At 51.6% G+C, this 57671-nt stretch carries 55 protein-coding genes (1 of these 55 running past the window's edge); 22 read left to right on the forward strand and 33 right to left on the reverse strand.

Annotated features, from left to right (window positions below; translation table 11 throughout):
- Positions 1-180 precede the first annotated feature (180 nt).
- The 15 genes from GAP13_RS02105 to xylB form a co-directional block, all read right to left on the reverse strand.
- Entirely contained in the window at positions 181-2301 is a 2121-nt protein-coding gene (locus GAP13_RS02105; protein ID WP_158905704.1) for an oxidoreductase, read from the reverse strand.
- A complete protein-coding gene (locus GAP13_RS02110) occupies positions 2298-3020 on the reverse strand; it encodes a GntR family transcriptional regulator (RefSeq protein WP_158905706.1) in 723 nt (240 codons plus the stop codon). Before GAP13_RS02110 ends, GAP13_RS02105 begins: the two co-directional genes overlap by 4 nt.
- A gap of 92 nt (positions 3021-3112) precedes the next feature.
- Positions 3113-4027 carry a sugar phosphate isomerase/epimerase family protein gene (locus GAP13_RS02115; RefSeq protein ID WP_158905708.1) on the reverse strand — a complete coding sequence of 305 codons (915 nt, stop codon included), beginning with the start codon at positions 4025-4027 and terminating at the stop codon, positions 3113-3115.
- An 11-nt stretch (positions 4028-4038) separates the two neighbouring features.
- The gene (locus tag GAP13_RS02120) at positions 4039-5022 is read right to left on the reverse strand and encodes an ABC transporter permease (RefSeq protein ID WP_158905710.1); all 984 of its coding nucleotides are present in this window, start codon (positions 5020-5022) and stop codon (positions 4039-4041) included.
- Positions 5019-6035: an ABC transporter permease gene (locus tag GAP13_RS02125; protein WP_222126122.1), complete on the reverse strand. Its 1017-nt coding sequence runs from the start codon at positions 6033-6035 to the stop codon at positions 5019-5021. The genes GAP13_RS02120 and GAP13_RS02125 overlap by 4 nt, the downstream gene beginning before the upstream one ends.
- Before the next feature lie 30 nt (positions 6036-6065).
- Positions 6066-7565, reverse strand: a complete 1500-nt coding sequence (locus GAP13_RS02130; protein WP_158905714.1) for a sugar ABC transporter ATP-binding protein — start codon at positions 7563-7565, stop codon at positions 6066-6068.
- A gap of 80 nt (positions 7566-7645) precedes the next feature.
- Complete coding sequence (locus GAP13_RS02135) at positions 7646-8692, reverse strand: substrate-binding domain-containing protein (RefSeq protein ID WP_158905716.1); 1047 nt, start codon at positions 8690-8692, stop codon at positions 7646-7648.
- 119 nt (positions 8693-8811) lie between these two features.
- Positions 8812-10077, reverse strand: a complete 1266-nt coding sequence (locus GAP13_RS02140; protein WP_158905718.1) for an aldose epimerase family protein — start codon at positions 10075-10077, stop codon at positions 8812-8814.
- Entirely contained in the window at positions 10074-11279 is a 1206-nt protein-coding gene (locus GAP13_RS02145; RefSeq protein ID WP_306769187.1) for a M24 family metallopeptidase, read from the reverse strand. Before GAP13_RS02145 ends, GAP13_RS02140 begins: the two co-directional genes overlap by 4 nt.
- Entirely contained in the window at positions 11257-12111 is an 855-nt protein-coding gene (locus GAP13_RS02150; protein ID WP_186338810.1) for a glucose 1-dehydrogenase, read from the reverse strand. Before GAP13_RS02150 ends, GAP13_RS02145 begins: the two co-directional genes overlap by 23 nt.
- Positions 12112-12135: 24 nt before the next feature.
- A complete protein-coding gene (locus GAP13_RS02155; RefSeq protein WP_158905722.1) occupies positions 12136-12990 on the reverse strand; it encodes an SDR family oxidoreductase in 855 nt (284 codons plus the stop codon).
- Positions 12991-13007: 17 nt separating this feature from the next.
- A complete protein-coding gene (locus GAP13_RS02160) occupies positions 13008-13931 on the reverse strand; it encodes a sugar phosphate isomerase/epimerase family protein (RefSeq protein ID WP_186338811.1) in 924 nt (307 codons plus the stop codon).
- A gap of 50 nt (positions 13932-13981) precedes the next feature.
- On the reverse strand, positions 13982-15133 hold the full coding sequence (locus tag GAP13_RS02165; RefSeq protein WP_158905724.1) for a Gfo/Idh/MocA family protein: 1152 nt from the start codon (positions 15131-15133) through the stop codon (positions 13982-13984).
- A gap of 293 nt (positions 15134-15426) precedes the next feature.
- Positions 15427-16773 carry a xylose isomerase gene (gene xylA / locus GAP13_RS02170; RefSeq protein ID WP_158905726.1) on the reverse strand — a complete coding sequence of 449 codons (1347 nt, stop codon included), beginning with the start codon at positions 16771-16773 and terminating at the stop codon, positions 15427-15429.
- A 15-nt stretch (positions 16774-16788) separates the two neighbouring features.
- Entirely contained in the window at positions 16789-18276 is a 1488-nt protein-coding gene (xylB, locus tag GAP13_RS02175) for a xylulokinase (RefSeq protein ID WP_158905728.1), read from the reverse strand.
- A 123-nt stretch (positions 18277-18399) separates the two neighbouring features.
- On the opposite strand from xylB, the gene GAP13_RS02180 reads away from it, so the two are divergent.
- The 7 genes from GAP13_RS02180 to GAP13_RS02210 all read left to right on the forward strand — a co-directional run bounded on the left by GAP13_RS02180 (position 18400) and on the right by GAP13_RS02210 (position 24853).
- Positions 18400-19263, forward strand: coding sequence for an AraC family transcriptional regulator (locus GAP13_RS02180; RefSeq protein ID WP_158905730.1), 864 nt, complete (start codon positions 18400-18402; stop codon positions 19261-19263).
- Positions 19264-19443: 180 nt separating this feature from the next.
- Positions 19444-19893 carry a MarR family winged helix-turn-helix transcriptional regulator gene (locus GAP13_RS02185; protein ID WP_158905732.1) on the forward strand — a complete coding sequence of 150 codons (450 nt, stop codon included), beginning with the start codon at positions 19444-19446 and terminating at the stop codon, positions 19891-19893.
- A gap of 100 nt (positions 19894-19993) precedes the next feature.
- The gene (locus tag GAP13_RS02190; RefSeq protein ID WP_158905734.1) at positions 19994-21742 is read left to right on the forward strand and encodes an ABC transporter ATP-binding protein; all 1749 of its coding nucleotides are present in this window, start codon (positions 19994-19996) and stop codon (positions 21740-21742) included.
- Positions 21732-23558, forward strand: coding sequence for an ABC transporter ATP-binding protein (locus GAP13_RS02195; RefSeq protein WP_158905736.1), 1827 nt, complete (start codon positions 21732-21734; stop codon positions 23556-23558). The genes GAP13_RS02190 and GAP13_RS02195 overlap by 11 nt, the downstream gene beginning before the upstream one ends.
- A gap of 15 nt (positions 23559-23573) precedes the next feature.
- Entirely contained in the window at positions 23574-23987 is a 414-nt protein-coding gene (gene crcB / locus GAP13_RS02200) for a fluoride efflux transporter CrcB (RefSeq protein ID WP_222126123.1), read from the forward strand.
- Between the two features lie 14 nt (positions 23988-24001).
- Positions 24002-24334, forward strand: a complete 333-nt coding sequence (locus GAP13_RS02205; protein WP_158905740.1) for a DUF190 domain-containing protein — start codon at positions 24002-24004, stop codon at positions 24332-24334.
- A 9-nt stretch (positions 24335-24343) separates the two neighbouring features.
- The gene (locus GAP13_RS02210) at positions 24344-24853 is read left to right on the forward strand and encodes a flavin reductase family protein (protein ID WP_158905742.1); all 510 of its coding nucleotides are present in this window, start codon (positions 24344-24346) and stop codon (positions 24851-24853) included.
- A 97-nt stretch (positions 24854-24950) separates the two neighbouring features.
- On the opposite strand, the gene ltaE is transcribed toward GAP13_RS02210, so the two are convergent.
- Positions 24951-25979 (reverse strand): low-specificity L-threonine aldolase, encoded by a 1029-nt coding sequence (ltaE, locus tag GAP13_RS02215; protein ID WP_158905744.1) that lies wholly within the window; start codon positions 25977-25979, stop codon positions 24951-24953.
- A gap of 153 nt (positions 25980-26132) precedes the next feature.
- Here ltaE and GAP13_RS02220 point away from each other — a divergent pair, with 153 nt between their 5' ends.
- The 7 genes from GAP13_RS02220 to GAP13_RS02250 all read left to right on the forward strand — a co-directional run bounded on the left by GAP13_RS02220 (position 26133) and on the right by GAP13_RS02250 (position 30327).
- Complete coding sequence (locus GAP13_RS02220) at positions 26133-26324, forward strand: ATP-binding protein (protein ID WP_158905746.1); 192 nt, start codon at positions 26133-26135, stop codon at positions 26322-26324.
- An 87-nt stretch (positions 26325-26411) separates the two neighbouring features.
- Positions 26412-26774 (forward strand): heterodisulfide reductase subunit A-like protein, encoded by a 363-nt coding sequence (locus GAP13_RS02225; protein ID WP_158905748.1) that lies wholly within the window; start codon positions 26412-26414, stop codon positions 26772-26774.
- 11 nt (positions 26775-26785) lie between these two features.
- Positions 26786-27106, forward strand: coding sequence for a NifB/NifX family molybdenum-iron cluster-binding protein (locus tag GAP13_RS02230; RefSeq protein WP_158905750.1), 321 nt, complete (start codon positions 26786-26788; stop codon positions 27104-27106).
- Between the two features lie 141 nt (positions 27107-27247).
- Positions 27248-27727, forward strand: coding sequence for a permease (locus GAP13_RS02235; protein ID WP_158905752.1), 480 nt, complete (start codon positions 27248-27250; stop codon positions 27725-27727).
- Complete coding sequence (locus GAP13_RS02240; RefSeq protein ID WP_158905754.1) at positions 27724-28311, forward strand: permease; 588 nt, start codon at positions 27724-27726, stop codon at positions 28309-28311. The genes GAP13_RS02235 and GAP13_RS02240 overlap by 4 nt, the downstream gene beginning before the upstream one ends.
- 156 nt (positions 28312-28467) lie before the next feature.
- Positions 28468-29235: an ATP-binding cassette domain-containing protein gene (locus GAP13_RS02245; protein ID WP_158905756.1), complete on the forward strand. Its 768-nt coding sequence runs from the start codon at positions 28468-28470 to the stop codon at positions 29233-29235.
- A gap of 132 nt (positions 29236-29367) precedes the next feature.
- Positions 29368-30327 (forward strand): SufB/SufD family protein, encoded by a 960-nt coding sequence (locus GAP13_RS02250; RefSeq protein WP_158905758.1) that lies wholly within the window; start codon positions 29368-29370, stop codon positions 30325-30327.
- 44 nt (positions 30328-30371) lie between these two features.
- Here GAP13_RS02250 and GAP13_RS02255 read toward each other — a convergent pair whose 3' ends face one another.
- The 5 genes from GAP13_RS02255 to GAP13_RS02275 form a co-directional block, all read right to left on the reverse strand.
- Positions 30372-31409, reverse strand: a complete 1038-nt coding sequence (locus GAP13_RS02255; RefSeq protein ID WP_158905760.1) for an ABC transporter ATP-binding protein — start codon at positions 31407-31409, stop codon at positions 30372-30374.
- Between the two features lie 14 nt (positions 31410-31423).
- Positions 31424-32395, reverse strand: a complete 972-nt coding sequence (locus tag GAP13_RS02260; RefSeq protein WP_158905762.1) for an ABC transporter ATP-binding protein — start codon at positions 32393-32395, stop codon at positions 31424-31426.
- Positions 32396-32400: 5 nt separating this feature from the next.
- Complete coding sequence (locus tag GAP13_RS02265) at positions 32401-33810, reverse strand: ABC transporter permease (RefSeq protein ID WP_158905764.1); 1410 nt, start codon at positions 33808-33810, stop codon at positions 32401-32403.
- A complete protein-coding gene (locus GAP13_RS02270) occupies positions 33807-34910 on the reverse strand; it encodes an ABC transporter permease (protein WP_241864270.1) in 1104 nt (367 codons plus the stop codon). The genes GAP13_RS02265 and GAP13_RS02270 overlap by 4 nt, the downstream gene beginning before the upstream one ends.
- Positions 34911-34987: 77 nt before the next feature.
- Positions 34988-37558: an ABC transporter substrate-binding protein gene (locus GAP13_RS02275; protein WP_158905766.1), complete on the reverse strand. Its 2571-nt coding sequence runs from the start codon at positions 37556-37558 to the stop codon at positions 34988-34990.
- A 125-nt stretch (positions 37559-37683) separates the two neighbouring features.
- Here GAP13_RS02275 and GAP13_RS02280 point away from each other — a divergent pair, with 125 nt between their 5' ends.
- A complete protein-coding gene (locus tag GAP13_RS02280; protein ID WP_158905768.1) occupies positions 37684-39687 on the forward strand; it encodes a glycoside hydrolase family 5 protein in 2004 nt (667 codons plus the stop codon).
- 52 nt (positions 39688-39739) lie between these two features.
- Here the strand turns inward: GAP13_RS02280 and GAP13_RS02285 are convergent, their stop codons facing one another.
- Positions 39740-41236: an alpha/beta hydrolase family protein gene (locus GAP13_RS02285; protein ID WP_222126124.1), complete on the reverse strand. Its 1497-nt coding sequence runs from the start codon at positions 41234-41236 to the stop codon at positions 39740-39742.
- Positions 41237-41259: 23 nt separating this feature from the next.
- On the reverse strand, positions 41260-42132 hold the full coding sequence (locus GAP13_RS02290) for a ribokinase (RefSeq protein WP_158905770.1): 873 nt from the start codon (positions 42130-42132) through the stop codon (positions 41260-41262).
- Between the two features lie 131 nt (positions 42133-42263).
- On the opposite strand from GAP13_RS02290, the gene GAP13_RS02295 reads away from it, so the two are divergent.
- A complete protein-coding gene (locus GAP13_RS02295) occupies positions 42264-43121 on the forward strand; it encodes an aldo/keto reductase (RefSeq protein WP_158905772.1) in 858 nt (285 codons plus the stop codon).
- A 45-nt stretch (positions 43122-43166) separates the two neighbouring features.
- The gene (locus tag GAP13_RS02300) at positions 43167-45074 is read left to right on the forward strand and encodes an ATP-binding protein (RefSeq protein WP_158905774.1); all 1908 of its coding nucleotides are present in this window, start codon (positions 43167-43169) and stop codon (positions 45072-45074) included.
- A gap of 101 nt (positions 45075-45175) precedes the next feature.
- On the opposite strand, the gene GAP13_RS02305 is transcribed toward GAP13_RS02300, so the two are convergent.
- Complete coding sequence (locus GAP13_RS02305) at positions 45176-46498, reverse strand: DUF401 family protein (protein WP_158905776.1); 1323 nt, start codon at positions 46496-46498, stop codon at positions 45176-45178.
- Positions 46499-46618: 120 nt separating this feature from the next.
- Between GAP13_RS02305 and GAP13_RS02310 the strand changes: the two genes are divergently transcribed.
- Complete coding sequence (locus GAP13_RS02310; RefSeq protein ID WP_158905778.1) at positions 46619-47092, forward strand: 4Fe-4S binding protein; 474 nt, start codon at positions 46619-46621, stop codon at positions 47090-47092.
- An 87-nt stretch (positions 47093-47179) separates the two neighbouring features.
- On the opposite strand, the gene GAP13_RS02315 is transcribed toward GAP13_RS02310, so the two are convergent.
- From GAP13_RS02315 to GAP13_RS02335, 5 genes are all read right to left on the reverse strand, one after another.
- A complete protein-coding gene (locus GAP13_RS02315) occupies positions 47180-47854 on the reverse strand; it encodes an HAD family hydrolase (RefSeq protein ID WP_158905779.1) in 675 nt (224 codons plus the stop codon).
- A 76-nt stretch (positions 47855-47930) separates the two neighbouring features.
- On the reverse strand, positions 47931-48281 hold the full coding sequence (locus tag GAP13_RS02320) for a cupin domain-containing protein (protein WP_158905781.1): 351 nt from the start codon (positions 48279-48281) through the stop codon (positions 47931-47933).
- A 122-nt stretch (positions 48282-48403) separates the two neighbouring features.
- Entirely contained in the window at positions 48404-49333 is a 930-nt protein-coding gene (locus GAP13_RS02325) for a cation diffusion facilitator family transporter (protein ID WP_158905783.1), read from the reverse strand.
- 36 nt (positions 49334-49369) lie between these two features.
- Positions 49370-50554 (reverse strand): permease, encoded by a 1185-nt coding sequence (locus tag GAP13_RS02330; protein ID WP_158905785.1) that lies wholly within the window; start codon positions 50552-50554, stop codon positions 49370-49372.
- On the reverse strand, positions 50551-50781 hold the full coding sequence (locus tag GAP13_RS02335) for a thioredoxin family protein (RefSeq protein ID WP_158905787.1): 231 nt from the start codon (positions 50779-50781) through the stop codon (positions 50551-50553). The genes GAP13_RS02330 and GAP13_RS02335 overlap by 4 nt, the downstream gene beginning before the upstream one ends.
- Positions 50782-50942: 161 nt before the next feature.
- Here GAP13_RS02335 and GAP13_RS02340 point away from each other — a divergent pair, with 161 nt between their 5' ends.
- The 4 genes from GAP13_RS02340 to GAP13_RS02355 all read left to right on the forward strand — a co-directional run bounded on the left by GAP13_RS02340 (position 50943) and on the right by GAP13_RS02355 (position 53691).
- Positions 50943-51257, forward strand: coding sequence for an ArsR/SmtB family transcription factor (locus tag GAP13_RS02340; protein ID WP_158905789.1), 315 nt, complete (start codon positions 50943-50945; stop codon positions 51255-51257).
- Positions 51258-51347: 90 nt separating this feature from the next.
- The gene (locus GAP13_RS02345; protein WP_158905791.1) at positions 51348-52601 is read left to right on the forward strand and encodes an anion transporter; all 1254 of its coding nucleotides are present in this window, start codon (positions 51348-51350) and stop codon (positions 52599-52601) included.
- A 131-nt stretch (positions 52602-52732) separates the two neighbouring features.
- The gene (locus tag GAP13_RS02350) at positions 52733-53260 is read left to right on the forward strand and encodes a nitroreductase family protein (RefSeq protein ID WP_158905793.1); all 528 of its coding nucleotides are present in this window, start codon (positions 52733-52735) and stop codon (positions 53258-53260) included.
- Entirely contained in the window at positions 53257-53691 is a 435-nt protein-coding gene (locus GAP13_RS02355; protein WP_241864271.1) for an arsenate reductase ArsC, read from the forward strand. The genes GAP13_RS02350 and GAP13_RS02355 overlap by 4 nt, the downstream gene beginning before the upstream one ends.
- A gap of 50 nt (positions 53692-53741) precedes the next feature.
- Here the strand turns inward: GAP13_RS02355 and lpdA are convergent, their stop codons facing one another.
- The 4 genes from lpdA to speE all read right to left on the reverse strand — a co-directional run.
- Positions 53742-55163 carry a dihydrolipoyl dehydrogenase gene (gene lpdA, locus GAP13_RS02360; protein ID WP_158905795.1) on the reverse strand — a complete coding sequence of 474 codons (1422 nt, stop codon included), beginning with the start codon at positions 55161-55163 and terminating at the stop codon, positions 53742-53744.
- Positions 55144-56160, reverse strand: a complete 1017-nt coding sequence (locus tag GAP13_RS02365) for a lipoate--protein ligase family protein (protein ID WP_158905797.1) — start codon at positions 56158-56160, stop codon at positions 55144-55146. The genes lpdA and GAP13_RS02365 overlap by 20 nt, the downstream gene beginning before the upstream one ends.
- A gap of 145 nt (positions 56161-56305) precedes the next feature.
- A complete protein-coding gene (locus tag GAP13_RS02370; protein ID WP_158905799.1) occupies positions 56306-56905 on the reverse strand; it encodes a hypothetical protein in 600 nt (199 codons plus the stop codon).
- 195 nt (positions 56906-57100) lie between these two features.
- Positions 57101-57671 carry the 3' portion of a polyamine aminopropyltransferase gene (gene speE / locus GAP13_RS02375; RefSeq protein ID WP_158905801.1) on the reverse strand. The gene runs 350 nt beyond the window's last position, so the window shows 571 of its 921 coding nt (coding positions 351-921); the start codon falls outside the window, past its right edge — the gene reads right to left on this strand; it ends in the stop codon at positions 57101-57103.

Consider the following 57671-nt stretch of genomic DNA (forward strand, 5'->3'; position numbering starts at 1 on the left):
CCTGCAACGCCACACCATCTGCCAATCGCTGACCAATGACGCCATATCCTGCTACGCCAACTTTCACTTTTGCCATACGCTTAATTCTCCTATGCGATAATTCGAGCAAGAATTTATAAATATGTTGTCAATCAAGAATAGCCGCAGAGAAACATCAACTGTCTCTGCGGCTATTTAAGATTAAAGAGAAATGCCAGTAGGAAGATTAGCAATAATTTCTTTATTTGCGTTAAGCTGAGCATTTTCTCCGAGCACAAAAGCTCGATCAGCTGCATCAGCAACTGCATTTCTTAAATTGCGGACTTTCTTTGCATCTCCTATCACAGTAACAAGGAGGCCTGCCTTTCGATATTCCTCTGCTATACTATCATTGGGCACAACTTTTGCGAGTACAACTGTATCCGCTTTGACAACGGATTTCTCGAATTTGCCACTTAAGAGAACTATTGAGCCATCGTCTTTGATTTCGAGGACTGTTGAATCAGTAATTACCTGGGCAGGGTGAGCAAAGACTTTGCCTTTTAGGCCTTCTCCTTGTCCACCCTTCAGATGCTTATCAAAGACATCTTTATGGCAGGGTTCCATCCATGCAGCGAACTGGCTATTTTCAGTCACAATTATGATTTTCTTGCCTTCCATTCCAAGCTTTTCAGCTGTGTCAGCTGCCCCGAAATGGTCTCCCCAAATGAGAACTGTCTCACCAACATCTGCTGGAGCTTTTTTCCCATCCTTCGGCCAGAATTCGCAACCCTTAACCTTACAACGGAGCACATCTTCAAAAGTAAAGACTCGAGAAGAATTGATTCCTGGGATATCGGGTTTTTCGACTTTACCGCCGGTGGCAATAAATACCGCATCGAATTCTTTTAACTGCTCGGCACTCGGTATAGTGCTATATACAACCTTTATGCCAAGATTTGCGATTTGACGCCGCAGCCAATCTGCATACCAGCGCATTTTGCTCTTTCCAGGCACAGTGCAACAATAGAGAATTGCGCCACCTAATTCCTCGCCTTTCTCAAAAATGGTGACATCATGACCTCGCAATGTTGCAATTCTTGCTGCTTCCATCCCACCCGGGCCGCCGCCAACTATCGCCAATTTCATCTTCTTGCTAGCTGGGCCAAAATTAATAAATCGTTCATCGCCAATAGCTGGATTTATTGCGCAGCGCATATGCCTTTTAATCATTAAAGATTCTTGCCAGCAACCGACAAGACATGAAATGCATTTTCTAATTTCTTCTGTTTGGCTAGCTCTTGCTTTGTTTGCCCAATACGGATCTGCTATCAATTGACGAGAAAGACCTACCATATCGGCTTTGCCTTCTGCAATAATCTTTTCGCAATAATCGGGCTCGCGCAGTGAATGACTTGTTATAACTGGAATATGGACATGCTTTTTGATTTCTTCAGCAGCATATGTATTCCAACCTTGGGGATAATACATTGGATCCATCGTAGGCCCAGGCAATTCAAAAATGCCAGCACTGATATCAAGCCAAGCAACTCCTGCTTCTTCCATTACTTGAGCAACTTTTACACTTTCTTCCAGATTTCTGCCTCCCTCGATGAACTCATCTCCAGAATAGCGAATGCCAATCGGGAAGTCCTTGCCGCACTTCTGCTGAATTCTTGCAATTATCTCGAGGGGAAAACGCATGCGGCTCTGAAAGCTGCCGCCAAAACGGTCATTTCTCTTGTTTACATATGGGCTCATAAATTGCGCAATTAAATAACCATGCGCTCCATGCAGCTCGACACCATCGAAACCTGCCTGCTGAACTCTCCATGCGCCTTCCGCAAATTTCTCGATTAAATCATAAATTTCTTCGACTGACATAGCACGAATCGATTTGCCTTTGGCTTTCGATTCTGCATACACAACCTCATGACCAGCCGAACCAGGAAGATCTACAACCATGTCTGTAGCCGAGATCATATCGTGCCGAGGCCATGCTGACTGCCGCCCTGGATGTTGAATTTGAACTGCGCATTTTGCACCATGGCGGTGCATTGCTTCTGCAAGCTCGGCTAACCCCGGGATAAGTGGATCTTCATCCACCGCAATGCAGGTAACAGTCGGACGGCCTGTCGCTTTATCCGGCGTCGAAGCACCTACTATTATAAATCCTGTGCCCCCTTTTGCGATTTCTTCATGATACGTAATTACTCTTTGGTTTACAGATCCATCAGCATTTGCTGAAGAGATGTCGGTGGGAACATGACAGATTCTGTTCGGGGCAACAAAATTCCCGATTTTAATCGGTTTGAACAAATTAACATACTTGCTTTCGCTCATACCTGCTTCCTCCTCTTGTTAATGACTAAAATATGTTTTTCCGCCTCTTCGGCGTTTTCCGCCATTTTTTCTCTCAGATGATTGACCAGGTGGACAGAATGGATTTCGAGCATATAGCCGATTTTCTTCGTGTCACCTTCTTCAATTGCATCGATGACATTTTGATGCTCGCCAATCAATTGCTCCGGATCGGCGATTCTTAGATAATCCATGAGAGGCTTTGTTCTGATATCAAAAGCGAGCTGTTCCCAAAGCCGAAGCAATATCGCGTTACCTGCAGCCTCAACGATATGGCGATGGAATTCTTGATTGCTCGCTTGAAATGCTACATGATCATTTGCTTCCAACGCCTTGCGCATCTGAGGTATATATTTCCGCAGTTTTTGAAGAATATTCCTGAGATTCTTAAGCCCAGCTAGATTCGCAGCTAATGGCTCAAGCACCGATTTGACTTCCAAGGCATCGATAGTTTCCCGCATACTGACTTCACGAACCTGAGCACCACGGTGAATGACATATTCAAGGATATGATTCGCAACCAATTCGCGGATGGCTTCTCTTACAGGTATTGAACTAACATGAAGTTCTTTGCATATTTGCGCTTCGACAACTCTATCACCTGGCAGCAATTCTCCTGATGAAATCTTGGCAAGGATATGTTTTGAAACTTGCTCGCTTAGAGATAAGCGGCTGGCAGGTCTGAATGTTTCAATGCCCATGTTCACTCCAGCAATTATATATCATATATGAAATCTGTCAAGCATTAAGTTTAAATAATTACATTCTTTACCATAAGTACACATTTCTTCTGCTATAGAATAAACTGGTTCATGTATGCTTTAGACTGACGTAAAGCAAGTATCCGATCCTCCAGGGAATCTTCGAAACTATAGTCCTCAATCTCAATACATGCAGCTCCCTTGTAGCGAATATCCCTTAAAGCTGAAATAAATTTCCCCCACTGTATATCGCCGAGACCAGGAATTTTCGGGTAATGATATTCAAGTGGAGGTGCCAAGGCGCCAACATCATCAAGTCTGTCCTGATAGAGCTGAGCATCCTTGATATGCACATGCATTATTTTGTCCTTGAATTCATAAATAGGGGCGATATAGTTCATTCTCTGCCATACAAGATGCGACGGGTCATAGTTCAACCCGAAATACCTGCTATCAATGATACTAAATAATTCTCGCCATATTTTGGGCGATCCTGCAAGGTTTTTCCCGCCCGGCCATTCATCCATGGTGAAATACATGGGGCAACTTTCGATTCCGATCCTGACGTCGTTGTCTTCGGCAAATTTCACTATATCAGGCCAAATCTTTCGGAAATCGGCTATGCTGTCAGATAGATTCTTATTCTGATCACGACCCACAAAGGTATTAACATTATGAAGCCCAAGCATACGTGCACCTATAATTACTTTTTTCAGGTGTTCATTATAAAATTGCCGTTCTTGTGGGTCAGGATCCATATTATTAGGATAATAACTCACTGCGGATATATGAACATTCTTGTTGCTGATGTACTCAAATATATAATCTGCTTTCTGTTTGTCCATCAAATCCATATCGATATGCGTCACACCACCATATCTTCTCTCCGCCTTGCCTTTGGGCCAGCACATTATTTCAACGCACTTGAATCCGTTTTCAGATGCGAAGTCAATCACTTGCTCGAAAGAATACTCCGGCAAAATAGCACTGACAAAACCCAACTTCATAATAAACCTCCTCACCGCTTGCGACGATTGCTCACGTACACAATGAGAAGCAAGAATAGAACTATCCCGAACCCTGTCCATTTTCCTGCATCTCCCCAGCCTAACGCGACGAGGAGATTTGTCAATGTTTGTAGAAAGATGGCGCCCAGTACAACACCAAGATAATTCCCATCACCGCCTGCAAGGGATACCCCACCGACAACTGCAGCAGCGATGCTCGGCATGACATAGTTGGAGCCCATATCCTTGAACGCAATCCCCATATTACCTAACAGTAGGAGCCCTATAAAGCTTGCCAGTATTCCACTGACCACGTAAGAAAGAAACCGGACCCTTTTTATGTCGACGCCGCTCAAATGAGCCGCCGTGGGGTTTGCTCCCACTCCGTACAGCAAAATACCAATTCTAGTTTTGTTAAGAATAAGCATGACAATAATGGTCAGCAAAATCAGCAAAAAAATAATATTAGGCACAAATCCGGTTGTCTTTGCAGCTATAAGCTGAAGGATCGGAGAGGGTTTTCCAGTAATATTCTTCCCCGCTGTATAAACATTAATCGCGCCTTGTATCATCTGAGACATCGCCAGTGTCACGACGAGGGGCGGCAATTTTATGTACGAAACGAAAAATCCGTTGAGCACGCCAATAATAAATCCCAATGCAAGCGCGACAAGTATAGCTATCCAAATATTCTCATTCTTGCCATCCATCAGCTTCGCGGTCAGAACAGCAGTAACGGTAGCTGTATATCCAACTGAAAGGTCCAGACCGCTCCCCCCTGCTGCTATGACAATCATCTGGCATAACCCGAATAGGGCAATAAACGAAGATAGTTTGATTGTCAACAGAATCTGCCCGACACTCAAAAAATCAGATACAATAATTTCTCCCAGAACAAATAGAAAAATGATCAGGAGCGCAGCAACGATCAGTTTCTTGTATTTGCTGAAGAATGAGCTGTCCAATGCAGTTGAAACATGAGCCTGCGCTTTCATCCTATTTTGATCTCCTTGGTTTTCGTGCTGTATGAAATATATGCCTGGGAACCAGCAATCGCCACAATAACAATAGCCCCTCCAACAAGCGTTTGGTATGCATATGGAATATTTGCAAAAAAGATGATTTTATTCACGAAACTGAGGATAAGAGCCCCTACGAGCGCAAAATAGACATTTCCCCTTCCGCCGGATAGGGCTATTCCGCCGACGACTGCTGCAGCGATGGATCTCAATGTCAATGGATCACCCATTCGTGCATCACCTGAACCAGTTTGTCCAACAAAAAACAGTGCCGCTAGGAAAATAAAAATTGAATTTATCATGCAAGCGACCATCTGTGTTTTTGCAGTATTTATTCCGCTTTCGTAAGCACTCTCGCTGTTGCCTCCCACGGCATATATATATCTTCCTGTCTTTGTCTTGCTTATCACATACCAGAGAATGCATCCAATTATTATCAACAAGAGAGAAGGCGGCAAAAACCCGCTCAAAGTGCCGAAAAACCCTGATATATCTTTCAATGTGTCGAAATTGTAAAAAACCCCGAACCATGAAACAGATTCGCCGCCGGGCGTTGGCCTCAGGAACAAAGCTATTCCAAGCCATATGAATGATGTTGCGAAAGTCGAAATAACCGGCGGAATTCTCAAATACCCTATGCCAAAACCATTGATCAAGCCTATAAGAAGCGCAACAATAAAAGCGACAATAATGCCATAAAGACCTGTTATCGGGTCGTTTTTCTTCATTATTGAAGTAAGCACACAGGTAAGCAAGGACAGCGCGGTACCAGATGAAAGGTCAATCCCTCCAGAGATAATGACTACAGCCTGCCCCATTGTTACAAGGATAAGCGGAGCAAACGCATTGATATTTCGCATTATTGATTTAATTTCGAAAAAATTCTTTTGCAGGATGGCGGTCAATGCAAACATCACTAAAAGAATCAGCAAGCTGGAAAATTCAGGTTTCGAGGTGAAATCTCTCAGTGTGCGTTTTTTTGTTTCCATGCTTTTCCCTTGCATTTTCCCGGCTCCCTTCTATTCTTTCTCTACGTGCATCGATGCACGAATGATGTTTTCCTCTGTAATTTCTTCGGTTCCGAGCGTTGCGACGATAGATCCTTCATACATTATTAAAAGCCTGTCGCAATATTCGATAAGTTCTTTCGTGTCTGATGCATACAAGACAACGCTCATCCCCGTGCTTCGTACCTGGTTGACGATGTAACTATAGAGATCGGCTTTTGCTCCTATATCGATCCCTTTTGCTGGGTCTGAGAGAAGCAAAACTTTTATCTCCAAGCCTAGCCATTTTCCGATGACAACTTTTTGCTGGTTTCCGCCCGAAAGCGTTGATACAGGAGCATCCAAGCTGGCAGCCTTCAGCGCAAGAATATCAACAATCTGCTCGCATTCTTTTTTCAATTTTCTATGAGGTATAATGAAAATTTTCTTGTCAACGCCAATCTTCGAAAATATCAAATTCGAGAAAACCGAGTGCTTGCTAAACAATCCTTCTGTTTCTCTGTCGCCCGGTACCAACACGATGCCATTGCGAATAGCTTTGCTTGGCTTGGTCAGTTTTATCGGCTTTCCATCGATTCTTGCATCACAACCTATCTTGGGGAAGTTTCCCGCAAGAGCAAGCATGAGTTCCTGCTGCCCCTGTCCCGCAAGTCCGCCAACACCCAATATTTCCCCTTTTTTCAGATCAAACGAAATGTTCCTGAGAATTGTGCCTAGGCTCAGGTTTTTTATGCTCAACCTTGTCTCGCCACACGTTTCAGCGCATGTTTTTGCTATGCTGGTCTCACTTTGGCTGCCTGTTATATAGAAAATGATTTTTTTGACATCTTTTTCATCTTTATCGAAATCCATGCTGCCGACATTCCGGCCATTTCTGAAAATTGTCAGGTCATGGCATATTTCAACTACTTCCCATAATCGGTGCGAGGTAAAGATAATCGCTACACCGCTGGAGGCGAGTTCTTTCATCATGTTGAAAAGACTGGTAACTTGCACTTTTTCCAATGCGGCAGTCGGCTCATCCAGTATCAGCAGTTTTGGCTTTCGCGAAACCGCTTTTGCGATTTCTACAACCTGCATCTCACTAGGTGTGAGCTCGAAGACTTTTTTCTCTATATCCAGGGTTGGCAACAGCTTGTGAACTATATCTGTTGTTCTCTCTCTTGCATTTTTATCATCTAGAAAATAACCAGCATTTCTTTCGTCACCAAGGACAATATTTTGCCATACCGTCAATTCGGGCACAAGGCTTAGGTTTTGATACACCATCCCAATGCCCTGCTGTTTGGCTTCGTGAGGATTTTTATAATGAATCTTTTTGCCCAAATACGTTATTTCCCCATCATCAGGGGCATAAACTCCAGCTATAATCTTCGAAAGTGTGCTTTTCCCGGAACCGTTTGCACCCAAAAGCCCTGTAATCCTGCCTTCCCGGCAAGTAAGGCTTGCGCCTGACAGAGCAGCAACACCACCGAAGTTTTTCTTTATGTTTTTAGCTTCAAGAATGTTCACGGTTTCACCTTGCTATGAAATGATTCAGGAGACTTTTATTGTCTCCTGAATCATTCGTGATTTTTTCCAGACTAAGCTAATTATTGAAACAGAGCATCAACATCTTTCTGGGACATGATTTCGCTCAGCAAATAATCGTCTGGCTTGTCCTTCAGCAGAGCCCAGCCTTCTTCAAAATTGTCGTCCGTAATGAACATACCGACTTTATAGAAATAGGTATTATCCTTGAGGACTCCAGGTTTGAAGGTTTTGCCATTGTACAAATTCAGAGCCATGCGGAAGGCGGTTCCGCCGATTCCAGGAGGATTGGGCTGAGCACAGGCTTTGAAGTCAGCCTTTTTATCGCGGAGTTTTTTCCACTCTTTAAAGAAAGCAGTTCCTGGATCGCCAAACATGACTTTCGGAAGCTTGCCGGCATCGAGAAATGCAGAAAGGACGCCATATGCTTCGCCATCCTGGGTGATGACTGCATCAATCTGTTTGCCGCTTCCAATTATCTGCGCTGCTACTTCTTTTGCCTTTGTCTGATCCCAGTAGCCCGTTGTGTTTGCAATCAGCTTGATGTTGGGGTACTTCTTTAGCACATCGGCAGTCGCTCTGATACGGTCGTTGTTCGCCGGATGTCCATCAAGACCGTATATCTGGATTGCATTGCCGCTTTTGAGAGTCGAGGCTATGTATTCTACATTCTTGAGATTCCAGGCATAGTGATCAAGGGTGACATTAAGTACATTCGGCGCGGTTACTGTTGCATCGAATGCGACAACAAGGATTCCTGCAGCCTGTGCTTCCTTGATAACACCATTGAGTGCATCAGGCGAGTTCGGGTTGACAAGAATGATATCCACTCCTCTTGAAATAAAATCGCGGATTATGTTCGCCTGTTCTGTTGCATCGCCGTTCGTCACATTGTTTACGATCAGGTAATCTGCAATTTTGCCGGCGGCTTTATACTCCTTGCCGACGGTTTGCAATGCGTCGATCATGATATTTCGCCAGGAAGTTCCAGACGAACCTGTCGAAATGCCTACAACAGGTGCTTTCTTCGGTGCTGCGCCGAGGGAAACCCCGACTCCTAGCAGCAGGACCAGCAAGATACACACAATCCCGAATCCCTTTCTTCTCATACTGATGACCTCCTATAAATATACTTTCGTATCAGGAAACTCCTGATTCGATTCCACTTCAAAAAGGCTCAACCTTTGCTTCTGTCAGTCGAGCCTTACACCTAAGCATTTTTCTGCAATCAGGCGAAACAATCATTCGACCTTGCAATGCTTCTCAACCTCTCCAGAGAACCATCCGCTTTTACGCTTATGGCAACATGATTGAATTCAAGCCGCAAACCAGCAGATGTAGGTTCAATATGCTTGACAGGCTCATCGAGCGCTTCGCTCCCAAGATCGAATAATCCTGTTGCATATAGAAGTGTCTTTTGCTCGCCACAGCTCAGTTTCAATGTTGTTGGCCTTCCAAGAAGTTCTTTTTTCGCAATAGAGTCAGCGAGGCCATTTGCCCAGGCACCAATTGAGTTTTCCATTCCAAGACAGAAGGTCTGGTCTGGCGCGCCTTCGTACATCGCCCAGGGAGCGTATGGTCTGCCACCATATTGCATCCAAAAGTTGTTAAAGCACAGGCCTATTTCATCAGTTTGCACAGTATCTGGCCCCATAAACCAAGTTATATAGGCAAGCGAAAGCTCACTGTTCACACATGCAGACCACCCCAATTTTGCTTCTTTTGGCACTGCGCCCGTAATAAAATCGGTATACCCAATCATATCTGGAACAATAGCTAGATCCACCGTTCCGCCATCCCTGAGAGGTGCCCGATCTAGATCTGTAAATTTACTGCCAATTGCAAGCCTGCCTGTCATATCAAATTCACTGCCTTTGGGAGGAGTGCTGAAATTTTTTGCAGATGCTGAAATTTTGCAATTCTTTGTTAGAAATGGAAATCCGATTGTATTATGCCAAGCTGCATTGATCTCGATGTCTTTGGTGCTCAAATTCTTAATTCTTAGAATCGAATAATGAACGCTCTCATCCGCAAACACCAAATCGGTTTTCTCGAACTCAAGCTTCATGCGATCGGACGGAGAGGTCATCTGAAATCTAGCCCAGGCATAACGTTTGTTTTCATCTGTTCCTGCGCTCTCCAGCTGCCATTGCTCGTTTGCAGTCCATCCATGAGGCGGAATTTCGACTCCATCGACGGGATCGCTGTCTCCAAACGAAGGTACACAAGGGAAATTTCCTGCAATCCGTTCCAGGAGGGGAATTTTTTGGAATAACTCATGAGATTGGAGATTTCCAGCTTCTGGACTTGGCGCCATCCCACGGAACCACGGAAGCCAATGTGCATTGATAAAAGTATCTCCACATTTTCTACTAAGTTCCGGAATCATTCCGCCTTCTGCATCCACTAGAACGCGAAAAATGCCGTTTCCTAGAGCTACAGCATTTCGGAATCCTGATTCTACGACAGGTTTTGCTTGAACTGATGATTTCATGATAATTGCCTCGAAAATGGAGCCAAAATTTCAGGGCCCTCGCTCGTGACGACAATGTCGTCTTCTATCCTTATACCACCGAAATCCGGCAAATAGACGCCAGGTTCTACAGTTACAATTGCGTTCGGAAGAAGAGCTTGCGAGCTCCCTGGAGCAAGGATCGGATATCCTTCGTGATAGCGGAATCCCACACCATGACCAGTTATATGGACAAATTCATTCTCCAGCCCATTTTTGGAAATAATTCCACGAGCCTGCTTGTCTATCTTGCTCGCACACACTCCCGGGTATATCGCGGAAATCGCGGCATCCTGTGCTTGCTTTACAATATCGCTTAACCTTTGCAGTTCAGGAGAAGCGCTTCCCGCAACTCTGACTCTCGTCCGATCCGCCCAATATCCATCAGCCACAACTGCCAACTCGAGGATAGCCAATTCGCCTTTTTGCAATTTTCTGTTCGTAGTGACCTCGAAAGGCCTCCAGCCAGCTAAAGTTTCATCTTTACCTACAGCCACCTGTGCAAAGGCTCGAACTCGCCTTGCCTTTTTGTATCCCGTTCCTTTCACCATGATCGCCTGCTCGACCGCAGCAGCAAGTTCAATCGCTGATCGCCCTGCATCGACCATTTCGAAAAACACCTCAAATCCAATATTTGCAATTTCATTGGCCAGCCTGATTTTTTCGATTTCCCATGCTGTTTTTGTCTTTCTCAGTAAATCAAGAAGTTCCTGTGCATCGATAAAAGTAGCTTTGCTCGTTGCGCTCTTTAGAAGCTGTTCGAATCTTTTGCTGGGAACTCTGGGCTCCGCTACATTTCCCGGTGCCGCTATGCCCTCGAAAGTCCCCTCATACCCAATTGTTTTCCAGCTGTTTTTATTGGCTAAATCAATCAGGCAGCGCTCGATTTCTCTTTCCTGGTCAGGAGAATCGTGGCGTCCGTGCGCGTACGCAAGTATTTGCGCATCCCAGATTTCTGCGGATACTTCTTCAACTTGGGTTTCGGGAACAATACAAACCATATTCCCTTCTGCAGGGAATACGAGCACCGCATCTCCGCATAAAGGCCAGTGCCCGGAAAGCATCAGCACATTTTCCGGCAGCCGGCACATGAGTGCATCGATCCTTGCGGAAACAAGAGCGTTTCGGGCAATCTCGAGCCTTTCTGCATTTGTTCGCGTATTAGCCTCCCGAAGCGAATTCAGGGTAGAGCGTCATGCCGCCATCAATATAGAGCGTGGCACCATGCACATAATCGGAATCATCCGAAACAAGCCAAACCGCTGCACGGCCGACATCTTCAGGCTCTCCTATTCTCTTTACAGGAATATGGTCAAGCAGTATGCGCTTGTATTCTTCAGGCGAAACAAGCTTCTCGACATTCATCGGCGTACGGATTGCGCCTGGCGATAAACTGTTTACTCTGATTTTGAGAGAAGCAACTTCCTGCGCAATGCTCTTCATAAGCAGCATGATGCCGCCCTTTGCGGCAGCATAATTGACATGTCCTGCCCAGGGAATCACATCATGGACGGAGCTGATATGCAAAATCTTGCCCATAGAGCATGAAATTTCGGGATTAATTCCCTGCTTCATGAAGGCTTTCACCGCTTCGCGCGCGCAAAGGAATTGCCCTGTCAAATTAATGCCAATGACTTTATTCCACTGGTCGAGCGTCATTTCATGGAAGGGCGCATTGACCTGAATTCCTGAATTATTGATAAGGATATCGATTCGGCCGAAAATCCGCTTCATTTCGCCAAACATCGCAAGCACTTCTTCTTCTTTCGAAACATCGGCTTTGAATATGTGCGCTTTGCGCCCGAATTTTTCCACTACAGCTGCGGTTTCTTCGGCGCCTTTTCTGTCGCTTGCATAATTGACAAGCACATCGCATCCTGCTTCCGCAAGAGCTGCCGCAATTCCAGCACCAAGACCTTTGCTCGCACCAGTGACGAGAGCTTTCTGGCCCTTCAGCACTTCATAAATTTTTCTCTTCGGTGCCTCATTCGGCGGAGAATATTGCTCAGCGCTCATTTCGAATTTACCTCCTATATGTTCCTATATGCTATACGATGAAAAACCGCCATCGATTGGCAAAACGGCTCCGGTTACGAAGCTCGCCGAATCGGAAAGCAAGTAAATAACTGCTCCCAGCAAATCCTCCGGATTGCCATAGCGACCCATGGGCGTATGGGAGATCACTTTTCGCGAACGAGGAGTAGGTTCGCCAGTCTTTTGGTCGATATGCAGGAAGCGTAACTGCTCTGTCATGAAAAAACCTGGAGCGAGAGCATTCACGCGCACGCCGGTACGAGCGAAATGCACCGCAAGCCATTTTGTAAAATTGGCAACTGCCGCTTTGGCTGCGGAATACGCACCGACTTGCGTGAGCGGATTGAAGGCGCCCATCGATGAAATATTCAAAATAGCGCCCTTACCTTTTTCGACCATCCCGCGCGAAAAGACTTTAGTTGGCAGGAAGGTTCCCAAAAAGTTCAAATCGAATGTTTTGCGAACGCCATCAAAATCCAGGTCGAAAAAATTCGAGGATTCGGGGTCGTCCAGCTTTTCGGGATCCAAAAATTCAGCTTTGGTGCTTCCCTTGGGGTTATTTCCACCCGCTCCATTGATGAGTATGTCTGGCACTCCGAGCGAAGAGCAGATTGCCTCATACGCAGATTTTAGACTCGCTTCATCGAGCACATCGCAGGCATATGCCTGCGCGATTCCCCCTTCTGCCCGTATTGCTTCAGCTACAGCTTCTGCTTTTGAAAGAAGAATATCCAGGACCGCAACTTTGCAGCCCGCAATACTGAGTGCTCTGGACATTGTGCCGCACAGGTCTCCCCCGCCCCCTGTGATGACCGCTACTCGCTCTTTGAGGGAAAACAAGCTGCTTAAATTTTCGAGCATTTTCTAAACCACCTATCTTATTCCAAAACAAGAAATTGACTTACATAGTTGCGGCTTTGCAGCAAGGCAGTGCGCACATCTTCAGGGAATTTTTCGTAATTTCTGTCTTCGACTTCGATGCATGCTGGACCGCGATAGCCAGATTCAACCAGAACCGAAAAAAACTTGCTCCAGTCGACATCGCCAAGGCCTGGCAGACGCGGGCTGTGATATTCGAGCGGTGTCGCAAGGATGCCGACATCATCGAGCCTGTCTTTGTCAACCTTTACATCTTTGATGTGTATATGGAAAAGCCTGTTTTTGAACTCTTTAATCGGCTTCAGGTAATCCATCTGCTGCCAGACAAAATGCGAAGGATCATAATTGAGACCGAAATTTTTCGATGGAATGATTTCGAATATCTTCCGGAAATGAGCTGGCGAGTATGCCAGGTTTTTGCCTGACGGCCATTCATCCTTTGAGAAGTACATTGGGCAGTTTTCAATGCCGATCTTAACTCCCTGCGTTTCGGCATACTTGACGATATCCGGCCAAATTTCCTTGAATAGACTGAAATTATATTCTGGATCCTTCAAAGGGATTCTGCCAATGAATGTATTGACCACAGGAACACCAAGGCGGGCTGCTCCGTGGATAACTTTCTTGATGTGCTCGATATAAACGCCGCGCTTTGTTTCATCTTCATCGAGCGGATTGGGATAATATCCCAATCCCGAAATAAAGACTTTCTTCTGCGAGAGATAATTCTTGATATACGCTACTTTTGCATCGTCGAGCCTGTCGACATCGATGTGCGTGACGCCAGCGTAGCGTCTTTCTGCCTTTCCGACGGGCCAGCACATCATCTCCACACATGCAAATTTGTTTGCACTGGCAAAATCGACGACTTCCTCAAATGTCTTGTCTCCAAGAATCGCACTTACAAAGCCTAAAGAAATCATTCTATACCTCCAGAATACTCTGCGTCCGTACCAGACTCAGTTGCGCGCCCTTATTCAACCGTGACCCAACTTCCGCTGCGGTTGCTCTTTAGAATGTGCTCGCAGAGCACAAGCTCCCTGAGGCCGTCCTTGAATGTGGGATATGAAGGCTTTTCGCTCGGCTTTCCATTGCGTACATCTTCATAGAATTCGCTGAAGAGCTGGAATGGTGTGTCATTGAAGCCTTCCTGATGCCCGCCCGGGAGAGTGATGAGCTTTCGTGATTCCGGATAAACCAGCGAGGGATCCTTCATGATAATTTCATTCGGGCCATCGCGATGGCCAAACCACATCTGGTTCGGCACTTCCGAGTCCCACACTGCGGATTGCCTAGAACCATCGAGCTCAAAGTAGAGCCTGTTCTTTCTTCCTGCGGATACTTGGCTGACAGTCAATACGCCCCTCTCTCCATTCTCAAAACGGAATAGAATGGTCGCATAATCCTCGGTATCGATTGGAACATCAGAATAATCCTCGGGCTTCAGCATTTTCCCGGCAAAGGTTTCGACTGGTTTGAGCGGTTTTTTCCGTATCGGATGGATCGTGGCAAAATCTGCAAACACTTGCTTGATTTTGAGGCCGCTCACATATTCGATAAGGTCCATCCAGTGCGAACCGATATCCGCGACGGCTCTTGATTCGCCCGAGAGTTTTGATTCAAGCCGCCAATTGTAATCTGTTTCGTAAAAAAGCCAGTCTTGCAGATATGAGCCTTGAATCGAGAAAATGCGACCGATATCGCCTTTCTGCACCATGGTCCGCAGATGGCGGATCAGCGGATAGTAACGGATATTGAAATGCACTGCATTGACTAGGTTTTTTTGGGTCGCTAGCTCGACAAGCTCCTTTGCTTGGGCCGAGGAAACAGCAAGCGGCTTCTCGCAAACAACATGCTTTCCTGCAAGAAGCGCTTTTTTTGCCATTTCAGCATGAAGATGGTTGGGCGAGCAGATATGCACTGCATCCACATCTTTTCTTGCAAGCAAATCTTCATAATTCTCGTACCATTTTTCAACGCCCAGGGCTTCCACTTTTTCCTTTATGGAACTGCCTGCTTTATCCGCAATAGCAACGACATTCAAATGGGGAATTTTCCGAAGCGCTTGCAAGTGAACTGGCCCGATAAATCCCAATCCGATAATGCCAACGTTCAACTCTTTCATGTAAGCCTCCTAACAAAAGATCGACTATGCGCTATTCATGGAACATCGCATGTCAATCATAGTTGAATAATATATTATATATGATTGTAGGTCAGGTATTAAGATTTGTCAAGAAAAATTTTCAGATATTTCAGCCTTCCTTGTAATTCTTCTAATTCTCCTCGGAACATATATAGCTTGTCGCAACTCTTTTAATTATATAATATTATATGATATACTAGTGTGCACCTAAAATCTTTTGTAAAACATGCCCATGTTTGTGGTAGGGCAGCCAGGCGCTATGCTCATTTCCCTCACTCTACCCCCAGCACATACTGCATGATGAGGTTTTCGAGGCGCTCCTGCTTGCCGGAGGTGCGCCCGACATCAGGGCCGGCCGGCGCCAGGGCAGCTAATTCCTCAAATTTCATGCGGCCATCTTCAAAGCGCTTGCCGTCGCCGGTGTCGAAGCTCGAGTAGCGCTGGCTGACGAACGCGTCGAATTTGCCATCCTCGATGATGCGCTGGGCAGCGAGGAGTCCTGCCGCAAAGGCGTCCATGCCGCCGATGTGGGCTTCGAAGAGGTCCGCAGGGTCGACGGAGTTGCGGCGTATCTTGGCGTCGAAGTTGAGGCCGCCCGTGGTGAAGCCGCCTGCGCGCAGGATCGCGAGCATGGCCAGGGTCGTGTCGTAGACATTGATGGGGAACTGGTCGGTGTCCCAGCCATTGCGGGGATCGCCGCGGTTTGCGTCGACCGAGCCGAAAATGCCCAGCGCTGCGGCTGTTTCGAGTTCGTGCTGGAAATCGTGGCCGGCAAGCTCGGCGTGGTTTGCTTCGATGTTGACGCGGAAATCTTTGTCGAGCCCGTAGGCGCGCAAAAAGCCTGCAACGGTTTCGACATCGAAATCGTATTGGTGTTTCATGGGCTCCATGGGTTTGGGCTCGATGTAGAAGGTGCCTTTGAAGCCATGGGCGCGGCCATAGTCGCGAGCCATGGTCAAAAAGCGCGCGAGGTGGTCTTTTTCGCGCTTGAGATTGGTGTTTAGGAGGCTCATGTAGCCTTCGCGGCCGCCCCAGAACACGTAGCCCTGCCCGCCGAGCTCGATGGTCGCGTCGATAGCAGCCTTGACTTGGGCGGCGGCATGGGCAACCACGCCGAATTCGGGGTTTGTCGCGGCGCCATTCATGTAGCGCGGATGGGAGAAGAGATTGGCGGTGCCCCATAAGAGGCGCACGCCGGTTGCCTTTTGCCGCTCGTGGGCGAGGCTCACCATGTGCGCAAGGTTTCTTTCGCTTTCAATGGGGGTCTGACCCTCGGGCGCAAGATCGCGGTCGTGGAAGCAATAGAAATCGACGCCGAGTTTGGTGAAGAACTCGAAGGCGGCATCGAGTTTGTGCTCATACGCTTCCATGGGGTTGCGGGCGTCGCTGGTCCAGGGGTGAATGTGGGTCGCAGCGCCAAAGGGATCGGTGCCATCTGCCCCGAAGCTGTGCCAGTAGGCAACCGCAAAGCGCAGATGCTCGCGCATGGTCTTCTGGCCAACCTTCCGGTCGGGGTTGTAGAATTTGAACGCGAGGGGGTTGTCGCTTTTCGGGCCTTCGCAGCGAATTTTCCCTATGCCGGGGAAATACTCTTTGTGTCCCACAAAATACTCTGCCATATGTCCCTTCCTTTTTTATCGATACAAGAGGCTCAAGGCCGCCAGATACTTCGAATAATTCGCGTACGCTTCTTCATAGCGCGCGACGGATTCGGGTTCGGGCTCGACGGTCGAACCATCTCGAAGAGCGACGTGTTCATCGACAAGCTCCTCGATGCCTTTTTTCTTCCCGCTGGCTTGCTCAAAACACCAGAGCGCCTGAATCGCTGCGCCGAATGCAGCAGCTTCTTCTTCCTCAGGCACACGCACGGGCAATCCCGTCACATTTGCTGCGATCTGTCGCCAGAGCCTGCTCTTCGCTCCGCCCCCCGCAAGCCTGATTTCCTGCGCTGCAAACCCAAGTTTTCTGAAGGACTCAAGCCCGATGCGCATACCGAAAATCGCCGCTTCCATTGCTGCGCGCGCAAGATTTTCTTTGCTGAAATTGGCTGCTGTCGCGCCATTGATGCTCGCTCGTCCATTCGGCAGGTTTGGAATGCGCTCACCATTGAAAAACGGCAGCACCACGAGCCCTTCGGCGCCGATGGGGGCGGCTTCTGCCCTTGCATTGAGCTCTTCGATGCTCATCCCTAAAAGCGCACGGACCTGTTCGCTCGCCACGGTACAGTTCATGGTGCACAAGAGGGGAAGCCATCCGCCTGTCGATGAGCAGAATGCGGCCAAGTTCCCCTCTGGATCGACGACGGGGCGATCCGAATACCCGTATAGCGTACCCGAGGTACCCAAACTCATTGTGAGAAATCCATCGCGAACCGTGCCGGTGCCAATAGCGCTCATCATGTTGTCACCACCGCCTGCCGCAACAAGCGCGCCTTCAGGAATACCGAAGCGTTGCGCTGCTTTGGCGCTCACTCGGCCTGCAGGTTTGTCCGGCCCTATTAAAGAGGGAAGAAAGTCGATGAGCTGTGGGTCGATGAGATCGCTGATCCGCCGCGACCACCTTCGGACGCGCACATCGAAGAGCGCTGTCCCGGAAGCATCGCCGTATTCGGTCACATAATTGCTAGTCAGCAGGAAATTGACATAATCGTGCGGCAGAAGGACATGGCGCAGTCGCGCATACGCCTGAGGCTCGTGCTTTTTGAGCCAGAGGATTTTGGGCGCGGTATAGCCCGGGAGCATGAGAAGTCCTGTTTCAGCGAGGAGTGCCGCCTGACCGCCTGCGCTGCTGGTGAGCTCTGCGCACTCCACGGCAGTTGATGTGTCGTTCCACAGCTTGACAGGCCGTATCGCTTTCCCCTCGGCATCGAGCGGCACAAAGCCATGCTGCTGCCCAGACACGCCGATAGCGGCGATTGTCGCGCGAAGACCCGGATCGATCGCCGCAAAGCAGTCTGCAAGCGCGGCCTCGTACCACTCGGCCTTTTGTTCGCGAGTACCATTATTTTCAGCAATGATATCGAGGGGCGCCTGTGCCTTGGCAAGAATTCGCTTTGCTCCAGGGTCGTAGAGAATGATTTTGCAGCTCTGTGTGCCAAGATCAATTCCACACACACTATACATAGCCGCCCCCTGCGCCTCAGGCGAATGGTTTTCTCTGTAAGCTGGCTATAGCGTAAGAGCATTTTTCTCAAAACGCAATGCGAGATATTGACAATACCTATCTATTATTGACATTCTGATTTTATGAAAATAAAGGATGCGGTCTATGTGTATCGTCTGATAAGCGGGGAACGGCTTGCATGGCACGGACGGTACCATGCCCACGCCCGCGGAGAGTATGAATTTCACTATTTCATGGAGGGGCAAGGAGCTCTTCTTATAAATAAAGCAAAATACATCATAGATGGCGGCCAGATCTATTTTGTCAGGCCTCGCGAATTCCATTCGATTCTTCCGGAAGCGGTTGAAAAACCTATCAGTTATTATGCTATTCTTTTTGAACCTGAGGCAGGGAATCCTGTTGATGAGGACATTATCGCGCTCATGGGACATATCTGGCGCGCTCGCACAAGGGCGCTTCCCGCAGATACAAAGGACCGCTTCCTTCTCGATGACCTGTACCGGCTTTCGAAATCCCCTTCCAACCAGTCCCGGAAAGCGGCGGAGCATGCGCTTTTGAGTATCCTGTATCGGTGGTTTGACCATTTTGACAGCCCGTCTCCAGCCTTGGGCTCGTCGAGAGCGAAAAACGAGCATGTAGAGCGCGCGCTTTCGCTCATGAGCAAACTTGTAAGGGAAAAACTCAGCTCGGATGATCTTGCAGCAAAGCTCGGTCTGTCGGAAGAATACTTTATCCGGCTTTTCAGGCACCACTTGGGAATGTCGCCGTTCCAATACTTCACAAGGCTCAAAATCGAAGCAGCTTCCGCGGTGCTCGTGGACAATCAGCTCACGATAAGTGATGTTGCCTATCGATTTGGATTCGAAAACCCATTCCATTTCACCAAAGTCTTCAAAAAATGCACGGGGCTCTCGCCGCGCGAATACCGGAAGATGTTTTTTGAAGCAGGAAAGCCGCCGTCAGCTGCGGTGGCCGAAAAAACATAATATTCCGCTGCGCAAGGGTGTTTGCCTGCAAGGGCTCTTCATATTGGAATTCACTATCCGATTCAGATTTTTAGCATTTTGCGAACCATATAATTGACACATTCGCGGCGACTCAACAAAATATTTAAGGTACTTAACTATTGCGCAGCCCCCATCGCAACAACATATAGAAGGCCTTGTATGAATGAACCGGAAACTACGCTCGAATTCGCCGTGGACAGCCTGCTCGAGGTGCTGCCTTCGGTTTGGGACCGCATCAGGTCGAATTTCAGGGCAGCAGGCACGAGCAAATTCGGTATCACGCTCGAGCAATTCCATACTCTCCGCCACATTTACAAAGGGTGCTGCTACACAGGCGATATTGCAGAAAAACGCCAGGTGAGCTGTTCGGCGGTGAGCCAGGCTGTCGATGTGCTCGTGACAAAAGGGCTCGTCACGCGTGCGCAGGAAAGCGGAGACCGGCGGCAATTCCGGCTGGAGCTCACGCCGTACGCTCGGCGGGTTCTCGACGAAAACTATATGGAAAATCGCGCTCTTATAAAACAGAAGATAGCCAGGCTCAGCAGAGAGCAAAGGGCGATTGTCGTGCAGTCCATGGAAATTTTGAAAGCGGTTTTCATTTCGGCCTAAGGGCAGGGAGCAGTTTGAGCAGACGGCGGTTTGAGCAAGGGCGCCTGTGCGCGAAAAAGGCAGTTTGGGCAAGGCCAGGTTCGGCCGGCGGAGAATCAACATGAAAGAATTCAAAAAACTTCTGCATTATGCAAAACCGTATTGGAAACTCGCGCTATTTTCGCTCGTCATGCTGGTGGCAATGGTCGGATTCGACCTCGCTGTTCCAAGGCTCGTGGGGCGCATAATCGACAAAGGCATACGGCAAAAAGATTTGCAAGTTGTCCTTACCACATCGGCCGTCATGCTTGGCTTGTCTCTCCTTTCAGCCCTCGTGGCGGTGCTCAACAGTATTTCATCGATACGCGTTGGAGAGAGTATTGCGCGGGATCTGCGCGAAGCGATGTTTGTCAAAATCCAGCACTTTTCCTACGGGAACATCGACAAGTTTTCGACCGCAAAGCTCATGGTCCGGCTTACAAGCGATACCGCCGCCGTGCAGCGGCTTTTTCAGATGTCACTGCGCATCGGAACAAGAGCGCCGCTCTCCATGATTGGCAGTATCGTCCTCATGTTCGTGACGAGCAAAACGCTCGCCCTCGCGATGATGCCGATCCTGGTCGCGGGCGGGATTGTCATTGTTTATTTCAGTGTCCGACTGGAGCCAATTTTCAGAACTGTCCAGCAGCGCCTGGACCGGCTCAATACTGTCCTGCAGGAAAATATTGCTGGTGCGCACCTGGTAAAGGCATTCGTCCGCGGCCCGTATGAATCAAGTCGATTCGAAAAGGCGAACAAGAATCTCGCGGACGAAAATATTCGAGTCATGCAACTCATGTCGTCGATGAGCCCGATTCTGACCATGCTGATCAATACCGGCATTGTGCTCGTGGTATGGCTCGGCGGCGGGCAGGCTATTCACGGCAATCTTTCTCTCGGGCAGATTGTCGCATTTACGAACTATCTCATGGCAACGCTGCAGCCGCTCACCATGATGACGCAACTGTCCAACAACTGGGCAAATGGTCTGGCTTCCGCGAAGCGCATCAATGAGGTGCTCGACGCCGAGCTCGAGGTTTCTGAAGCGCCCGATGCAGTATCACTTCCAGAGCCAAGCCGTGGCGAGATCGAATTCGAAGGCGTTTCTTTCCACTACAACGGGGCCACAGATCTTGCTGTTCTGGAAGAAATCTGTACGCGCGCGGAGCCAGGAAAGACGACCGCAATCCTTGGCGCAACCGGCTCGGGCAAATCGAGCCTCGTCAATCTGATTCCGCGTTTTTACGACGCTTCTTCGGGGAGGGTTCGTATTGATGAGCTGGATGTCCGGCGCTTGCGATCGGATTCGCTGCTTGAGCATATTGCGGTAGTGCCCCAGGATACTGTGCTGTTCACAGGAACTGTCCGGGACAACATTCGCTATGGAAGGCCGAATGCCACAGAAGATGAAATAATCGCAGCCGCAAAAGCTGCCCAAGCGCACGATTTTATCATGCGCATGCCCAAAGGCTATGATACCCATATCGAAGAACGCGGCGTAAATCTCTCGGGCGGCCAGAAACAACGCATCGCCATCGCACGCGCCCTTGTCTGCAAACCTTCGATTCTCATTCTCGATGATGCCACAAGTTCCGTCGATGTCGAGACGGAGACGCAGATCCAGAACGCGATCGCAAAGGCCGCTCTTGGCACGACGGTGATCATGGTCGCCCAACGCATCAGCACAGTGCTGAACGCGGACAAGATCATTGTGCTCGACCAGGGCCGGATTGTGGCCGAAGGCACGCACAAGGTGCTTTTGAAATCGAGCCCCATCTATAAAGAAATCTACGATTCCCAACTCGGAGCGGGGGTGCGCCATGGCTTATGAGACAACACCTTCCGTACAGGATGTTCGCGCGAGCTTCCAGAGGCGAGCTGGGCGGCCTGCCAAATTCGAAAAAGCCGCAGACCCCAGAAAAGCGATGGTTCGGCTCCTGAAATACCTTGGGCCATTCAAGTCTCTGCTCATTCTTGTCGTCGGCTTTATCGTGCTCTACTCTCTTTTGGGGCTTGCGGGGCCATACCTCATGGGCAGGGCTATCGACAAGAGCATCGGCGGCAAGGATCTGCATGGCTTGCTGGTTACGGCGCTTCTCATGTTGGCCGCATATTTTCTGAGCAACTTCTTCAATATTATCGCCAACCTGATTATGGCGCGCATTTCGCAGAATGCACTCAAAAACCTTCGCGGCGATCTTTTTGCGCACATCCAGACCCTCTCCATGCGATTTTTCGATACCCACCCCGCAGGCGGGCTCATGAGCAGGCTCACCAACGATATCGATGCTATCAATCAGACCGTTTCGCAGAACATCATTTCACTCATCGCAAGCATCCTGACCATGATCGGTATTCTCGCGAGCATGTTTATCCTGAATCATTGGCTTGCGCTGGCGAGCCTTGTCGTGATTCCCATTATGTACTGGTTCAGCAATTTTATCGCAAAATATACGCGAAAGGGATTCCGCGAGCTTCAGAAAGACCTCGGCGAGCTCAATGCAGTCGCCGAAGAAACCGTCTCCGGCTTTAAAGTGATCAAAGCCTTCCGCCGCAATGAATCTGCTATCGAAACATTCCGCCAGAAAAACAACGCGGTGTTCAAATCGGCAGTCTATGCCAATTCCTATGCTATGCTTCTCATGCCACTGACCGGCGTGCTGGGAAGTTTTTTTGTCATTGTACTTGCTAGCCTCGGAGGATGGCTCGCGCTCAAAGAGCTCGTAAGTATCGGCATGATCGCAACATTCATCAACTATGCCCAGAATTTCACGTCGCCCTTGCGCCAGCTTTCGAACCTCTACAACTCGATTCAGGCTGCGCTCGCGGGGGCAGAACGCGTGTTCGAAATCATCGACACAAAACCGGAGACTCCAGACCTGCCCGACGCGGTCCCTGCAGGCAGGTTCAAGGGCGAGGTAAGCCTTCGGAATGTCGTGTTCGGCTACAATCCTGAGCGCGTCATCATCCGAAATTTCAGCCTGGAAATTCCAGCCGGCCAGACAATTGCGCTCGTAGGGCCGACCGGCGCGGGCAAAACCACGATTACCAACCTCCTGACGCGTTTCTACGATATTCAGGAGGGGCAGATTCGTATCGATGGCATCGATATCCGCGCAATCCGGAAAGCCGATTTGCGCAGGAACCTCGCTCTCGTTCTGCAAGACACTTTTCTTTTTGCGGATACGATTCTGGAGAATATCCGCTTTGGTAGGCTCGACGCAACCGACGAAGAATGCTTCGAAGCAGCCCGCATGGCCGAAGCAGATCACTTTATCCGACAGCTTCCTCGTGGCTACCACACCAATTTGTCCGAGCGCGCCGGCAACCTAAGCCAGGGCCAGCGACAACTGCTCTCCATCGCGCGTGCCATTCTGGCGAACCCGAGCATTCTCATCCTCGACGAGGCGACGAGCAGTGTCGATACACGCACCGAACTGCGCATTCAGAAAGCACTCCTCAGGCTCATGGAGGGGCGCACGAGCATCGTCATCGCTCATCGTCTCAGCACCATCCGCGATGCCGATAGCATCGTCGTCATCAACAATGGCGAAATTGTCGAACAGGGCAATCATGAGGAGCTTCTCGAACGGCGCGGTTTCTATCATCACTTGTATATGAGCCAGTTCAAAGGAAATGAAATCTAGCATAGTATTCGGGGCATGGCGATGAAAGATTTGTTGTTGGTGTTCTTTGGCGGCGGACTGGGAGCGCTGTCCCGTTTTGTGTTTTCCAGAGGCATTTCAATGCGCTTTTTTACTGCAATTCCATCCGGCACCCTCTTTGTCAATGTAACAGGTTCGCTGCTTATGGGATTTTTCTTCAATTTGCTGAATGCTTCGCTGCTCCCGGCAGGGTACCGAGCGCTCATAACTGTTGGTTTCATCGGGGCCTACACGACATTTTCGACCTACGCGCTCGAGACAGTCGCGCTTCTGCAGAGAAAAGAATACCTGCCGGCATTCTGGAATTTTCTTTTGAATAATGTGCTGACGTTCGTTGCTATTGTCATTGGAATGGTAATATCGTCGGCGTTGTATTCAGTCATCCGAAGTGAAGGGATCTTGCATCGCTGATGAAGGGAGGCAGTATGCATTTCGAAGAAGACGACATGCTCTTGAGAATCTATATTGGCGAGAGCGACACTTATAAAGGCAAACCTGTGTATGAACAGATTGTGCTCAAAGCTCGTGCGCTCAAATTGTCCGGCGCAACGGTGATCCGTGGTGAGATGGGGTTCGGGGCCCATAGCCACATGCACTCGGCAAATGTGCTTTCGCTTTCGACAGATTTGCCGGTTGTCATCGAAATCGTCGACAAAGAGGAAAATATCGAAAAGCTGTTGCCCTTCCTCGATGAGGTGCTGCTCGAAGGGCTGGTCACAAAGGAATCAATTCATGTATATCGATATCAGGCGCGCTGAGGAGGAATCATGGAACGCAGAGATATCCCGATAGATCAATTCCATTATGATCCGGCACAACTTCGGGAGCACTGGCTTGTGCTGTGCGCCGGCGATTTCGAAGCCGGCGCCTTCAATACAATGACGATTTCCTGGGGAAGCTATGGCCAGATATGGAACAAGATGTTTTTCCAGGTGTTTGTTCGCCCCACGCGCTATACATTCGAGTTTATGGAAAAATACGGTACCTTCACGCTGAATGCCTTCGAACCAAAGTACAAGCCGGCGCTCTCGATCATCGGTTCAAAATCGGGACGCAATGGAAATAAAATAGCCGAGGCGGGTCTGACCCCCATGGTGTCACGTGTTGTCGCCGCACCCTGCTTCAAGGAAGCGAGCCTCGTCATCGAATGCAGAAAAATGTACTGGCAGGACCTCGAGCACGCGCATTTTCTCGACCCCTCTATCGAAGGGAATTATCCGAAAAAAGACTACCACCGCATGTATTTCGGCGAGATTGTGCATGTGAGCAGAATCTGAACGGCGGCGCGCCGCGCAAAACCTGCCGGCTGCCGCTGAGATGCCGCTCAAAACCTGCCGCTCGCCTGGCCGCCGCGCAAAGCTCAAAGTGCAAAACTCAAAGCGTGCCGATACAATCATTCATGAGCCCGATCACTTTGTCGATGTCTTCCTTATGAATCCAATAATGCGTCACAAAGCGGCACCAGCCCTGCTCCGGCGGGTTGATCAGCACTCCGCGCTCCTTGAAATATCGAACGAGCGCCGAGCCATCGATGCCGGCCGGAAGCTTGAAAAATACCATATTGATATCGAGCGCTTCTTTCTCCACCTCGATGCCAGGAATCCATGCTAGCTGGCTGGCAAGGTAATGCGCATTTTCGTGATCTTCTGCAAGGCGTCGCGTCATATCCTTGAGGGCAATGAGGCCGGCAGCTGCAAGCACACCGACCTGGCGCATGCCGCCGCCCATTATTTTTCGCCTGCGCCTCGCTTTTTCGATAAATTCGCGCGAGCCAGCGAGCATAGAACCAACCGGCGCGCACAAGCCTTTGGAGAGACAGAACATCACCGAATCGACCATGCTCGAAATCTCGATAGCGCTCACGCCCATCGACACAGCCGCGTTGAATAGGCGCGCGCCATCAAGGTGCACTGGCAGACCATGTGCATGCGCCAACTGCGCCACTTCTTTCATATAGGAAAGCGGAATGACTCGCCCCAACGAGTGCGCATTTTCGATGCATATAAGCGATGTCGGCGGATAATGGATATCATTGCCCCGTATGCGCTCTTCGATTGTCTCGAGCGGAAGTATGCCATCGGGCGCAAAAATCGGGCGGGTCTGCACCCCCGCAATAACCGATGCCGCGCCTGCTTCGTGCTGGATAATATGGCATTGCTCGCCCAAAATGACCTCGCTGCCCCGCGGACACCATGTAAAGAGCGAAAGCTGGTTGCCGAATGTGCCTGAAGGTACAAAAAGCGCTGCTTCTTTGCCAGTCATTTCGGCGGCAAGCCGCTCAAGCTCATTGACAGTAGGATCGTCGCCATAGACATCGTCGCCAACCAGCGCTTGGGCCATAGCCTTGCGCATCGCCTCGGTCGGCCAGGTAACGGTATCGCTGCGCAGATCGATATAGTTCATAATTCGGTCTCCTCTATTTGCTTTATGTTGTCATCATCGCATAGAGCGCCCCTTTTGCCCAGAAGCACTTGACGTTTTTTCAATGTTGCAATATTATGCAAATATTCAATATCTGGTTATTGAATCACCCTAACAAAGCAAAGGAGTTTACGAATGGCTGCCAACTGGTATCCAGTAATCGATGAGGCGAAGTGTGCAAGCTGCAATTCATGCGTTGATTTCTGTGCGCATGGCGTGTACGGGCCAGGGCCAAAGGTTGTTGCGCCGCATGCATGTGTCGAATTCTGCCGCGGATGTTCAAAAATCTGCCCGTCCGAGGCAATCAGTTATTATGGAGACAATTGAGCGTACCATCCTGAATGCGCTGAACGGCACAAGCGCGGCGTTGTCCGCGGCCGCCAGCCAGAATTCATGCAATAATGGAGAAAAATCATGGCAAACAAAGGCCTTCTGATGTGCGTCTGCCAGGGCAACTGCCCTTCGTTCCAGCAAATGAATATTTTCGATGTCGGCAATGCGATCCGACGCGAAAAGCTCGTCGACTATGTCGGCATTCATCCCCAGCTCTGCTCCACAGATGGCGACAAATTTCTCTCGACGCTTCTCAAGGGCGAGAGCACGGACGAGCTCTACGTTGCTGCCTGCGACCCCACCATGCAGGTCAAGATGTTCCGCGATGCCCTCGAATCGGCTGGCTTCAGCAAAGAGCACATTCATGGTGTCGATATCCGCAATATGACCACTGAACAGGCAGTCGGTTCAATCAAGAACATGCTCGGTGCCGACAAAAAATGAATATTGTCGTCATGGCAAAAGGTGCCGGACTCGGCGCATGGGTGGATGATGATTTCGCCCATGCGCGGCAAATTGTTTTGGTAAAGGATTCGGGCGGTTTCGAGGCGGCTGCGAATCCGTTTGCCAGCTCGGCCGGCGCAGAAAACAGCGCAAAGCTCGCACAATTCATTCTTTCAAAGTTTCAGGACATCGGGGCGATTGTCGCTGGTGCCTTTGATGAGGATGCAAAAGCAAATTTACAAGAAAAAGAGATATCGATGTTTATCGCAGCAAAAGGCTCTGTCATGGAGCTCGCTGAGGCTGCCCGGGCGGGCAGCCTGACGCGGGCATAGCAAACCGGAATATGCAGCGCGTTGCGCCCGCCCATTTCACTTTGCCTTTATTCAATTTTTTTAATATTATGATAATGCAATGTTTTGCAACCATTCATTATCTTCTGTTTCGAGGGGCAAAGTATCCCTGCGAGGTGTGTGATGAGTATCAGCACAATTTACATTCTGGTGGCTGCAGGACTTCTCGTTTTCTCATTCATAAAGAATAGAGAAAAAACCACGAAAGCCCTGATGGTCGCGGGCAGAGTAGCACTTATGGTCTTGCCCGTCCTTTTGTTCGTGTTTGTCCTTATGGGCATTCTCGAGGTATTCGTGCCGAGAGAAGTCTTTACTTCTCTGCTCGGGTCGGGGCATGGTGTGCTCGGAATTGTGCTTGGCGAGCTTTTGGGCGTATTCGCCCTGATCGAACCGGCCGCGGTATTTCCCTTTGCCGGGTTTTTGCATCAGAGCGGCGCGAGCTATGGTGCAGTAGTAGGCTTTGTCATGTCGGCAATATTGATCGGCATTGTCACCCTTCCGCTTGAAATTCAGCAGTTCGGCGCGCGTTTCACCATCACCAGAAACGTGGTCGCTCTCCTTCTGATATTCGGGCTTGGCCTTGTATTTATGGTGGCGCTATGAAAATGACACATGAAAATGCGGCAAGTGAACAGCATAAGAAAAATCACAAGGGCAGCGCCGAGCTCGTGAAGTCGGCCATTATATATGTTGCGCTTGCTGTTGTTGTATGGCTCGGCACAACGATCATAACGCCGCAGGGAGGCGTCCATGTCGCTGGTATTGTGTACAAGACGTTTTCGGGAGTTCTGGCGATTATCGCTGCGGTGTTCGTGCTGATCGGGCTCATCCAGGTATGGCTCACGCCTGAACAGGTGTCCAAAGTGCTCGGCAAAGAAGCGGGCTGGAAAGGTCTTCTCCTTTCCGCGACGCTCCCGATGATTCTCGGCGGCTCTCTGTTCGTGATTTTCCCGCTATTGAAAACCCTGAGGGAAAAGGGCGCGCGGACCTCGTCTGTAGTCGCGTTTCTCTTTGCATGGTCGGCAAAAGCGCCGCTTCTACCGCTCGAGATCAAGTTTCTCGGCCTGCCATTCGCAGCGCTCAGGCTTGTGTCGATTCCGGTCCTCGCAATTCTAGGAGGCCTTCTTGCCGAGTGGATTATCGACAAACCGCTCCGCGATGCGGGACTCGAGATCCCTGAGAGGTAGAAAATTCGTACAAAAATGCCAACAGTCTTCTCGCTGCGCGGTTGATTTTTTCGGCAGAAGGCTGTATTTTTGTATCGAAAATTCCTATCACAATGATATGATTTTACTTCAGTCTGATTCGGCTCGATGCCGACTCAGATGCAAGGTGGCGAAACAATGAACCTTCTTGAAATTCAAAACCTCAGCCTTTTCAAGGAAGGCCGGCCTATTCTCAACAATCTTTCAATGGACATCTGGGATGGGCATGTGCATGCGATTATCGGCCCAAACGGTGCGGGCAAGTCCACATTGGCCAACACGATTATGGGGCTTTCCGGCTATCGCGATTTCGAGGGCGATATCCTCTTCGAGGGCGAATCCATCAAAGCGCTTTCAGTGGATGAGCGAGCTCGCAAAGGTATTACCCTGCTTTTCCAGGAGCCGGCCCGCTTCGAGGGGCTCGGAGTCAGCCAGTTCATTCTGGCAGGCGCAAAGGAAAAATCGCGCACAGTTGTCGAGGAGGCGCTGCAGAAAGCTGGCCTTTCGCCCGAAAAATACGTAAAGCGGGCTGTCGACAAGACTTTGTCCGGCGGCGAGCGCAAGCGCATCGAGCTCGCATCGATCTATGCGATGAAACCACGGCTCGTGCTGATGGATGAACCGGACTCAGGCGTCGATATCGATTCGATAAAGTACATTTTCGCGGTTATAAAAGAAATGCGCCACATGGGCTCGACGGTTATTCTCATCACGCACAGCCCTGAAGTGCTCAAGCATGCCGATCACGCCTTCTTGATATGCGCGGGTACGCTTGTCGATAAAGGCGAGATGTCGCGCATGTTCGATTACTTCAACGGGAAATGCGTGCCCTGCGTTCATGTTGGCCAGCCATCTCCCAATACGCTGCTATCGGGCTCGTCGGCGCCTGCTGTTGCGGTGAGCTGAGATGAATGCGATGACAAAGTCTGGCCCCGTCCCCAGACCCGCCGGACATCTTCTCTCGATGTTGTCCAGTAATGGCCCGAGCCGGTATCGTTCCCAGACCAGCCAGAAATCTCCCGAAGAAAGGATACCATCATGAGTGAACAAGCAACTGCCGACAAGGAAAAACTCCTCGCCGAGCTTCTCGCTTCAATCAATCAGCATTCATTTGCGCCCGATGTCGCGCATGTCGAGATCCATGGGAATCAAGTACTCAACAAAAACCTTGTCGAAGGCCTCCTCGTGGAGTCCGAAACCATCGAGGATGGTGTCAAGGTGCATATCCGGGTCCGGAAAGGCGTCACCCTGAAAAATCCGGTCAACTTCTGCTTCGGGCTCATTCCGGACAATGGTATCCAGCGCATCATCATCGACACAGTGATTGAAGAAGGCGCGCACGCCAAGTTTATTGCGAATTGTACTTTTCCCAACGCGGTCAATATCCAGCATCTCATGAATGCCGTCATCACAGTCGAAAAAGGCGCGTCGCTCTCGTATTTCGAGCGTCATGTCCACGGGCCGAAAGGCGGCGTGACCATCGTACCCCTCACCAAGGTCATCGCGCGCGAAGACTCCCGCTTCTCCACCGAATTCGAGCTCATTAAGGGCGCCGCGGGCGTTATCGAGCTCGATTACGAGGCCGAAGTCGAAAAAAATGCCACGGTCGACATGAAGACCCGCATCTTCGGCCGCTCCTCCGACCGCATCCACATCAAAGAAGCCGCCCACCTTTCCGGCGAAGGCGCTACCGGCGTGCTGACCAGCCACATCGCCCTCAAGAACACAGCGTCTGCCAACATCGAAAACGAGATTGTCGCCGATGCGCCCTATGCCCGCGGTCACGTCGACTGCAAGGAAATCGTGCAGGACGAGGCGACTGCCCGCGCCATCCCCATTGTCCAAGTGAACAACCACCTCGCGCACGTCACGCACGAGGCAGCCATCGGCTCGGTCGACTCGAAACAGCTCGAGACACTCTTAAGCCGCGGGCTCAATGAAGACCAGGCGACGGATCTAATCATTCAGGGGCTATTAGGGTCTGACCCCTTTTCTTAACTTTTTAACTTTTGGGGTCTGACCCCGTTTTTAACTTTTTTACCTTACCCAGCCGCTTTTGCGCTCCGCTCGGCCTTAATTTCGTACGCTCGCCTGCAGGCATGGTAGTGTTCTTCGCCGTCGAGCATGAGCTCGGGCTCAGGCTCGGTTTTGCAGGCGTCGGTCGCGTAGGGGCAGCGAGTGTGGAAGCGGCAGCCGCGCGGGATATTCGCGGGGCTCGGAATTTCGCCGTAAATGGGCAGCTCTTTTATGATATTGACTTTGCCTGATTCCGGCTCGGGAACTGCTTCGATAAGCGCCTGCGTGTAGGGGTGCAAGGGGTTGTCGATGATGTCGTCCGCCCTGCCGATCTCGACAATGCGCCCAAGGTACATGACAGCAATGCGGTCGGTGAAATAGCGCGCTGTAGACAAATCGTGCGTAATATACAGATATGTCAGCCCCAGCTCCTTCTGCACTTCTTTCATCATGTAGAGAATTTCGGCGCGCGTTGACAGGTCGATCATCGACACAGGCTCGTCCGCCACCAGCATAAGGGGGTTTAGAATGAGGGTGCGGGCGGTCGCGACGCGCTGGCGCTGTCCACCCGACAGCATGTGCGGCCAGCGGCCCATGTATTCTTCAGCCGGCGTCAGTTTGACCTCTTCGAGCGCTTTGACAATCATCTTTGTGCGCTCTTCTATGGTCGCCTTTACTTTGTGAATTATGAGCGGCTCTTCGAGGACATCTTTGATTTTGAAGCGCGGATTCATCGAAGCATAGGGGTCCTGGAAGATCATCTGGACTTTGCGCCGGTATTCCTTGAGCTTTTCCTTGTCGAGGCGTGTGACATCCTCGCCATTGAAAATCATCTGTCCACTTGTAGGCTCGATGAGCTTCATCACGAGCTTTCCGGTCGTGGTTTTTCCGGAGCCTGATTCGCCAATAAGGCCGAATATTTCTCCTCGCCGGATATCGAACGAAATGTCATCGACTGCCTTGATGAGCTTTTTCTGCCCCCCGCCGATAATCGATTGCGCGAAGCTCTGGTGCGGCTCGAAATATTTCTTCAGGTTTTTGATGCTCAATATAATATCTGCCATATATTTTCTCCTGCTCAGCCGCGGTGATGAAGCCAGCATGCTGCCATGTGCCCTGGCTCGATTTCGATAAGCGGCGGCTCTTCCTCGAAACAACGGCCAAAGGCTTTGTTGCAGCGTGGGCTGAAACGGCAGCCTTTTGGCGGCGCGATAAGGTCGGGCGGCGTGCCGGGGATAAAATGCAGCTTCTCTACTTTCTTGAAAAGCCTCGGTGTTGCGGCCAGGAGGCGCTCTGTGTAGGGATGCGCCGGTCCCTGTCTGCCGTAAATTTGCTCGTTCGTTCCAAACTCGACAATCTTGCCGGCGTACATAACGCAGATGCGGTCCGACACCTCCGCTTCGAGCGCCAAGTCATGGGTAATGAACATGAAGGAGAGGTTGAACTGCTTTTTGAGCTTTTTGAGCAGGTTGATGATCTGCGCCTGAACAATGACATCGAGGGCTGTCGTCGGCTCGTCGAGAATGACGATTTCGGGCTTCAGGAAAAGCGCCGTTGCGATAACGGCGCGCTGCTTCATCCCTCCAGAGAGTTCATGCGGGTAGCGCCCCATTATTTCAGGGGGCAAACCCACATAGCCCAGGTACTCTTTGATAAGGCTGTCTGCATCGGCGCGCGACATGTCAGCATGTTCGTTCAGCGTTTCCATCATCTGATGGCCGATCGTATATACCGGTGTCAGGCAGTTCATTGCGCCTTGAAACACCATCGAAATCTTCTGCCAGCGGATATTCTTGCGCACTTCTTTTTCAGGCAGAGGGATGACATCTAGTCCGTCGACAAAGATTTTGCCGCCGACATAGCGTCCGGGCGGCGTCGGCATTCTCAGAATGGAAGTCCCTAGGCTCGTCTTGCCGCATCCGGATTCACCGACAAGGCCTATGGTTTCGCCGGGCATTAGTTCGAAACTGATATTGTCGATGGCACGCACGGCTCCCTTGGAAGTAAAATAATACATCTCGAGATTTTCGACTTTCAGTAAGCTGTTCATAGGTATTACCTTGTTTTGAGTTTCGGATGGAGAATCTTGTCCATCGAGAAGCCGAGGAAGGCGAATGTCATTCCCATAATTGCGATGAGAAGGCCCGGAGGCAGAATCCACCACCAGATACCCTTGAGTATCGCCGCTCCCTGCATTGCATCGTGCAAAATCTGACCCCACGTGACAATTGTCGCATCGCCCAAGCCCAGAAGGCTGACCGAAGATTCATAGACAATCGCGCTGGGTACCGAAAGCGCCATCGAAGCAAAGCTGTAGGGGATGAGAATGGGCACCATATGTTTGAAAATGATGCGGCTCTTTTTCGCGCCGAGGGCCTTGGCAGCTTCGATGTACGTTTCTTCCTTGATCTGGAGCGCCATGGAGCGCACCGTCATCACCGAACCGGTCCAGAAAAACAGCACCATGACCAGAATCAGCATGTAAATGTTCGGTTTGAAGATTGCGGAAATGACAATGAGCACGGGCAAGACCGGCATCGAGTTGACAATCTGGTAGACAAACTGCATAACCGAGTCCACCGCACCGCCGAAATATGCCGAGATAATGCCATACATCACGCCAATAAGCACAGAAATTGCCGAAGTGAGAAATCCGATCAAAAGCGCCCATTTGAGCCCCGCGATCAGACCAGAAAAAAGATCACGCTTGGAGTCATCAGTTCCCAAAATGCCCGATACCGAGCCAGTAACGACAATGTAGGGCTCCTCGACACTCGAGTTTTCCGGGTCTAGCAGCATTGCCTTGGCAATGAGTTTGTAGGTGCCTTTGAGCGGCTTGAATTCTTTGGCCATGCCAGGCTGCGCAATATTGAACAATACGTCTGCAGTCCGTAAACTCTTGCCCGAGAATTGCTCGAGCGCTTCCTGGCTCTCGTAATTCTTTACGAATGTGAAGGCTGCTTCGCGACCGTCGTTGTCGATGGAGAGCCTGATGTCCTGGCCGCTCAAGCCCTGCTCAAATCGCTGAGCAAGATCGATTGTCTCGCCGTCAGGGCGTTCTATGGCCACCTGGAACGGTATGTCGCCATGCCCAGTAATATGCAAAATCACATCGAGCGGCGCTTTGTCGGCGGTATAGTGATAATCGAACGTATAGGTGACAAGCTTTATGCCGCCATCAAGCTCGGTTTCTTCTTTTTTGGCATCTTCGAGGCGCATGGTGACAGGAGCTTTCAGTTTGGTGAACGCGTTCGTCCACGCAGGCGGAGCATTTGCTGAATTATCCTGCCAGTAGTCGATGCTTCGCCACTTTGTATTTACATCCTTCCATGGAAGAATGAGCGGTTCGAAAATGACGATGAGCAGCGCAATAATCAATATGCCTAAGCCAATAAGCCCGGATCTTTCTTTTCTGAATTCAGACCAAAACTCGTTCAGTCGGTATTTGATATCGCCGAAGGTCATGCTTTGCCTCCCACCTTGATGCGCGGATCCATAAATCCATAGGTGAGATCCAGCATGATAAGCCCCAACTGATACAAGCCGACTGTAACGGCAAGATCACCCATAAGCACCGGGATATCATTTTGCTGTACAGCAATCCAGTACAAATTCCCAAGGCCCGGCCACGAGAAAATGCCTTCGAAGATAATCGCACCCGAAATCGAGGCGAGCAACGAGAGCACGGAAATTGTGATGAGCGGCGGCGCTGCCGTCCGCAGCGTGTGACCAAACAGCACCCGGTTTTCCGGAATTCCGCGCGCCCGCGCAGCCATGATGTAGTCTTCCTGCAAAATGCTCAGCACAATGTTTCGCACCACGAACGAAACACCCCAGAAGCCTATCAATAGAAGGGTCAAGAGCGGCAGGGTCATGTGCCACAAGAGGTCAATAAAATACATTATCCCCTGAGGAGGAGGCACCGAATGCATGCCTGCCGAGGGAAAGATTTTCAGTTGATACACAAAGAACATTATGAGAATCATGGCAAGCCAGAACGTCGGCATGCCATACACAATCATGGTGAGAAGACTCGTTGTGCGATCGAGCGTTCCGCCAGGCTTTTGCGCTTTCTTAAGCCCCAATATGATGCCGACCGCAATTTCTATCGCTGCTGCGAGCGTAAAGAGGATGAGCGATCGCGGAATCGCTTCGCCGATTATAGTGATGACATCCCGTTCACCCCGGGATGATTTGATGATTGTCGATTTTCCGAAATTGAAGGTAACCGTGTTCCACGTCCGGAACAGTATCCTTTCCAAAAGAGGACGATCCAGCCTATAGAGGTGAATGAGCTCGTCGCGCCGCTGCTGCTGGAAGCGCTGAATTGCGCTTGGCTGCATATTTTTGAGGCGCATCGACTCAGCCCGTACCTGATCCTCGATGCTGGCACGCATTGTCTGCTCATTTACAGTATTGAAAAGGACAGACATGATGAAAATGATGATAATATAGGTAAAAATGCCTTTCAGCACGCGCTTGAGGGCAAACCACTTGTACATAAAGGCCACCTGCTCTTTCTGGTTGAACAAAATGTCGAAATACTCGTCGTTTTTTGCATGCAAGCAAAAAGTATGACAAAAAGCATGAACAAAAGAAGGGGCGCTGCCCTTTTTGCGGCAGCACCCCTTATGGAATCATTTCAGAACAGTACGAGAGAAGAAGCCTGAACAGAAGGCGATTCACTAGCCAATACTGACTGGACTACCAGCGTATAGGCACCTGGTTTCAGAACGCCGAGATCCTTTGCGGGAATAACAACCTGGAAGTTGCCTGCGCTGACATATTTTGCGGTGTAAAGTTTCTCGCTGTTGTCGGCCAGGATCATAGAGACCGTGACCTTTGCCTTGCTATCGGCAGCTTTGGCTGTGTCATCAGGATAAGTGACCGCAGAGACCTGGATGTCGATCTTAGCATCAGCAGTGCGCTGAGCGGTTGCCGGCACCTTTACATCATCGATGCGCGTAATCGTGGTGCGGAACAGTTTCGGGAAATAATCCGACTTGTACGGATAATCCCTGAATGCCGAAAGCTCGATATAGTTGGCGTTGTAGTCAACCTTGCTGATAAAGAAGGGGCCGTTCGAAATGTAAGCATGGCCATAGGTATCGATGAACTTAATCGCTGCATTGTAGCGGGCGACAGCCTGTTCCGGCGTGACCCACTGCTTGATTGTATCGGGCACATACTTGGCAGCTACAAAGTCCTGCAGTTTTGCCTTGATATCGGCAACGCACTTCGGATTGATCACGTCGACTTCGGTTACCGACGGATCACTCGAGAAGGAATACTGGGTGCCGGATTTCGAGCCTTCTGCTACGAGTTTTGCAAGCGCTTCATAGATTTCCCAGGAAACCATGGTCTGGCGGCCGGGGTTGCCGGCTTTCGGGCTTACAGTGCCGGTCGCAGCGACTCTGTCCTTGTCCATTGGCCAGTTGAAGTCGAAATAGGTGGTGAATGTTCCATCCTTATTCAGGACAGTGCCCTTGGAAATGGGGAGTGTGGACTGATACTGCGACGCATACGCTTCATCGTAGTACTTGTCGTCGTCGCTGTCCTTGTTTGCCCACTCATAGGCAAAAGCCGTCGCGTACATGATATCCGCGAGCGTGACGGGCTGGCCGGAGTGCCACTTTCCATAGATGTACTGGAGATCGGAAAGCTTGCTGTAAGATTTGATAGCATTGTTCTTCACATAGTCGTATTTGCCATCGCCAACATCCTTGAATTCGACGCCAGTTTCCCATTTCTTGGTCTTCGAGTTGTAGATCAGCGCCGCTTTGTCAACATCGATAAGGCCTACAGGTGGCTCGCCTTCCTTGCCGGCTGCCAGTTTTGTCTCGACCTTCTTGAGATCGTACTTGACGCGGAGCGGCGTATCTTTGGCTGAATTAGGCGCTTCAAAGGTCGAAGGATCGGTGCAAGCTTCGACAATCGCTGCCGAATAGACATCCGAGAATCCATCAACACCCACCGGGTCCCACGAACTCATGAAAAGCCCGCCGCGGGCAGAATACTGCGTAACCCGGAGTACCTTTTCGCCTTTGTCATTTGGTTTGACATCTGCGGAACGGACAGACCAGTTGTTGAGCCCGTCGCCAAGACCATACAGCATGCGAGAATTGAAGCGTGCTTTGTTGGCGACATAATACTGGACCTGACTGCACACATAGATGCGGACCGCTTCCTTGAGCGCCATTTCTTGGACTTTCATGTTGTCGTTCCAGTACTCATCGGCGGTCAAGAACCAGCCGTTGATGTTCTTCTGAGCGATTTTGTCGATTTCTTTGTTCTCGTAATTCCAGAAACCGTCTGTCATTCCGCCTGGCATATAGCCATAGTACGGCGCGTACATCTGGCTGATCGTGACATCCCACCATGCGCGGGTTGCGCCGGCACCCCAGCCTTCGGTGTACATCGACCATTCCCATGCGGCGGGATCGCCGGAATACACAAGTTTTCCTGCTTTGGAGCGGTCATATTCGAGGCGCTCGACCTTTAAGCCTGCTTTTTCGAGCTGGTCGGCAATATAGCGGCCTTCGAGGAGACGCCCGGATGGATCATCGACGCGGATGATGAAGCGGATCGTCACCGGCTCGCCGTTATAGGTCCACCACTGGCCGGATTTGACCAGCTTGCCCTTGTTTTCGGGCAGGTTCGCAGCCTCTTTCATCGCTGCTTCGATGTCGGCAAGCGCTTTTTTCTCGTTGCCGCGTACGGTCATACCGAGTTTTGCCGGGACGAGGTTGAACTTGTAGGTTCCCGGCTGGCCCGGTGTCTGGGCAGTAAGAGCTGGCTCGCCAGCGCCGAGAAGAATCTCATCGACAATCTTCTTGCGGTCGATGAGCCAGTTGATGGCATAGCGCACTTCGCGGATCGCAAGCGGGTTGAAGATTGTGCGGCCGTCTTTATGCACGAAGGTATATGGCGCCTTGTTGGGGATCGGGTTTAGGAGAAGCGACCATGAACCAGAAGGCACTGCATAGGCAGACAGCTTCTCCGCATCGGCTGGCTGGATACCTTTGAAGGTCTTTCCATCGAGCCCAGTGAAGAAGACGTCTGTCTTTCCTTCCGCGGTGTCCTTGATGGCGATGGTCTGGTCCATCCTGACATCGTAGATCACCTTGTCCGCAATGGGACCATTCTTTGCCTGGGCTGCTGCACTGAACAGCACAGCCACGGCAAGTACCGACACGAATAAAATCTTTTTCATGCATACCTCCTTTTAAAGGTTTGCGCTCCATCATTGTAGAACGCATCTCGACACATGTAAAGAGAAAAATTGCATCAGGCTTCTTGCTGCCGCTCAAGGACTTGCATATGCTGATAAGGAGAAGCATGGAAGGAAATCCGATGAACATTGCAGGTGCTGAAAACGGGCATTTTGTCGATGCAAATGGACGATGGCTTATTCTGCGAGGCGTCAATCTGGGCGGAAGCAGCAAAATCCCCAAGGTGCCGGACGGCCGCACGCATCTGCGCGAAGGGTTCTATGACGGAGCCCATATTTCGTTTATTGGGCGGCCTTTCCCTCTTGAAGAAGCGGATGAGCACTTTGCGCGGTTGGTCCGCTGGGGGCAGCATTTTGTTCGCCTGCTTGTGACCTGGGAAGCGATCGAGCATGAGGGACCTGGCATTTACGATGTGCAATATCTCGATTATATAGAAGGAATTGCAGAGGCGGCTGCGCGGCATGGAATTTCGCTGTTTATTGACCCGCATCAGGATGTCTGGTCGCGATGGACGGGCGGTGACGGCGCGCCTATGTGGACGCTGGAAGCGGTCGGGTTCGAGCCGCGCAGACTGCATGCTTCAGGTGCAGCAATGCTGCATCAGGAAATGGGTCAGCAGTACCCCCAGATGCAGTGGTTTTCGAATCATTTGCGCCTGGGCTGCGCGACCATGTTTACACTTTTCTTTGCAGGAAACGATTTTGCACCGGGAGTTCTGGCAAGCGGCGAGCCGATACAGGATTTCCTGCAGCGGCATTATATTGAGGCTTTTGGCGCGCTCGCACGGAGACTTACGGCTTACCCGAATGTTGTCGGCTTCGATTCCTTGAATGAACCTGGCGAAGGATTCATTGGCCTGTCCGATATTCGAAAAAATCGCAGCGACTTTGTATTGCCCGGTTTGGCACCGACCCCTCTTGAAGCAATGAGCGCTGGCGAGGGGCTTACGACATTCGCGAATGAAATCAGAATCAAAGGCCTTGGCTTGCAAAATGTCGGCCGCAAGCCGCTTGGAACACCCGGCAAGCGGGCGTGGAAGGATGGTGAAGTCTGCATCTGGCGGCGCGCTGGCGTGTGGGATATCGAGGGCGGCACGGCAGTAGCGAAGAAGCCCCAGTGGTTTGCACTGAAGGACAATCTTGCAGGAGGCTCGCCTCATGCGTTCTTCAATGAGAAATACCTCAAGCCGTTCATAGAACGCTATGCTGCACATATCGATGCAGCCAGCGCAAGCAGCCGCAAAACACGGCGCTTCATGATGTTTATAGAGAGCTCGCCTGTAGGCGACATGCCGACAATCAAACAAGGGGCCGCTTGGAATTTTGTCAACGCAGCCCACTGGTATGACGCCCTCACGCTCACGATGAAGCGCTGGACAGGCTTTATTGCGTATGATTCTGCCACGCAGAAAGTTATAATCGGACCGCGTGCGGTACGGCACTATTTCAAAGAGGCGCTTGCACGCATTGCCAATCACTCGAAAGAGCACATGGAAAATGCACCAACACTGATCGGCGAATTCGGTTTGCCGTTCGATATCAATGGCGGCCATGCGTATCGCACGGGCGATTTCAAGATTCATGAGCGCGCGCTCTCAGCCTATTACGACGGGCTCGACGCAAATCTTTTAAGTGCAACAATCTGGAATTATACGGCTGATAATACGCACGCCTATGGCGATGGATGGAATGGGGAAGACCTGTCGGTTTTCTGCAGGGAAGACGGCGGCGGACGGGCACTCGCAGGTTTTGTGCGGCCGTACGCAATGGCGGTGGCCGGAAAAATCACGCTGATGGAGTTCGATCATGCGCGCGGCACATTCGTGCTCGAATTCGAGCCTAACAAGCGTATCAAGGCTCCGACAGAAATATTTGTTCCGGGGCTGCAGTTCCTCCATGGTGCGGACATCGTTCTATCTGGCGGGGAGCTTATGGATCTATCAAATTCATCGCCTGCTGCGCTCCAAGAAGAAAAGAAGCTCTCGGGGCTGAGCGCAAAGGCGGGGAAGCGCTATGTTCTATCCGGGATGGAGCGTGAATCGTTTCTGATTCTCCGAATCGAAGCAGACCCAGATGCGCAGGTGTGCAGGCTGAGCATTTTGCGCCGCTGAAAACTGCCCAGCTGAACATTCGCCAAACAGCAGCCTCGGCGATAAACCCCTTTCATCGCACATTCATTTTCAAAATCCAGTCCCCGATCAGCGCCAGCGCCTCTGGCGCAAAGGTTTCCTTAATTTCGCCATATTCAGAAGGCAGGCCTGTCGTTGCGTGCTGAAAAAGATGATTGAGCCCGTCGAGCTCGACAACCGTCGCGCTGCGGTTGCCTGCGGATTCGAGCGCGGCACGAATGGCTGCGAGATTCTCGCTGGCTGGAACCTGCAAATCCTTGGAACCATTGAGTGCAAGAACTGGAATTCGCATTTGTTTCAAATATTCGGACGGATCGATTGCAAAGAATGAGCGCATCCAGGGAGATACAAGCTGGGCTGCGATTAGAGACGCTTTTTCTTTTTGGGCGGTTTTTTGTTCTTGTGTCAGCTCTTCTGCAGTATCGATCGCGTTTTCGAGCACATCGAGGATTTTCTTCTGGAGAATTGCCGCATCGCCATCCTCAAGCGCAATATCGTACAGCCGCCGATTCAGCTCGTTTGCCTGTGCAATCTGCGCTTCGCTCAAGCCAGAAGCTCGACCGAGGGCTGTATTCTGCATCAAAAGCAGCGCATCTCCTCGAATCCCGGGACCAGCAAGCATCACAATAAACGCCACATCCGGATCGCGCGCGCCGAGCATCGACGCAATAATCGCCCCTTCGCTGTGGCCAATTACGCCGAGGCGGTGCGCATCGATCCCTGGCTGTCTGGCAAGAAATTCGAGCGCAGCTTCCGCATCATCGGCAAAATCGAAGGTTGTGGCGCTCTGGAAGTCCCCTTTGGATAATCCGACCCCCCTGTCGTCATACCGCAGAACCGCGATACCCCGCCGTGTCAGATAATCCGCCAGCACAAGAAAAGGCTTGTGGCCAAGGATCTCCTCATCGCGATTCTGTGGGCCAGAACCCGAAACCAGCGCCGCCGCAGGAAATGGTCCTGCGCCATTCGGTACTGTCAATGTGCCAGCCAGCACAATCCCTGCTTTTTCATTGATGAATTCGACATCTTTTGCTGTATAAGGAAACGGGGGCGTTGGCTCCTGGGATACTTGCACACTTTGATTCTGAGGCTGGGGTGCGGGCGCGCCCTGTAGCGCAGGCGCGTCCTGCAGCTCGGGCGTATTTTGCTGCGCCTGCGCTCCTTTCTTCGATTTGTTCAGCACGAGCGGGAAGGCCATTCCCGACTGCTTCCATTTTCCTTCGATTTTGGAAAACGATGCATCCACAGACCCTGTGTAGCTGCCACCAATGGATGCAACTTCCAGGACTACACTGCTCCCATCGAGCCGCACCGCAGAAACCGGAATACCGCGCGCCCCTTGGTCAGGACTGTCCATTGTCGCTGTATAACGGCCTTGCGCCGAGGCGATATGAAATATGATTCGCAAAGAAGCTGAGCCTACCTTCAATATGCCTTCCCAATCACCTTCCAGAACCAAATTCTTCTCCTGCCCCATCAGGGGGAAAGCCACCAGGGCAATAATCGCCACCATCAGGCACAAAACCCTCATGCTCGCTCCTTTTTATACTCTCTTTATTCAAGTTCCTTGCGCCATGGCACCGAATCCGCGGCTCCTTTTCGCGTGACGCATATCGCCGCTGCGCGCGCTGCAAGGTCGAGCGCGTTTTTGGTGCTGAGTCCTTCGACAAGCCCCGCGAGGAAATATCCTGAAAAGGTATCGCCGGCTGCGGTTGTATCGACAGCCTGCACTTTATAAGCTTTCTGTCGGACTAGTTCGCCTTTGTACAGGCAGAGAGAGCCATTTTCACCAAGCGTAATCACAATTCTTGCCTGCGGAAAACTTCGGGCAATAAGGCTGGCCGCCGCCTCCGGCTCGTGCGTCCCTGAAATTCCCTCAGCTTCGATTTCGTTCATGATAAAGATATCGATAAGTTCGAGCGGATAGCTTAAAATCGACTCCGAATACGGCGAAGGATTGAGCGCGATGGCCATTCCTCTGGATTTAGCCTTGCTGATTATGCTGGCCATCGAAGATATTTCGTTCTGGAGCACCAGCATATCGCCGCTTCCAAAACCTGCAAGCGCCCTGTCGATATAGTGCTCGTCAATGTCCTGATTTGCACCACCAAAAAGAAGAATGCAATTGCCACCCTTGTCATCGACCTGAATAATCGCGTGGCCTGTCGCAATCGCCGATGTCTCGATCAATCGCGTATCGACGCCGCCTTTTTGCAGAGTTTCGAGGAGAAAACCGCCTTCCTTGCCGACTTTTCCCGCATGCGCGACAGCGAGGCCCGCCCGCGCCATGGCAAGCGATTGGTTGAGACCCTTGCCTCCAGGAAACACCGAAAGCGACTGCGCGGCCTTGGTTTCGCCAGGCTTTACGAAAGAATCCACGCGATACACATAATCGATATTGAGCGAGCCAAAATTGAGAATTCTCATAACTGCCCCTCGGAATGCACATCAAATATCCACAGCCCGGCTGATGCGCGCCGGCCGCCGGATAATGCATTCTAGCATGAAATTGCCGCTTTTGCATTGACAGATGGAGCCCCGCGACCTAGGCTTGCTGTATGATTCCGCAGATTCCATTTGGCCGGACAGGCCACAATTCATCGCGGCTGCTTTTCGGAGCCGCAGCGCTCGCCAATGTTTCTCAGGCTGAAGCAGATAGTGCTCTCAACCTTGTGCTAGATTCCGGCATCAACCACCTCGATACCGCAGCCAGCTATGGGCAAGCAGAAGAACGCATGGGCCCTTGGCTTGCCCAGCACCGACACGAAGTCTTCCTTGCTACCAAAACCGAAAAGCGCACAAAAAAAGAAGCGCTCGCCGAGCTCGAGCGGTCCCTGCGCCTTTTGCACACTGATTATATCGACCTCTGGCAAATGCATGTGCTCATCAAGGATGACGAATGGGATATCGCGATGGGTGAAGGCGGTGCCCTCGAAGCATTTGTCGAAGCGCGCCAGAAAGGCATGGTGCGCTTTTTGGGCGTGACAGGCCATGGGAAAGCGGCGCCTGCGATGCACCTACGGAGCCTTGAGCGCTTCGATTTCGATTCGGTTCTGTTCCCGTGGAACTGGCCGCTTGCGCAGGACACAGCATATGCGGCTGCAGTCCGCACCCTGCTCTATGTGTGCAAAAAACGCAATGTTGCAGTTCAGATCATCAAGGCATTCCTTCGAAGACCATGGTGCGACAGGCCACATATGCGTGCCACATGGTACGAGCCTCTCGAGGCGCCGGCCGATATCTCCTTGGCGCTTGGCTGGGCATGGGGAATCGAAGGCGCCTTTGTCAACAGTGCGGGGGATATTCATCTTCTGCCAACCATCATTCAGGAGGCCGCAAGACAGCCTGCCCGACCAACCGACGAGGCAATGGCACAGATGGCTCTGCGCCTCGGGATGCAGGACTTGTTCGCATGACCGGCCCTGTAGCCCCGGCACCTTCTCTCATATATAATTAGGAATATGTCCCGAACAGATGGCGCTGAAGCCGGCAAACTGAAAATAGGCGACCACTGGAACGTCATCAGCATTATCGCCCTCTCCCAGAATAATCCGCTCAAGGCAGTGGCCGAGTTTGTCGAGAATTCCATCGATGCGAGCGCCCGGAATGTCGCAATTATCCGTGGCAAGCAGAAAAATGAATATTATCTCAGGATTACTGACGATGGCTGTGGCATACAGGACTTCCGTTACGTCGCCACGCACATCGGAGATTCAATCAAGCGCAAGCTCAAGGTACAAGGCTCAGGCGATATCCAGGGCGAATTCGGCATAGGGCTTCTGTCGTTCTGGACAATCGGCGAAACCCTGACACTGACGTCTGCAGGCAAAGACGGCGTAGCCCGGACCATGCAGCTTGTAAAAGGCAACCCTTCGTATGCGATACGCGAGACGGGCATGCTGTTCGCCAGGCCAGGAACCGAGCTTTTAATACATCCCCTCTTGCCCGGAATACGCAGTATCTCGGCAGAAAAAATCCAGAATTTTCTCGCGTCGGAACTTCGCGATCGCATTGCCCGGAGCGGTGTGCACATTGCCATTATTGATCACACGACGCGCCGGGAGCTTGTCGTTGAGCCGCGCAAGTTCCGCGGCAGGCTCATTCACCAACTGCCCGAGGCTCGATGTCCCTTTGGCGAAATCTATGTGGAGCTGTACCTTGCAGAATCGCCGCAGGAAGCCGCGGTCGGCCTCTATAAACACGGCACGCGGGTAATCGCTGATATTTCCCGCCTTGAGCGCTTTGCCCGCTCTCCCTGGGATTCCCGTTGTATTGAAGGCATAATCGATGCGTCATTTTTGCAGCTGACCCCCGGCACACGCGATGGCATTGTGCAGGATGAAGTCTATGACTCGTTCTGCGTGGCACTCGAGCCAGTCGAAGAAGCTCTTGGCGCCCTTCTCGAGGAACAGAAGCGAGCTCTCGAAGAAGAGGCAAGCAGGCAGCTTCTGAACCGTGTCACGCGTGCATTCCGAGAAGCCTTTCTGTACCTGCCGGAAGAAGATTACAGCTGGCTTGCGGCCCGAGTCCGTGAGCCGCGGAGAGCACCTTCAGCGGGAACAAGCAGCCAGTCCGGCGCCGGCGAAGCTTCAGCCAATGGTGAAGGATCAGATTACCGCGAAAGCTCATCCCGCACCGAAGAACAGAATCCAGCAACTCATGCTTCGGAGAGCTCTTCCGATAGCCTGGGTGATTCTGAAAATGCAGCTTTGGGTGAATACATTCCCGAACCAAACCGCCAACAGAGCAAGACCGTACAGAAAAGCTTTTTCGAGTTTGCCGGCCCGCTTCACAAACTCATGATTTCGCCCTCTTCTTCGGTGATTGGCACGAGTGAGCGCAGAAAGTTCAAGGCAATCGCCCGCGACCGCGCAGGGCGCCTCATCGACAGCGGCATCGATTTTGCTTGGCATCTTTCCGAGGGAGGCGGTGCGCTCGATGGCATCAATTCGCCGTATGCAGAATACATCGCACCGGAAGAGCCCTGTGTCGCCACAATCGAGCTTCGCGCAAGCCAGGGCGACATTACCCTCACCGCAACAGCCATTATCACGGTCACTGCCGAGCTCATCAAACGCGCATCCGGCACGGGAAGCGCGCAACGCCGCGGACTACCTGGCTATACCTACAAAAAAGCCCCCGGTGAGCTCTGGAGATCCCGATACGATGCCGAAAACGCAATCATTCTCATCAACAACGCCCATGCTGACTTCATCCATGCATCGCGCCAGCCAATGACAAAGCTGCGCTATATCGCGCGCCTTTTTGCAAAAGAGCTCGTCCTCGCCAACTTTCCGGAAGCTTCCAGAGAAGAAATTCTCGAGCGGCTGGTGGAGCTGACTCTGTACACTGAGGAAAACCTGAAATAAGCGATTTCGCTACCGTTTTTGCAGTTGCAAGCCAGTATGATGTGCCGCCGCTCAGTTTTCATCAAATTGACATTGCGTTCGTTTTGGCGCGCTCCGTGCGCTCATCGCAAAACGACTGAAAGAAGCGCGGTATACGCAATCGCAATCACGAGAAAAATGCCCAGTGGCAACGCGAATTTGCGGATTGTCGCCGGCAGGGTTGTTTTGAAGTGCTGGGCAGTCACTACCATACACACGTGCAAAGGCGAGAGCATCATCCCTGAATAGCCAAAGGCTCCGGCGATGACCACCCCCACTTTGAAAGGAATATCCGAAGACGCGAGCAAACCCAGAACAATCGGCAACGAAAGGCCTACATATCCCATCCCCACCCCCGTCACAATTCCTGAGATGAAAGGTAGGAGTGCAATGACAAAGATCGCTGGTATGCCGGCATTCGCAAGCTCCATAGATGCCGCATGCGCCAGGTCAGCAGCGCTCATCAAGGCCGAAAACAGGCGAATGCCGACAATGACGGCAATCAATTCTATCGTAGAAGCTGTAATACTGTGTTTGAATATCTTTTCGCCCTTAGTGTTTTTTCGCAGATAAAGAGATCCAATCAGCAATCCGCACAGGACAGGCACATAGCGGCCGATAAGGGATTTTGTCGGTGCATCGAGCGCGACTCCTGGCGCGACAAGTTCCCAAATAAGGTCGAGCACGACATAGCTTCCCAGAATCATCCCGAGCGGAGCAATTCCGCGTACAAGCCGACCGAATTTTGCTGTATCCCGGAATGTCGTATTCACTGCCGTCTTTGACGCGGGCATTGTCGCAGCAGTCTTCCCGTTTTTCGGCAAAATAAATATCAGCCCAAGTCCAAACACGGCAAAGGGAGCATACAGATTCAGGAGCACCAACTGCATCACCGACAGATTCGTGAGCCCGACTGTAAGGATAAAAGCCGGGAACAATGGCCAGACCAGTTCGAGCACATGTCTGAACCAATAATTGATCGCCGAAAGCGTTTCGGGACCCCGGCCATCATCATCATTCATCGCTCCGACAAGCGGCGCCGAAATAATTGCGCCGCCCGGCATTGGAAGCGTGCCGATCAGAAGCGGCGCTACTGCAAGCGCAATCCGCCGCGACGGGGCCGATTCGGCAATTGCATTCGAAAAAGCGTCCATCGCTCCGGATTTTTTCATCGCTGCAGAGAACATCATAATTCCTGTAAGAAGAATTACAAGCAGAATAAGATCAGGGTTGGTAAGCTCCTTCGCCACAGCCAGCGCAATCGCGGAAACCGGCATGCCCTGCCATATAGCGAGCGCGATGCCCCCGACTGCTGCTGCAAGACCGAGATGAATGCGCCGAGCAGCGGCAACCACAATCAGCGCAAATATCACCAGGATTTTTGCAAGTGCAGGTATTTCGAGCATGATGTTTTTACATTACGGGAAATCAGGGTTCGATGCAACAAGTGTTCCGAACCTTGTGTAAAACATCCGGAGAAAGTAAGAGTCTAGAAGTTCCCGCTTTTTTAATATATTATTTTCTGTATGTTGCTGCCTTATTCTTTTTATAATTCTGCATGGAAATTTCTTTCAATTGCGCTTGTCGTGGGGCTTGCGGTCGGCGGCTATTTTGTGCCTGAGCTCGGACTCGGAGTAATTGCGCTCATTCTGTTCGCGCTTCTGACGAATGCGCGGAGCTCGCGAAGTTTCTGCGCGGGCTTCTGCCCGAATGGCCGCTCACTGTCTGTCGTTTTTGAAAAAACGAGCAAGCACAGAAAACTCCCGCCATTTTTGGCTTCTCGGGAATTCCGTCGTATGTTGTGTGCGCTTATGATGTTTTGCGTGATCAGCCTGCTCTCCCAGTCCAATGGAAGCCTCGCTGCAATCGGAAAAGTGTTCTGGGCTATCTACCTCGCCTCTATCGGAATCAGCACAATCGCCGGGCTGCTCTGGAAACCGCGGGCTTGGTGCGCTTTCTGCCCGATGGGGACGCTGCAGGATACCATTAAGGGTCATTGAAACGGGAATTTTGTTTCCTTTGTGCACATTCGATCAAAATACAATGCGTATGCTAGGGCTGCTGCAATTTCAATCCGCACAGCCCGGTCAGTCCAGCTCCCAAGGCAAAGGCGCTCGGGCAAGGTCTGCGGCAATCCAGGAAGCTCCCGCTTTTCTGAGCTCTGCTTCCGGAAATGAGGATGTTATGCCCAGTACGCGTGCGCCTGCCCTTACGCCCGCAATGGTTCCGTTGACTGCATCTTCCACCACAAGGCATTCGGAAGGCAAAACGCCGAGCGCCTCTGCTGCTTTCAGATACATCTCGGGGTGGGGTTTTTTGTGAGCTACATCGCCGCCAGTGAGTAGCACGTCGAATTCATCCGGGCCAAGGCCCAGATATTCGAGGTTGATGAGTACCTTCACCCGATCGGCTGCGGAAGCGAGAGCTGTTTTGAGGCCATGGGCTCGACATTGGCGCACATAATCAACCGCTCCAGGAATCGCACGCATCCCTGCTGCATGGGCTTTGGCCAGCTTGCCATAAATCTCGTAAGTCCATGCCTTAGCTTTCTCGATGTCGATTGCGAGCCCGTATTTCTCGGCTACACCGCCGATATAGCGATTTTCGCCAGCGCCAACAAAGGGAACAAAATCTTCGTGGCGCACTGAAAGCCCATACCGCTCCTTGAACATCCGAACCGCGGATTCGGCGATGAGGCGCTCGGAGTCAACAAGCACCCCGTCCATATCGAAGAGGACTGCTTTGAAAATAATATCGCTCATTGCATAACCTTTCAGAGAAGAATCATCAGGCCGCCAGCTTCCTTCCATTTAATGTGGACAGCCTGCCACTAGGCAATTATCGGATTATATCTTCGGGATTTTCGTATTTGAGGTATTCCTCGCGCGTGGGGCTGAAGACTTCAACGACCACTGCATCTTCGAGGACCTCGACCTTGTGGAGCACATCCATAGGTATGCACCAGCTGTCACCGGGATCGAGCTCGCGCGCCTTGCCGTCAATAAACATTCGTATGCGCCCGGAAACCAGATATCCTGTCTGCTCATAGGGGTGCTGGTGCTCCGGAAGCAGCGCATCCTTATTGAGCCGAACTTCGACGAGCAGGGTGTGCGCCCCGTAGCAGAGCGTTTTGATATGATTGCCTGGTATAGGCTGGTGAAAACCGGCATCTGAATGTTTTCCGAACATCTAAAGCCTCCTGCGTCGAAATGCTCAATTCCGAGAACTACTCTAACGCATTTCAGGACGCCGCGCCAGCAATGGTGCTCTCACATTCCATGGCGCTTGGCACTGTACGCCATTGATTTGTCCTATGCTCGGATCGCACTGCCGCACTGGCCGCAGTCGCCACACTCGAATTGAATGGTTGTGTGCTTGATTTCAAAGTGGTCATGCAGCATATCCTTGATATGATCCATAATTTCAGCAGTTGCACTCAGGGGCTGGTCATCCAGCACGACGTGCGCGCTCAACACCCGATAGCCAGGCTCCAGCGCCCAGACATGCGCATCGTGCACGCCTTTCACGCCTTCGATTTCGGCAATCTCGCGGGCTACTTCCGCGCTGTCGGCATTTTCCGGCGACCCTTCATTCAGAATGTGGGTTGCTTCTTTCAGCACGCTGAAGGCACCGCGCAAAATGACAAGCGCAATGAGAATACCCGCAAGCGGATCGAGCCAGTACCAGCCGGTAAACAGGATTATCACGCCTGCTGCGATAACGCCGACCGACGACAGCGCATCCCCAAGCACATGCAGGAATGCGGCGCGCGCATTGAGGTCATCATGCGAATGCCCTTTGAGCACAAACGCAACGATGAGGTTCGCGACAAGCCCGATTATCGCCACAATGAGCATGGGGCCGGCAATAATGGGCTGCGGATGCGCAAATCGCCCAATCGCTTCACGAATGATCTCAAAGGAAACAATAAGCAGCGTTGCTCCATTAATAAACGCTGCCAGCACTTTCATGCGGTAAAATCCGAAACTGTGCTTGCCGGTCGCAGCCCGCTTCGACATGAGCACCGCGATGTAGCCAAGCCCAAGCGCAAAAATATCCAGAAACACATGCGCTGCATCTGAAAGCAGCGCAAGGCTTCCTGTAAGAATGCCGCCGACAACTTCCGCGATCAGCGTCGCAGACGTTATAAGAATAGAAGCGAGCAGCTTGCCGCCCGATTCCTCGACTTCGAGAGCTTCCGAAGAATGATCATGATGATGATCATGTGCATCCATTACCATGATAGAGACTCCTTCCAGAATTCAATTCTGCTTCAATTATGCAATCGCGCCGAATACTAAGCCAGCCAAGGTCGAAAGTGCTACCACAAGGCCAACATAGGTGAGCGTTTTCTTCCAGCCAATCTCGCCCGCGATGACAAGCATCGACGGCAGCGAAAGACTCGGGCCCGCGAGCAGCAACGCAAGCGCTGGCCCCTGGCCCATGCCCGCGCCGAGCAATCCCTGCACTATGGGAATTTCAGTCAGTGTCGCAAAATACATGAGCGCGCCCGCTGCCGATGCAAACAGATTCGCGAAGATCGAATTACCGCCCACAAGCCCTGCCACCCAGGAATTCGGGATGAGCGCTTCATGGCCCGGCCGCCCGAGCAGAAAACCCGCCACCAGCACACCGCCGAACAAAAGCGGCAAAATCTGCAGCGCAAAATCGCGCGTCGCAACGACCCAGGCCATCCGGTCATCCGCGTTGAACCACCGAATCACCGTATACGCCAGCACTACCGCAAAACCGCCCGTAATCCACCATTTTGCATGGTAAATCGCATCCCATACCGGGCTGCCGCCGCGCGAATTCGCCCAATTCGCAAACACGAGGATTCCGATCATGCTGGCCATGTAGATCGAAGTCTGACTGAGCGTTCGTGGTTTTTCGCCAAGCGGAGCTTTGAAAAGACGCGCATCCGCAGCCCGCTTTTCATCATCCTTTTTGAAGATTTGCGCCATGAGCCAGCCAATGACGACCGATAACAGAATCGCTGTCACCGTGCGCGCAATGCCCAGCTTGAGCCCGAACACTTTCGCCGAAAGCACAATAGCGAGGATGTTGATAGCGGGGCCGGAATACAAAAAGGCAATCGCAGGCCCGAGGCCTGCTCCTTTTTTGTAGATTCCCTTGAAAATCGGAAGAACTGTGCAGGAACAAACCGCTAGGATCGCTCCCGAAACCGAGGCAACTCCATATGCCGTAAGACGCTTCGCATCCGGTCCGAGATAGCGCATGACCGCTTGCTGGTTCAGGAAAACCGTAATCGCTCCTGCAATGAACATGGCCGGAATGAGGCAGAGAATGACGTGCTGCTGCGCATACTCCGAAAGCATCAGGAATGCTTCATTGATTGCGCCAGAAACGCGCGGCGCCTGAAATGGAATGAAATATGCTGCGAGAAACACGCCGAACAGCACAAGAAGCTTTTTATTGGGAGACCATTCTTTTACACTCATGACAGCAACGCCTTTATCTGATCTTTGGTGAGGACGCGGCCGACGACTTTGACCTCGTCATCGATTGCAAGCGCCGGGGTCATCAGGACGCCAAAGGCCATAATATCGTCCACTTCTTCGATTTTTTCAAACTCAGCCTGTATACCGAGCTCATTGACTGCCTCGCGGGCATGCTGCTCGAGCAGTCGGCATTTGGGGCACCCGGGCCCAAGAATCTGAATCTTCATGGTATATCCTGCAAAAAAGATCGCGATGCCGTACAGAAGGCTCGCGGGCGCGGGCAAAGTGCCTCTAGCATTTCACTCGCGCCATTGTTGCAATAATATGCAACATTTCATCGATAGTCAATATCTTGACAAAAGTTTTTCAACATTGCAACATTCGTAGTATGAAACAACTTGAACGCAGATATGAACGCAGAGCGGAAATTTTCAAAGCGCTCGCCAATCCTCTCCGGCTTGTCATGCTCGAAAAGCTCGCGGATAAACCATGGTGCGTCTGTGCGCTCGCTGATGAGCTTGGCGTGGACAAGTCCATCGTCTCCAAGTACCTGAGCCAGCTTAAATCGGCGGGACTCATAGAAGACACCCGAAAAGGTACGCTCGTGGAGTACAGGCTCGTCGCACCATGCATTCTGCAAGTCGCCTCCTGCGCCGAAGAGACCATCCAGGAGCAAAAGAAAAAACTGCTCAGCGAGGAATAAGCTGAGCAGTGAGTAATACGCGGCGCACGCCAGCCGGTGAGCATTACGTCCCGCGACAAACTCCCCGATTTTCCGTTATAATTCAGACATATGAGCCCCAACATATCTGCAGTCTATGTGCTCATCATTCTAGCCTTTGTCGGTATCGCATCAGGCAAATTCCCCCGCCTTGCAATGAATCGCGCAAGCATTGCGCTCACGGCAGCGGTTCTGCTTGTCGTTCTGGGCGGGCTGACCACACAAGAAGCCCTCGCCGTAGTGGATACGGAGACGCTTGCCCTCCTTCTGGCCATGATGATTATTGTGGCGAATCTGCGGGTGTCCGGTTTTTTTCTCATAGCAGGCGGGCGCGTGCTTTCGATTGCCCGCTCGCCGCGAATCCTGCTCGCGATTGTCGTCCTGGTTTCCGGAGTGCTTTCGGCACTCTTTTTGAATGATACGATCTGTCTTATGTTCACGCCGCTCGTCGCGGAAATGGCGCGGCGCTCAGGGCGAGATGGCAGGCCGTATCTCATTGCGCTTGCAACAAGCGCAAATGCCGGCTCATGCGCAACGTCGATCGGCAACCCGCAGAATATGCTCATCGCCTCGCAATCGGGCATTCCATTCGGGACATTCGTACTTGCACTCGGCCTGCCCTCTCTCATCGCGATGCTGCTCTCATACTGGATGACGGTGCTCATGTTTCCTTCGGAATTTCGCGCAAACACAATGCTTCGCCAGCCTGTGGACCGCGTAACAGCGGACGCCGAAGCAGGGCACGCCGAAGTAAGCCCATACCTTATGTATAAGAGTCTGGCAGCATCGGCGCTCCTTCTTGTACTGCTCCTTGCGGGCGTGCGCACAAGCCACGCTGCGCTGATTGCTGCGTCAATCTTGCTTATTACAAGGCGAGTCCATCCTGAACGCATATTCGCGGAAGTCGATTTCACGCTCCTCGTGCTCTTTTCGGGGCTTTTCGTGCTCACTGCCGCAGTTGCGCGCACCGATGCATTCGCCATGGCCATGCAATGGCTTACTCCGCACTTGCAGCGCCCTGGCGGGCTTTTTGCTGCTGCCATTGCGCTTGCCTCGAATCTTGTTTCCAATGTGCCAGCGGTCATGCTGCTGTCGCCGGCAGCCCGCGCAATGGCGAATCCTCAGCCTGCCTGGCTCATGCTCGCTATGGCGAGCACCTTTGCGGGGAACCTCACTTTGCTTGGCTCTGTGGCCAATCTTATCGTCGCGGAACAGGGCGAAAAATCGGGCATCCATATCGGGTTTGTGGATTATCTGAAAGTTGGCCTGCCAGTCACTTTGCTTTCGATTGCGGCGGGTACGCTGTGGCTGGGGATAATTCTTTGAGCCGTAGCAATAAAGGCGGCGAACACATTCCCCGCGCGGGCCGGGCTGCCGCGTGGACTCACAATGCCGTCTCGATACTCAGATATGCTGCGCATTCGCTTTTTGCAAAATATAGCAGGAGGGCTTATCATATGGATTTGAACGATACACTGAAAACTATTTTCTCGAGGAAAAGCGTACGGGCCTACGCAGAAGGCGCTGTCTCAAAGGAACAGCTCGAAATGCTTGTGCGTGCAGGGATGGCTGCCCCATCCGCGGTTGACCAGCGCCCATGGGAATTCGTTGTCGTAACCGAGCGCGCTACGCTGAATGCCCTGGCCTCGCGCCTTCCGTACGCAAAGATGGCAGCGCATGCTTCGGCTGCAATTGTCGTCTGCGGGGACCTGCGCAGGCAGTGGGGAGGACCGGATTCGGTGATGTGGGTGATTGACTGTTCGGCAGCTACCGAGAACGTCCTGCTCGCTGCGGAATCGGTCGGGCTTGGCGCGGTGTGGACTTCGGTTTATCCTTATCCGGAGCGTATTCGCCCTGTCAAGGAAATTCTAGGCTTGCACGACTACATCCAGCCGCTCGCTCTCATCCCTGTGGGGATCCCGCGAGGCGGGGAAAAAGCAAAAGACAAGTGGAATCCCGAGCGCCTGCACTGGGAGAAGTGGTGAATCGAGGTTATATGGTCAAAGTACTGTTTCTTTGCGTGCACAATTCAGCGCGCAGCCAGATGGCTGAAGCTTTTTGCAAGAAATATGGCGAGGGGAAGTTCGTCGCGGAAAGCGCCGGGCTCGAGCCGGGTAAGCTCAACCCCTATGTCGTTCGCGCAATGGCTGAAGTTGGCATCGATATTTCGAAGAATGCTACAAAGAGCGTCTTCGATTTTCATAATGAAGGGCGCACCTACAATGTCGTGGTGACGGTCTGCTCGAAAGAGGCGGCCGAGCGCTGCCCAATCTTCCCCGGGGTTCCGATTACCCTGCACTGGCCCTTCGATGACCCTTCTTCCTTCAAAGGCACTGATGAAGAAATCATGCAGAAAGTGCGCAGCGTGCGCGACGCGATCGAACAGAAGGTGAAAGAATTCATACAAGGGGTCTGACCCTTTTTTTTAAAAAGTTAAAAAAGGGGTCAGACCCCTAATTTAAATGTCTAGTAGTGAATCGCGCGCCCGAGCGCGGCTTTCGCCGCTTCCATGATCGCTTCGGAAACAGTCGGGTGGGCATGCACAAGTTCCGCGACATCCTCGACCGTGAGCTCGGCTTTCGAAGCCAGCAAAAGCTCGTGGATCGTGTCCGCCGCACCTTCGCCGACAATCGAAGCTCCAAGAATCGCCTTTGTGTCAGGATCGAACATAATTTTTACCTGCCCCTCTGGCGCCTCGGTGGCTACCGCGCGGCCATTGCCGCGGTACGGGAAACGCGCGACTTCGTGCCGGATGCCCTTTTCTTTCGCGCTGGCTTCTGACAGGCCAAACGAGGCAACTTCGGGCTCGCAGTAGACTGCGCTCGGTACATGGAGCCTGTCGACGGTGCGCTCGCGGGGGTTCGGTGTCCCCTTGAGGAGGTGCGCGACCCGCTCGGCGACGATTTCTCCGGCCTTTGATGCAGTGTGCGCAAGCTGGGGGTAGGTCGTGATATCGCCGACGGCGTAGATGCCGGCGCAGGATGTCTCGTGGTAATCGCCCGTGATAATGTAGCCTCGCTCCATGCGCACGCCGAGATTCTCGAGGCCGAGCCCTTCGGTATTGGTCGCGCGCCCAACTGAAACGAGCACCGCGTCGGCTTCAATATCGAGCGGGGCGCCCTGGGCATCAGTGAGATGGATGACTACGTGATCATCCTTGACCTCGGCGCCGCTTGCCCGCGCGCCGGTATACATCGTTACGCCGCGCGAGCGGAATTCTTTTTCGACAATTTTCGAAGCTTCCTCATCTTCGAGCGGAAGCACACGCGGCAGAAGCTCGGCAACCGTCACCTCGACCCCAAATGCGTTCAGCACATAGGCAAATTCCATGCCGATCGCGCCCGCACCGAGAATGAACATGCGTTTCGGCAGTTTGTCGCTCATAAGCATGCCCGTCGAAGAAAAAATCTTTTTTTCATCAAATGCAAAGCCGGGAATTGGCCTGGGCCTCGAGCCGGTCGCGAGGAGAATCGCTTTGGCCTTGAGCTGGACAGAGCCCCCTGGTGTCTCGACATCGACAGTGCTGGCACCCGAGAGCATCGCTTTCCCTTTTATAAGATCGACTTTGTTTTTCCTCAGGAGAAAATTGACTCCCTTCGAAAGTCTGTCTGCGGCGAGCCGCGAAGCTTTCCACACCAGCGAGTAGTCGAAATTGCTCAAGTCCACTTTCGCGCCAGTCTTTTCGAGCAGCGCTTTCCCCTGTGCGAAAAGCTGAGCATTATGGATCAGCGATTTCGAGGGAATGCAGCCGATATTGAGACACACACCGCCGACAAGATCCTTTTCGACCACCGCGGCCGAGAGGCCGAGCTGGGCAGCGCGGATCGCCGCCACGTAGCCGCCGGGGCCAGCACCGATAACGACAAAATCATATTGCTTCGATTCCACGTTGATACTCCTTTCCCATTATTTCTGGCATTCTAAAATCAAATGCCATTCCTTCAAAGTGGGCATTGAGCTCGTCGGCATACCTAGCCGAGACGCTGTCGCCGGCCTCGAGAGGCACTACCTGCACAATTTTGCCTTCCTGTACGCGCACTACCGCTTTTGCCCGGCCATTCGAAACCACGACTGAAAACGGCGGGCTGCGATCGATAATCCATCCTTTGCTGCCAAATTGCTTTCTATGCGCCTCGAATTCTTCGCACTCAACACAAAAATCGAACTCGCGTTCCAGATCTTCGGGATTCTTGAATACGCGGCGAGCTATTGTCTTTTCTTTATTCCAGAAATCAGCCAGTTCGATTGTTGCCGGCGCACTTCCAGCAAGCGTTCGCGAAAGGTGCAGCATAAGCTCTTCGATGCTCAGCGAAGACAAAAATCTGGAAAGATTGACTGGATGCCCGGGCACAGAAGCTATCGAGGAATCCTCAAATACCTTGATGCCCCCAAGCGAAGCCTTGAGCGCTGCGATATCGGCGGAAACGAGCAAGGTGCCGTGGTGCAGCACATTCCGCGTTCCAAAGCGCCGCGCAGTTCCAGAGATTTTCCCTTGGGTTTCCCCATCGCCCAAAGAAACAAAAATCCCGCCTCGGGCTCCGGGGCGGGCATATACACCAAGCGTGCCAATCGCACTGGCTACAGCTGCAAGCTCATCATCCTGCGAATGTATCGCTCGCGGAACTATAAGCGCCCAATTCAAATTGCCTTCATCATGATATACTGCCCCGCCCCCCGAAACGCGCCTGAAAACCGGTACCTTGCACAAAGGCGAGACCTCGCGCCAATAATTCTGGTTGCGGCCTATGATGACAGAAGGAGCATTTACATAGAAAAGAAGGAGCGCCTCTTCTCCTGCCCATGAATTCACAAGGCATTCTTCAAAGGAAATGATATCAAGGGGACTATCTGAAACAACTTTATATGATTGAGCAACGATTGACATAAAAAGAATATACAAAGAAAAAGTGGCAAAATCAAAAGGGCTGCCTGATCATCCAGGCAGCCCTTTGTTGGCTTGGTACGAGCAGGCTGATGCACGGCCGATTTGTTATCCGTTCGTACGCCCGCCAGCATATTGCTTTACAGTATTACTGCGCGACAAATCCCGCAGCTTCGAGTGATGCTTTGAGCTCGTCGAGAGTGGCCTTTACGGTGTTGAGCTGATCGCGTGCGCCAGCATAATCCTGAGAATCATTGGCGGCTTTGGCATCGCTGATGGACTTGCCGGCAGCCTCAACTCTGGCATTGATGTCTTTTACATTGAGCTTTGCTTTTGCGGCTTTCTTGGCATCCTTGGAAGCAGCCTGCGCAAGCGCCTGCACTGCTGCATACTGAGCATCGATATCGGTGATGAGCTGGGCAACTTCGCCCTTTACCTTGTCCATATTGGTGGCAGCAGCATCCTTCGCCTTCTTGCTTGCATCTGCAAAAGCTTTGATCAGATCATTGGCCTGCTTGTAGGACTTGCCAGAGGTCTTGGCATCCTGAGCAGCAAGCTCCGCATCGAGAGCGGCTTTGGCATCCTGAGCTGCCTTGAATTCATCCGGGGCATACACATCAGCCTTGGCGTTCTGGGCATCGGCAAATGCAGCATTCGCTGCATCGAGGTCCTTCTGAGCAAGCTTGGGCGCGCAAGAAAACAGCGTGAGCGCCACGAGCAATCCACCGATAACCTTTACCAGCTTCATACAATCCTCCAAAAAGAGACACAAAGCGCAGTGCTAGCACTCCATCGAAGCGCTGCATCTGCTCTCTGGTGCAGTATGTTAATACTATATGCGAAATATGTCAAGATATGCACTATATGCGCATATATATCGCAAATAATTACAACATAATATTATATTGCTAGATTTGGCTTATTTTGCGCAATTTGCAAGCTTTTATGCTCCTTGAGGATCAAATGCATCAGGAAAGCGGGATCTGCGATCCTCGATCACTCGTCCCTCGGGATGAAAGAGAGCCTCGATGGCGGCGGGCTCGGGCGCAAAAATGGCCTTGTAGGTTTGCGGCATGCAATATTTGGGCATTCTTTCGCAGCGCGCGTTGAGCAGGCTGCCCACATCCTTCGCGGAAAGTGAGGCGCAATCGGTCGTTCCAGAGGCAAATTTGAACGACCAGAGCGTGCCGTACATGGGAACGTACGTGAATGCGGATTTTACGCAAGAAAAAACTTTACGTAAGGTTTTCTCGATGCACGCATAGGCAGCAGGCCTGGCGATCGGCGATTCGCCGTGCATGGCGAACACCCCTTCAGCACCGCGCAGGATCCGCTTTACCTGCGCAAAGAATTCCCTGGTATAGAGCTTTTCGGACGGGCCGAAGGGGTCGGTCATGTCCATGATCACGACATCGAAGGATGTGTCGGGGCACTGTTCCACATACGCGCGCCCGTCCCCGACCACAATCTCAGCCCGCGGGTCGTCGAACGCGCCGGCACTAATTTCCGGCATA

Source organism: Rectinema subterraneum, assembly GCA_009768935.1.
Classification (GTDB): domain Bacteria; phylum Spirochaetota; class Spirochaetia; order Treponematales; family Rectinemataceae; genus Rectinema; species Rectinema subterraneum.

Excerpts from the sequence above, each read along its gene's own strand:
- GAP13_RS02105 (WP_158905704.1), bottom strand. The coding sequence starts at position 2,301 with ATGAGCGAAAGCAAGTATGTTAATTTGTTCAAACCGATTAAAATCGGG.
- GAP13_RS02110 (WP_158905706.1), bottom strand. The coding sequence starts at position 3,020 with ATGGGCATTGAAACATTCAGACCTGCCAGCCGCTTATCTCTAAGCGAG.
- GAP13_RS02115 (WP_158905708.1), bottom strand. The coding sequence starts at position 4,027 with ATGAAGTTGGGTTTTGTCAGTGCTATTTTGCCGGAGTATTCTTTCGAG.
- GAP13_RS02120 (WP_158905710.1), bottom strand. The coding sequence starts at position 5,022 with ATGAAAGCGCAGGCTCATGTTTCAACTGCATTGGACAGCTCATTCTTC.
- GAP13_RS02125 (WP_222126122.1), bottom strand. The coding sequence starts at position 6,035 with ATGGAAACAAAAAAACGCACACTGAGAGATTTCACCTCGAAACCTGAA.
- GAP13_RS02135 (WP_158905716.1), bottom strand. The coding sequence starts at position 8,692 with ATGAGAAGAAAGGGATTCGGGATTGTGTGTATCTTGCTGGTCCTGCTG.
- GAP13_RS02140 (WP_158905718.1), bottom strand. The coding sequence starts at position 10,077 with ATGAAATCATCAGTTCAAGCAAAACCTGTCGTAGAATCAGGATTCCGA.
- GAP13_RS02150 (WP_186338810.1), bottom strand. The coding sequence starts at position 12,111 with ATGAGCGCTGAGCAATATTCTCCGCCGAATGAGGCACCGAAGAGAAAA.
- GAP13_RS02155 (WP_158905722.1), bottom strand. The coding sequence starts at position 12,990 with ATGCTCGAAAATTTAAGCAGCTTGTTTTCCCTCAAAGAGCGAGTAGCG.
- GAP13_RS02160 (WP_186338811.1), bottom strand. The coding sequence starts at position 13,931 with ATGATTTCTTTAGGCTTTGTAAGTGCGATTCTTGGAGACAAGACATTT.
- GAP13_RS02165 (WP_158905724.1), bottom strand. The coding sequence starts at position 15,133 with ATGAAAGAGTTGAACGTTGGCATTATCGGATTGGGATTTATCGGGCCA.
- xylA (WP_158905726.1), bottom strand. The coding sequence starts at position 16,773 with ATGGCAGAGTATTTTGTGGGACACAAAGAGTATTTCCCCGGCATAGGG.
- xylB (WP_158905728.1), bottom strand. The coding sequence starts at position 18,276 with ATGTATAGTGTGTGTGGAATTGATCTTGGCACACAGAGCTGCAAAATC.
- GAP13_RS02180 (WP_158905730.1), top strand. The coding sequence starts at position 18,400 with ATGAAAATAAAGGATGCGGTCTATGTGTATCGTCTGATAAGCGGGGAA.
- GAP13_RS02185 (WP_158905732.1), top strand. The coding sequence starts at position 19,444 with ATGAATGAACCGGAAACTACGCTCGAATTCGCCGTGGACAGCCTGCTC.
- GAP13_RS02190 (WP_158905734.1), top strand. The coding sequence starts at position 19,994 with ATGAAAGAATTCAAAAAACTTCTGCATTATGCAAAACCGTATTGGAAA.
- GAP13_RS02195 (WP_158905736.1), top strand. The coding sequence starts at position 21,732 with ATGGCTTATGAGACAACACCTTCCGTACAGGATGTTCGCGCGAGCTTC.
- crcB (WP_222126123.1), top strand. The coding sequence starts at position 23,574 with ATGGCGATGAAAGATTTGTTGTTGGTGTTCTTTGGCGGCGGACTGGGA.
- GAP13_RS02205 (WP_158905740.1), top strand. The coding sequence starts at position 24,002 with ATGCATTTCGAAGAAGACGACATGCTCTTGAGAATCTATATTGGCGAG.
- GAP13_RS02210 (WP_158905742.1), top strand. The coding sequence starts at position 24,344 with ATGGAACGCAGAGATATCCCGATAGATCAATTCCATTATGATCCGGCA.
- ltaE (WP_158905744.1), bottom strand. The coding sequence starts at position 25,979 with ATGAACTATATCGATCTGCGCAGCGATACCGTTACCTGGCCGACCGAG.
- GAP13_RS02220 (WP_158905746.1), top strand. The coding sequence starts at position 26,133 with ATGGCTGCCAACTGGTATCCAGTAATCGATGAGGCGAAGTGTGCAAGC.
- GAP13_RS02225 (WP_158905748.1), top strand. The coding sequence starts at position 26,412 with ATGGCAAACAAAGGCCTTCTGATGTGCGTCTGCCAGGGCAACTGCCCT.
- GAP13_RS02230 (WP_158905750.1), top strand. The coding sequence starts at position 26,786 with ATGGCAAAAGGTGCCGGACTCGGCGCATGGGTGGATGATGATTTCGCC.
- GAP13_RS02235 (WP_158905752.1), top strand. The coding sequence starts at position 27,248 with ATGAGTATCAGCACAATTTACATTCTGGTGGCTGCAGGACTTCTCGTT.
- GAP13_RS02240 (WP_158905754.1), top strand. The coding sequence starts at position 27,724 with ATGAAAATGACACATGAAAATGCGGCAAGTGAACAGCATAAGAAAAAT.
- GAP13_RS02245 (WP_158905756.1), top strand. The coding sequence starts at position 28,468 with ATGAACCTTCTTGAAATTCAAAACCTCAGCCTTTTCAAGGAAGGCCGG.
- GAP13_RS02250 (WP_158905758.1), top strand. The coding sequence starts at position 29,368 with ATGAGTGAACAAGCAACTGCCGACAAGGAAAAACTCCTCGCCGAGCTT.
- GAP13_RS02255 (WP_158905760.1), bottom strand. The coding sequence starts at position 31,409 with ATGGCAGATATTATATTGAGCATCAAAAACCTGAAGAAATATTTCGAG.
- GAP13_RS02260 (WP_158905762.1), bottom strand. The coding sequence starts at position 32,395 with ATGAACAGCTTACTGAAAGTCGAAAATCTCGAGATGTATTATTTTACT.
- GAP13_RS02265 (WP_158905764.1), bottom strand. The coding sequence starts at position 33,810 with ATGACCTTCGGCGATATCAAATACCGACTGAACGAGTTTTGGTCTGAA.
- GAP13_RS02275 (WP_158905766.1), bottom strand. The coding sequence starts at position 37,558 with ATGAAAAAGATTTTATTCGTGTCGGTACTTGCCGTGGCTGTGCTGTTC.
- GAP13_RS02280 (WP_158905768.1), top strand. The coding sequence starts at position 37,684 with ATGGAAGGAAATCCGATGAACATTGCAGGTGCTGAAAACGGGCATTTT.
- GAP13_RS02285 (WP_222126124.1), bottom strand. The coding sequence starts at position 41,236 with ATGAGGGTTTTGTGCCTGATGGTGGCGATTATTGCCCTGGTGGCTTTC.
- GAP13_RS02290 (WP_158905770.1), bottom strand. The coding sequence starts at position 42,132 with ATGAGAATTCTCAATTTTGGCTCGCTCAATATCGATTATGTGTATCGC.
- GAP13_RS02295 (WP_158905772.1), top strand. The coding sequence starts at position 42,264 with ATGATTCCGCAGATTCCATTTGGCCGGACAGGCCACAATTCATCGCGG.
- GAP13_RS02300 (WP_158905774.1), top strand. The coding sequence starts at position 43,167 with ATGTCCCGAACAGATGGCGCTGAAGCCGGCAAACTGAAAATAGGCGAC.
- GAP13_RS02305 (WP_158905776.1), bottom strand. The coding sequence starts at position 46,498 with ATGCTCGAAATACCTGCACTTGCAAAAATCCTGGTGATATTTGCGCTG.
- GAP13_RS02310 (WP_158905778.1), top strand. The coding sequence starts at position 46,619 with ATGTTGCTGCCTTATTCTTTTTATAATTCTGCATGGAAATTTCTTTCA.
- GAP13_RS02315 (WP_158905779.1), bottom strand. The coding sequence starts at position 47,854 with ATGAGCGATATTATTTTCAAAGCAGTCCTCTTCGATATGGACGGGGTG.
- GAP13_RS02320 (WP_158905781.1), bottom strand. The coding sequence starts at position 48,281 with ATGTTCGGAAAACATTCAGATGCCGGTTTTCACCAGCCTATACCAGGC.
- GAP13_RS02325 (WP_158905783.1), bottom strand. The coding sequence starts at position 49,333 with ATGGTAATGGATGCACATGATCATCATCATGATCATTCTTCGGAAGCT.
- GAP13_RS02330 (WP_158905785.1), bottom strand. The coding sequence starts at position 50,554 with ATGAGTGTAAAAGAATGGTCTCCCAATAAAAAGCTTCTTGTGCTGTTC.
- GAP13_RS02335 (WP_158905787.1), bottom strand. The coding sequence starts at position 50,781 with ATGAAGATTCAGATTCTTGGGCCCGGGTGCCCCAAATGCCGACTGCTC.
- GAP13_RS02340 (WP_158905789.1), top strand. The coding sequence starts at position 50,943 with ATGAAACAACTTGAACGCAGATATGAACGCAGAGCGGAAATTTTCAAA.
- GAP13_RS02345 (WP_158905791.1), top strand. The coding sequence starts at position 51,348 with ATGAGCCCCAACATATCTGCAGTCTATGTGCTCATCATTCTAGCCTTT.
- GAP13_RS02350 (WP_158905793.1), top strand. The coding sequence starts at position 52,733 with ATGGATTTGAACGATACACTGAAAACTATTTTCTCGAGGAAAAGCGTA.
- GAP13_RS02365 (WP_158905797.1), bottom strand. The coding sequence starts at position 56,160 with ATGTCAATCGTTGCTCAATCATATAAAGTTGTTTCAGATAGTCCCCTT.
- GAP13_RS02370 (WP_158905799.1), bottom strand. The coding sequence starts at position 56,905 with ATGAAGCTGGTAAAGGTTATCGGTGGATTGCTCGTGGCGCTCACGCTG.